This window comes from Heyndrickxia coagulans DSM 1 = ATCC 7050 (assembly GCF_000290615.1).
GTDB lineage: Bacteria > Bacillota > Bacilli > Bacillales > Bacillaceae_C > Weizmannia > Weizmannia coagulans.
This window is the reverse complement of sequence record NZ_ALAS01000031.1, coordinates 1-46,984: the sequence shown is the minus strand read 5'-3', so window position 1 is coordinate 46,984 and position 46,984 is coordinate 1. Positions and strand designations below refer to the sequence as shown.

The window sequence follows — 46,984 nt, the reverse complement described above, 5'->3', positions numbered from 1 at the left end:
GAAAAAATAGATGGAAAAATTTTCTAAATGTGGATAAGTCATTTTATCATAAAACATCTAAAAATTGATGAATTTACTCTTCAGAACTGTCCTCAATCGTGATTTGCTTGACACAAGGGCAGATGTTGAATTCTTAAAAAAGTAAATTTCCCGTTTTTCTCTGCTCACATGAATAGCCGCAAGTCCCTCTTCTTACAAAAAGATTCTCAAAAAATGGTCCTCTTGGTTTGGTCCGGATCCCCGTTTCGAGATCCTTCACATCGCCAAAGAGGACTTTTTATATGCGTTGCCGGGATCACAATAGCCATGCAAGATCAACACTTTATATAGTTTTCACAAATTGAATTTACAAATCCTTTTTAATCGCCCGCTCCCATGCCTGAATCCAAAAGTCTTTTTCCATCCTTATTTTAAGGAAAAAAAAGAACCGGCACATTACCCGAAAAAAAGTTGTTGCCAAAAATTTTCCTTGCCGTTTCTTTCTCATTGTTTTTTAATGAAATTAGATCAAAAAGAAAGCTGGGAAAAATGTGGGTGTTGTGTTGACGAAAGCCGCTTCGTTTATTTTGATCATTGTGCTCGGTTACATTTTGAAGCGGATTGGATTTTTTAAGCCGGATGATTTTCAGCTGGTTTCCCGCATGGTTTTAAACATTACATTGCCATGCGCCGTGATTACAAATTTTGAAAAACTCTCCCTTGAAACTTCGCTGTTAATGCTTGTTGCAATCGGCGTCTTTTGCAATCTAGTGATGATTGCAACCGGCTATATCGTTTCCTGGCGCCGTACCCATACGGAAAAAGCCTTTAACATGATCAATTATTCCGGTTATAATATTGGCTGTTTTACACTCCCCTATGTACAAAATTTCCTGGGGCCCGTTGGCGTAGTGGCAACTTGCCTGTTCGATGCCGGCAATTCGGTTTTATGCACGGGCGGCACATATTCGATTGCTTCCGCCGTTGCCAACAACGAAAGAACAAATGCGGCATCTTACCTGAAAAAAATGTTTTCATCCATCCCGATGGATACCTATCTGATCATGCTCGTGCTGTCGCTTTTGCATATTACATTGCCGACAGGCGTGACTGCATTTACCGGAATCGTCGGGCAGGCAAACGGCTTTCTGGCCATGCTGATGATCGGGATCGGTTTTGAACTCCGGCTTGAAAAAAGCCAGGTTTCAGGCATCTTAAAAGCCGTTATCATCCGTTACGGAATGGCCATCCTGTTTGCAGCATTCTTTTATTTCCTGCTGCCGCTGCCGCTTGAAGTTCGGCTCGTGCTCGTGATTATCGCGTTTGCGCCGATTTCCGCCGTCTGCACGGCATTTACCCAGAAATGCGGCGGCAATGTCGCCATGTCCAGCACGTTGAACTCGTTGTCCATTTTGATCAGCATTGTGTTGATGACCAGCCTGATGGTCGTGCTGAAGATCGCCTGAATCATGAAAAACCGCTTAGAGCTTCCATCCTCTAAGCGGTTTTTTGATGCGGTATCCGGGTTTTCCAAGCAGCCGTTCAGGCACTTGGCGGCTGCCCGGCCGGTCTTGCGTCCAGTCCGTCATGCTCAGGACCTGGTGTTGATCTTAATCTGATACAAATCCCTTCTCCGGTCGGCCAGTTGCCGGACGGAGCCGCTGTTGCGGTTGCGGCGCAGTTTCTCAAGATCGACATCGCCGACAACAACGGTATCGACATTGGGATCGCATTCTCCGACAATGCCGTCCCGGGCAAAGCCGAAATCGGAGGGGGAAAAGATCCCGGACTGGGCATACTGGATATCCATGTTTTCCACGTGGGTCAGGTTGCCGACTGTTCCCGCAATACAGGTGTACACCTGGTTTTCAATGGCCCGCGCCTGCGCGCAGTAGCGGACGCGCAAATAGGCCTGGCGGTCGTCCGTGCAAAACGGGACAAAAATAATGTTCGCACCGTGGTCGACAGCGACACGGGCCAGCTCCGGAAACTCGATATCATAGCAAATCAGAATCGCAATTTTCCCGCAATCCGTATCAAATACATTGAGTTCGTTTCCTTCCGCGATCCCCCACCATTTCCGCTCATTTGGCGTAATATGGAGTTTGGTCTGCCTCTCAATCGTCCCGTCGCGCCGGAACAAAAAAGCGACATTGTAAATGCCCCCGTCTTCTTCCACAAAATGGGACCCGCCGATAATGTTGACATTGTAGCGTACGGCAAGCTCTGTAAACAGTTCAATATATTGGTCTGTGTACCCGGAAAGCCGGCGCACTGCCTGGTCAGGGCGTTTTTCTTCCAGGTAGGACATCAACTGCGTGGTGAAAATTTCCGGAAAAACGGCGAAATCAGAACCGAAATCCGCGGCCACATCGACATAATATTCTACCTGTCTAACAAAATCATCGAAGGAATCAATTTTTTTCATCATATATTGGATCGCTGTAATCCTGACCGGGAACGAAGCATGATAGACACGGCGGGACTTCGGCAAATAATCTACGTTATGCCATTCCATAAGCGTTGCAAATGAAGCGGATGCTGTATCATCCGGCAAATACTGCCTGTTGATCCGCATAATCTGGAACCCTTCAAGCAGCTGGAAGGAGAGAACCGGGTCATAAATATTGTGCATCTCGACTTCTTCCACGTATTCGCGCGGGGTCATTTTGTCTTTATATTTGCTGTAATTCGGAATGCGGCCGCCAATGATGATGCTTTGAAGGTTCATTTTCCGGCAAAGCTCTTTCCGTGCCTCATACAAACGGTGCCCGAACTTCATGCGCCGGTATTCCGGGTCGATCATCACTTCAATGCCGTACAGGTTGAGCCCGTGCGGATTATGGTTGGTAATGTAGCCGTTCGCAGTGATCGTATCCCATGTATGCTGGTCTTCGTATTCATCGAAATTGACAATTAAGCTGGAGCAGGAACCGACGATTTTCCCTTCGTATTCCACGCAAAACTGCCCTTCCGGAAAAATCCGGATATGGCTTTCCAGCTGCTCGTGTTTCCACGGCTCCATCCCCGGAAAACATTTTTTCGACAATGCCATAATATCATCAATGTCTTCGAAGCGGATGTTCCGCACCTCGATTTTCTTCTCAAACTTGGATACATCTGTCTCTGGCACAATCTCACACCCTTAACACACTTTTTCTATTATCATACCCTATCCGAAGCGGTTTTGCCCGAAAAGCAGCCGAAATACCAAAAATATAAGTTGACAAATCGGAATAATATTATTTATCATAGTTTTAACAAATTATTTCTATACAGCTTATCAAGAGAGGGGGAGGGACTGGCCCGAGGAAACCTCAGCAACAGATTCTTTTTGGGAATACTGTGCTAATTCCAGCAAGCGCCAAGCTTGGAAGATAAGTTAAGGAGCCGCGCCCTCTTCTTAACTTTTCTTGAAGGGGGCCTTTCTTTTTTGGATCATCCGCATTGCCGGCCGGACCACCACGCACACACGAAATTTATTTTGGGGGGTATGAAAAATGGCTCATATTGATGAAACGAAAGTAGCCCGCATTATGGAATCATTGCAAAAACTGGAGTTTGGAACAGTGGTCATTTCGATCCATGAAGGAAACATCACACAGATCGAAACAACCGAGAAAGTCCGGTTTGCACTGGAAAAGAAAAAAGCGGCACTTCCCAAACAAAAGATGGGATGACGGGCGCCGGCATTCCGGTTATCTCTTTTCCCGTTGTTCGTGCTACACGAATGCCGGCATTTGGATATCGTCCAAATGCCGGATTTGTTTAAGAGTACAGCGGTATGGAAATTTGCGGAAATGCTGTTTTTAAAGCAGCATTCAGGCGGCCAGCCGCTTGCCGGTCGAGTTCATAAAACCCATCCTTTTTTTTCACTTGTTGGTCGAGAATGAACACCCCTTTTTCAATGCAAGTTGTCCCGAGCGAAGCCAAGACCGGTTTCAGGGCGTAATCGAGCGCGAGCAAGTGGCCGAATGTACCGCCCATGGCGAGCGGCAGCACCTGCTTGCCGGATAAGCCATTTTGTGGCAAAAGATCCAGAAATGTCTTGAGCAATCCGGAATAAGACGCTTTATAGACCGGTGTCAAAATGATTATCGTATCGCCTTCTTCCACTTTTCTTAATGCCCCGGTGATGGGCGGGCTTTGCCGGGCATGCATTAAATCGCCGGCCGGAAGTTCCCGGATATTGATGAGCTCCGGTTCGTACCCGTGCCCCCTTAACCCGGCCCTGATATAATCACGGATGCCATTTAATCTCGTATACGCAGAAGGGCTCCCGTTCAGCAGTACCACTTTTTCCGCCATATGAATCCCCCATTTCTTCCTTAATTTTTCATTGCATGCAAAACCGGGTGGCCGCTCCCTAAAATGCGGTTTAAAATATGATTGGCCGTTGCTGCAAAGAGGGCGTGGTCCCTTTTCCGCGGATAAGGGAGTTTTACCGGGCAGTCCATCGCAATTTCCCCTTCTTCGATTAACACTACCCGATCGGCGAGGGCGACTGCTTCTTCCACGTCATGCGTCACCAATATGGCTGTAAAATGTTTTTCGAGCCAAAGAGACTGGATCAGCGCATGCATTTCAATCCGGGTTAAAGCATCAAGCGCCCCAAGCGGTTCATCGAGGAGAAGGATGTCCGGCTCATGGATTAATGCCCTCGCCAGCGCCACCCTTTGTTTCTGCCCGCCGGATAAGGATGAAGGCCAATCATCCGCACGCCCTTCCAGTCCGACCTTTCTAAGCATTTCACAGGCCGCATGCTTCCAGTCTCCTGCAAGGCCCAGGCTGACATTTTGAAGCACGGTTTTCCACGGGAGCAGGCGGCCGTCCTGAAACATCATTTTCGCCGATCTATTTATGCCGGATAAAGGCGCCCCGTTTATAAGAATTTTTCCGCCGCTTGCCGCTTCAAGCCCTGAAAGCAGCCTGAGGAGCGTACTTTTGCCGCATCCGCTCCTTCCGACAATCGCAACAAATTCCCCTTTCCTTATTTTCAAATGAAGATGACGCAGGACGCGATGGCTGCCGAATGATTTTTCCAGCCCCTCAATTTCCACAGCAAACACCTTATTCGTCATCGTTTCCTCCTCCTTTATTTTTGATATGACGGGTGCCACTTTAACAATCGTTGTTCCGCGATTTTTGCCAGCCAGTCGGAAAATTTTCCAAGAAGGGCATATAAGACAATGCTCAAAACGACAACGTCAAGCTGCATGAACTCGCGGGCGTTCATGGCCATATAGCCAATACCGGAGTTGGATGCAATCGTTTCGGCCACAATTAGGGTTACCCATGTGACCCCGAGCGCATAGCGCACACCGACCAAAATGGAAGGAAGCGCCCCCGGCAGGATCATATGCCAAAAAAGCGCCGGCCCTTTCAGCCCGTAAACGCCCCCCATTTCAATCAGCGCTCTGTCCACCGAACGGATGCCATGAAACGTATTTAAATAGATTGGAAAAAAGGTGCCGAGCGCGACGAGAAACAGCTTCGCCTCTTCCCCGATCCCGAACCATAAAATAACAATCGGAATCAGGGCGAGATGGGGAACGTTCCGGACCATCTGCACGGTACTGTCGAGCAGGCCCTCCGCTCTTTTGGACAGCCCGGTAAACAGCCCGAGCCCAAATCCGATTCCGCCGCCAACCAAAAATCCGACCAGTGCCCGTTTTGCGCTGGCGGCGATATAATCGAAAAGCTGCCCGGATTGTGTGAGGCTCCAAGCCGCTTTTACAACGGCAACAGGGCTTGGGAGCACATTGGATGGCAAAATGCCGGCCGAACTTGCAAGCTGCCAGGCAAACAGCAGGAAAACCGGCACCACCCATGGCATGACGCGTTTTTTCAACATCAGACCGGCCTCCTTACTTTAATACTTTCGGCAGTGCATCGTTCGCCACAATCTCGCCGAACGGGCTGATGATATTGGAAGCGGGGGCATCAGGCTGCTCAAGCGGCAGGTACGGGAACAACAGCTCAGCCGTCCGGTACGCTTCTTCAAGATGCGGATAACCGGATAAAATGAACGTTTCAATGCCAAGTTCTGCATATTCCTTCATTCTTTCTGCGACAATTTCCGGGCTGCCTACAAGCGCCGTTCCCGCCCCGCCGCGCACGAGCCCGACGCCGGCCCAAAGGTTCGGGCTGATTTCAAGATGGTCCCGTCTGCCGTTGTGCAGGGATGTCATCCGTTGCTGGCCGACCGAGTCAAACCGTGAGAAAATCTTTTGGGACGCTTGGATGAGTTCATCATCCACATACCGGATCAAGTCATTGGCAGCATCCCACGCCGCTTTTTCCGTTTCCCTGACAATGACATGGAGCCGGATGCCGAAACGCACTGTCCTTCCTTGTGCTGACGCCAGTTTTTTGACATGGCTGATTTTTTCCTTTACTTTTTCCGGCGGCTCGCCCCAGGTCAAATAGACATCGACATGTTTTGCCGCCACTTCCTGCCCGATTTCCGACGACCCGCCGAAATAAAGCGGCGGATAAGGCTGCTGCACCGTCGGGTAGAGCAGTTTGCTCCCTTTTACGTTTAAATATTTGCCTGTAAAATCGGCTTCCCTGTTTTCGAGCAAGTTCCGCCAGATTGTCAGAAATTCATCGGTCAGTTCATAACGTTCGCGGTGGCTGAGATGGAGACCGTCCCCCGCCAGTTCAACCGGATCCCCCCCGGTGACAACATTGATGAGCAGCCGCCCTTCAGAAAACCGGTCAAATGTTGCGGCCATTCTCGCTGCCTGCGATGGAGACATGATCCCGGGCCGGACCGCAACGAGAAACTTCATTTTTGAAGTAACCGGAATCAGGCTCGAGGCCGTCACCCATGCATCTTCGCAAGATCTTCCGGTTGGGAGCAAAGCCCCGGTGTAGCCGAGGTGATCGACAGCCTGTGCCACTTGCTTTAAATAGTTGAATGTGACGGCCCGCCCGCCGGTTGTTACCCCCAGGTAGCGCGAATCGCCATGTGTCGGTATAAACCAAAATACGTTCATCCTTTATTCCCCCTTCATTTGGATAAAAATGCTTCTTTCACTTTGATTGGTTTCGGAATTAACTTCAGTTTGTAAAATTCATTTACGATTTGCTGCTGGCCCTTAATCGTTTGCGCTGTGATTTTTTCAACGCCAAACTGTTTGCGGCTGAGCGCCAGTTCCAATGATTTTTTATCTATTCCAATCTGCGGCGCCAGGAATTCAGCCGCCTGCTTTGGATTTTTCTCCACCCATAGGTCTGTTTTCTCAAGTTGTTTAAAAATCACTTGGAGAACGTCCGCATGGTTTTGTGCAAACGGCTTTGCTGCCAGGAAAAACTCCCGGTTCTCGACAAGGCTGGTGCCGTCCACTATGGTGCGGGCTTTCGTTGCCAGCTGTGCATCAGCCAAAAACGGATCCCAGATCACCCACGCATCGACATCCCCTTTTTCAAATGCAGTGCGCGCATCGGCGGGCGCCAGAAAAACCGGATGGATGCTGCTGTAGGAAATGCCGGCTTTCTCCAATGCCCGTACAAGCAAATAGTGGACATTCGAGCCTTTGTTCAATGCGATTTTCTTTCCTTTTAAATCTTTGAGGCTGTGAATGTTGGAATTTTTCGGGACAATGATGGCTTCCCCTTTTGGATTGCTGACCGAATTGGCAAAATATACGAGCGGCGCCCCTGCCGCCTGGGCAAAAATAGGCGGCGCTTCCCCCGTGTGGCCAAAGTCCAGGCTCCCCGCATTCAGCGCTTCCAAAAGCTGCGGGCCGCCGGGAAACTCCGTCCATTTTACGGAATAGCCGAGCGGTTTCAGTGCTTTTTCAAGTGTCCCTTTCGCTTTTAAAATGTTTAAGGTCCCGAATTTCTGATAGCCAATCCGGACCACTTTGCCGCTTTTTGCGCCCGGTTTTGCCGCCGCTGCATCCTCTTTTGCGGTGCTGCATCCGCTAATGAGTAAAAAAATGGCTGTGATCAGCAGCAAATAGACCGGCACCAGCCGCTTTCCTTTTTTTAACATTTCCCTCTCTCCTTTCCTGTTTTATAGCATTATGTAGGAGGTACACATGGGCACCGTCTCCTTTCCTATCATTCCGATTTATTTAGTGGGTATAAGGCCGCAAAAAAGGCCCCTCATCTTTTTCACAAAGTGAGGAGCCTTCGGTTGACCGGCCGGCTTCAAAATATTTCAATTGTCTTTCCACATCTGTACCCGTCAGATGTGGTTTCCCGTTTGAAAGGTTAAATTCATTTTAATTCCACTATTCCGACATGTCAAGTATTATTATATTTTTTTAAGATTCGTGCTGGCCGCCGGCATCGGGGTGGATGGTGCACTTTCATGAAAACCTTTGACAATTGTAAAAAAATCAGGTAAAGTACCAATGTACGAACGTTTATTGAGTTATATTCAAATAATATTCGTTTTTAGGGGTGTAAAACCATGGATACAGTGTTTGATTATGAAGATATTCAGCTGATTCCGGAAAAATGCATTGTAAACAGCCGGTCGGAATGTGATACGAGTGTGGAATTGGGCGGGCGTAAATTCAGATTGCCTGTTGTGCCGGCCAATATGCAAACCATCATTGATGAAAAAATCGCAGTCTACCTTGCGGAAAACGGATATTTTTACATTATGCACCGTTTTCAGCCGGAAAAACGGCTTTCGTTTGTGAAGGAGATGAAGGAGCGCGGGCTTTATGCTTCTATCAGCACAGGCGTCAAGCCGGAAGAATATGCGTTTATCGAAGAACTGGCCGCTAGAAACCTAGTGCCGGAGTATATAACAATTGACATTGCCCATGGCCATTCGAATGCCGTGATTGATATGATCCATCATATCAAAAAGCACTTGCCGGAAACGTTTGTCATTGCCGGAAATGTCGGCACGCCTGAAGCCGTCCGGGAATTGGAACATGCCGGGGCAGACGCCACAAAAGTCGGGATCGGGCCGGGGAAAGTATGCATTACAAAAATTAAAACCGGGTTCGGAACAGGGGGCTGGCAACTGGCGGCATTGCGCTGGTGTGCAAAGGCGGCAAGCAAACCGATTATTGCGGACGGCGGAATCCGCACGCACGGCGATATTGCCAAATCGGTCCGGTTCGGGGCGACAATGGTAATGATCGGCTCCCTTTTCGCCGGGCACGAAGAATCCCCGGGTGAAACGATTGAAATGGACGGAAAACTTTACAAAGAGTATTTCGGTTCGGCATCGGAGTTTCAAAAAGGGGAACGCAAAAACGTCGAAGGGAAAAAAATGTACGTGGAATACAGAGGTCCGCTTCAGGATACGCTGAAAGAAATGGAAGAGGACTTGCAATCTGCCATTTCCTATGCCGGCGGTAACAAACTGGCGGACATTCGGAAAGTGGACTATGTCGTTGTAAAAAGTTCCATTTTTAACGGAGACCGGGTGTATTAACGCCCGCCACAGTTGAACCCATCATATGAATGTCATAAGGGACTCTTTTTGTGCAAACCTCAAATTCCTTCATTATAGGATTGCTTGCTAGCTCGTTTCAGAGAGACAAAAATTGGGTGCGGCACAAATATTCGGCTTCGGCAGTTAATGGCCACAAATATCGCCATTCCCGGGGGCATTATAAAGGCACGGTTTCCTCACGAAGGCGTTAAAAAAGGATATGAGCCCGATTGAAGCCCATATCCTTTAGCTTTTACTTGAGCTGTAAATGTTTTTCCCTGACTTCTTTCGTCGCTTGGACAAGATTTTTAAGCGCAGGAATCGTTTCTTCCGGTTTTCTTGTTTTCAGGCCGCAGTCAGGATTGATCCAGAATAATTTAGGGTCAATCACGCGAAGCGCACGTTCAATGCTCGTCTTGATTTCCTCCACACTTGGTATTCTGGGGCTGTGAATGTCATAGACACCGAGGCCGATCCCTTTGTCATACTCATGGTCTTCAAAAGTGGAAATGATTTCCCCATGGCTTCTGGAAGCCTCGATTGAGATCACATCAGCATCCAGTTGGTCGATGGCATCAATGATTTCATCAAATTCCGAATAGCACATATGTGTATGGATTTGGGTGCTATGATCCACATAGCTGGTTGCCAAGCGGAAAGCATAAACAGCATCATGAAGATACTTTCCTTTTTTCTCCTCTTTTAATGGTAACCCTTCGCGAATCGCGGGTTCATCTACTTGAATCATCCGAATATCATTTTCCTCAAGGGCATGAATTTCTTTTTTCAAGGCAAGCGCAATCTGTTTGAAGACATCAAATTGACTGATATCATTTCGAACGAATGACCAATTATAAATCGTAACAGGGCCGGTGAGCATGCCTTTGACCGGCCGGGTTGTCAGACTTTGGGCATAGGTGCTTTCTTTTACGGTCATTGGCGATTCCAGGTCCACATCGCCAAAAATAATCGGCGGCTTGACACATCTGGAACCATAGGATTGAACCCAGGCAAAACGGGTAAAAGCGAAGCCGCGAAGTTTTTCGCCAAAGTATTCGACCATGTCATTCCGTTCGAATTCACCATGGACGAGCACATCGATGCCGAGGTCTTCCTGAATTTTAATCCATTTTGCGATATTTTGCTGAATAAATTGCGCATACTGGCTTTCCGTCCATTCACCCTTGCGCCATTTTTGCCTGGCTGAGCGGATCTCTTTGGTTTGCGGCAGGCTGCCAATGGTTGTCGTCGGCAGAAGCGGCAGTTGCCACTTCTTTTCTTGTATGGCCTGCCGCTTGGAAAATGGCAACGGCCGTGCTGGCATGCTATTTCCAAGCGATTGAATTTCCTCTTTAACCGAATCAATGTTTCGATGTGATGAGCGGTTTAATGCCTGTATCGCTTCTTTGCTTTCTTTTATTTCTTCAAGAATGGCATCGCGCCCTTCATTCACGCCTTTTACAAGTGCCACGACTTCTTTCAGTTTTTCATCTGCAAAGCTGATCGCATTTTTTAAAACAGGCTCCAGCCCGTTTTCTTGGCGGACCGTGACGGGAACATGCTGTAAACTGCAGGATGGCTGAATCCAAAGCCGTTCCTGATCCACAAAATGGAGGAGATCATTTACTTGATGTAATGCTTCATCCAGATCGGTGCGCCAAATATTTCGGCCATCTACCATTCCGGCGGCAAGCACTTTATCTTCCGGAAAACCGTATTTTTTAAGTGATTCAAGATTTGCGCCGCCATCATATACAAAATCAAGGCCAATCCCTTGGACAGGGAGGGCCGTTACGTCCTGATAATGATCAATAGATTCAAAGTATGTTTGAAGTAAAATATTCAAATTGGGAACAGCTTGATGAAAAGCTTCGTACGTTTCTTTAAAGCAGCCAAGCTCTTCCTTGTCAAGCGTTGTCGAAAGAATGGGTTCATCGACTTGAATCCATGTTGCTCCCGCTCTTTGAAGATCAGCAAAGACTTCGATATAAAGCGGGATAAGGGAGCGCAAAAGATTCGGGAAGTCCTTCTTTTCAAACCCTTTTGATAGTTTTAACAAGGTAACGGGGCCCACAATAACCGGCTTTCCGTCAATATCCAGCTCTTGCTTCGCTTCAAGATAAAGATTGAGCAAACGATTTTCAGTAATATAAGGTTGAGTGCCGGCGTTTATTTCCGGGACGATGTAATGGTAATTGGTATTAAACCATTTTGTCATCTCGGAAGCAACCGCGTCAGAATTGCCGCGGGCTATACTAAAATATGTATCTAAGCTGACAGCGCCGTTTTGATGGTGAAACCGTTCAGGGATAAGGCCGAAAAGAACTGAAGTATCGAGAATATGGTCATATAAGCTAAAATCACCGATAGGAATCAGATCGATCCCGCTATTTTTTTGCTTTTCCAAATAACTCAAGCGCAATTCCTTTACCCGTTTTAAAAACGCTTCTTCAGAAAGCTTTTTTGACCAAAATTGCTCGAGCGCCTGTTTCCACTCCCTTTTTTCTCCAATTCTAGGGTAACCTAAGTTGGAACTTTTTACTTTTGACATCGTTCTCCTCCTTGTTCGTGACCCTGTATAAGGGGTTCTGTTATGAAGTTATGGAAAAATACCGAAGTTATGAAAAATACTGAAGTTATGTTTCTTATTGTATACAGGCTGGTGCCTGAATGCAAGGAAAAATTGGATTCGGCGAATACGTTGGTGATTATTTTCGAGGGAAAATCGTTCGAAATGCCATTTTAAACGGTAAAACCGTACGAATGATCTTTATGCATTCCAAATAATTGCAGGAATCCGCTGCATATAAGCGCATGCTGGTCCCGCATATCGCCGCACAAAAACAGGCAGCAAACATGTTTGCTGCCTGTTTTTGGCTTACATATCGTCTTTGGAAAATGCGCCGGGGAGGAGTTCTCCGACAGTGGTTAGCCGCCTGTCGCCTTTTGTGTTGACAAGCAGGACCGGCATATCTTTCCCGCAAAATTCGCTCATCACTTGGCGGCATGCCCCGCATGGCACAATGGGTTCATCCGTATCGCCGGCGATGACCATGTATTGAAATTCCCTTTCCCCTTCGGATACAGCTTTAAAAATAGCCGTTCTTTCCGCACAGTTGGATAATCCGTATGATGCATTTTCAATATTGCATCCTAAATATTCCTTCCCGCTTTTTGTAACAAGGCAGGCACCGACCTCAAAGTGGGAATAAGGAACATAGGCGGCTTTCCGGATTTCAATGGCATCTTTGACCCATTTTTCAACATCCATGTCTCGCACTCCCTTTCTTAATCGCTTAAGATTTACACCGGCCCGACAGCCAAAACGGGCGAACCCCCGCTTACGATTCGCTCACAATTTTCACGCCAGAGCTGGCCCCGATTCTTGTCGCGCCGGCTTCAATCATGGCTTCCGCTTCTGCTTTTGTATGGATTCCGCCCGAAGCTTTGACGCCGGCTTTGTCCCCGACTGTTTGCCGCATGAGTTTTACATCCTCTACCGTGGCACCCCCTGTTGAAAATCCGGTTGACGTTTTGACAAAATGGGCGCCAGCCTTGACAGACAGCCTGCAAGCCAATTCTTTTTCTTCGTTTGTCAATAAGCAGGTCTCAATAATGACCTTGACCAATTTTCCTTGTGCCGCTTCCACGACCGCACGGATATCCGCTTCCACGGCTTCTGTATTGCCGCTTTTCAATGCGCCGATATTGATGACCATATCAATTTCATCCGCGCCGTCCCCGATTGCTTTTTTCGTTTCAAAGGCTTTTGTCTCCGTCGTTGTGGCGCCAAGCGGGAAACCGATGACGGTACAGACTTTCACGCCTGTTCCAGCCAGCTCTCTGGCAGCCAATTTCACCCAGTAAGGATGAATGCAGACAGATGCAAAATGATATTGTGCGGCTTCTGCTGTTAATTTTAAAATGTCTTTTTCGGTTGCTTCCGGTTTCAATAAAGTATGGTCGATATACGCTGCAAGGTTCGCCATAAAATTTCCCCTTTCAATAGGATATATTATTCTGTAATGATCTTATGGATCAGTTTCGGTTCCTCGAAGTGATCGGAAATGGTGATATTGTCGTATATTTTTTCCTTCACGTCTTCGACTGCTTCCCGGTTTGCATAAATCGTGGCGAGCGGTTCTCCGGCTTCTACCCGGTCGCCTACTTTTTTCCGCAAAACGATCCCGACTGCAAAATCAATTTTGTCTTCTTTCGTAGCGCGTCCTGCCCCCAGCATCATCGCCGCAACCCCGATCTGGTCCGCAACCATTTGGGAAACGTACCCGGAAGTTATTGCCGGAAGATCGATCGCATATTTCGCTTGCGGCAGTTTTTCCGGATGGTCAATCACAGAAGGATCCCCGCCCTGATTGGCGACAAATTTTTTGAACTTTGCAAGGCCGGCGCCGCTTGCGATGGCTTCTTTCAGCATGTTCCTTGCTTCTTCCAATGTCGTTGCTTTTCCGGCAAGCACCACCATCTGGCTGCCGAGCGCAAGCACCAGTTCCGTCAAATCGTCAGGGCCTTCTCCTTTTAGCGTATCGATGGCTTCTTTTACCTCGAGGGCATTCCCGATGGCATATCCGAGCGGCTGGGACATATCGGAAATCACGGCCATGGTTTTGCGGCCGACATGGTTGCCGATCCGGACCATTGTTTCAGCGAGGCGGATGGCATCTTCTTCATTTTTCATAAAAGCGCCGGCGCCTGTTGTGACATCTAAAACAATGGCATCTGCACCCGCAGCAATTTTTTTGCTCATGATTGAACTTGCAATCAGCGGAATGGAGTCCACCGTCGCAGTGACATCCCTGAGTGCGTACAGCTTTTTATCAGCGGGGGCCAGCTCGGCGGTTTGTCCGATAATCGCGACTTTTTCCCGGTTCACCAAATCAATAAACTGGTCTGTCGTAATTTCAACATGAAACCCTTGAATGGATTCCAGTTTGTCAATGGTACCGCCTGTGTGCCCCAAGCCCCGGCCCGACATTTTCGCTACCGGGACGCCGAGTGCTGCGACAAGAGGGGCCAGGACAAGCGTTGTTGTGTCACCGACACCGCCGGTTGAATGTTTGTCCACTTTGATGCCGTGGATGGCGGACAGATCAAGCGTTTCCCCGGAATGAACCATCGCCATGGTCAGATCCGCGATTTCACGGTCTGACATATCCTGGAAATAGATGGCCATAGCCAGGGCGCTTGCCTGATAATCGGGAATGGTGCCTTCTGTATACCCCTTCACAAAAAAGTTGATTTCTTCTGTTGCCAGTTCTTTGCCGTTCCGTTTTTTCTCAATAATATCGATCATCCGCATGGCTCGTCACCTTTCTTTTCAGCATAGTTCGTTCAAAAAGCTGGTCCCGATTTTGGGCGCGCGGACACCGAAGTTCTCTGCGACCGTTGCGCCGAGATCGGCAAACGTCTGCCTTACAGGAAGGGCGCGGCCTTCTTTAAAACGCGGGGAGTAGACAAGCAGCGGCACGAATTCCCGTGTATGGTCCGTTCCTTTAAACGCCGGGTCGTTTCCGTGGTCAGCTGTAATAATCAGTAAATCTTCTTCCGACAGTTCCGGCAGCACTTCATCCAGCCGTTTGTCAAACGCTTCAATCGCTTGTCCGTAACGGATCGGATCACGGCGGTGGCCGTATTTCGCGTCAAAGTCGACAAGGTTTGTAAAACAGAGGCCGTGGAACGGTTTTTTCAGTTCGTCCACTAATTTATCCATGCCGTCCATATTGCTTTCCGTGTGGAATCCTTTTGTAATCCCGTGACCGCTGAATATGTCGTTGATTTTGCCGATGGCGATGGAATCCAGCCCGCTGTCTTTGATAAAATCCATCACAGTTTCTTCCGGTGGTTCCAGTGTAAAATCTTTCCGGTTGGATGTTCTTGTAAAATTATCGGCGGACGTTCCGACATACGGCCTTGCAATGACGCGCCCGATCCGGTAAGGCTCATCAATCGTCAGCCCCCGCACATATTCGCAGATTTTGTACAATTCTTCAAGCGGGATGATTTCTTCATGGGCCGCAATCTGGAGAACAGAATCCCCGGAAGTATACACAATCAGCTCCCCTGTCTCCATTTGTCTTTCACCGAACTGCTTAATGATTTCCGTGCCGCTTGCCGGTTTGTTCCAAAGCACTTTGCGGCCGCTGAAATCCTCGATTTTTTTTATCAATTCATCCGGGAAACCTTCCGGAAACGTGTGCAGCGGGCTTGTGACAGGAAGGCCCATCATTTCCCAGTGTCCGTCCATGCTGTCTTTCCCTGCAGAAATTTCCTGCATTTTGGTGAAGAAAGCTTTCGGATGCTCCTGAACCGGCACCCCAACGAGCGGATTTTCTGGACGGATATTGGACAATCCCATCGCTGCCATATTCGGGACGTTGAGCCCGTTCATTTTTTCGGCAATATGGCCGAGTGTGTCGCACCCTTCATCGCCGTACTTTTCTGCATCGGGCGCTTCTCCAATTCCGACCGAATCCAGTACAATAATCGATACTCTTTTAAATTTTTCTGCCATCATTGTTCTCTCCTTTATGCCAAAACATGGTTTGAAAACTCACTTGCCTCATTTGCTGGTACTACTCAGGCACCCCGTTGTGAAAACAGAATGACAGCCACATTGAAAGGTTTACTTGAAAAAACGGTTGGCCGGCAGGCAGCAAGGAAGACCCGGAAAACGCGGTAAATATTTTTACCTGCTGTAATCGCTTCCTTTCGCCCCCATCATAGCCCTCTGTTTTTTCTTTGTCAATATCTGGGACACAGCGATATTGGGGGCGCCTGTTTTTTCGTGCGTGGCGTCCATTCAGGATTGGCTTTATTGCAAGCCGGCAATCTGGAAAATCCAGCCAATCAGCACACCCGTTTTCCGCGGACCTTTTATCCCGGCATTTGTATTGCACTATGTTGCTTGGCTATCACAATGCAGGAAACCGCATGCCTGTTTTCTTCTTTTACCGGAACCCCTACTTTATCCCTGTTCCATGCCCAGCAATTGTTTGGCGGTATGTTGATCGGTAATCAATACATTTGCATAGCCGGCTGTAAGTGCCGTATGGGCAGGAAGGACTTTCCGCCTGCCGCCCGCAACGAGGATGGACCATTCTTTTTTGCGCAGTTCCGCAAGTTCAATACTCACCGTCCGCCTGTCAATCGACGTGTCGCATATCTTTCCATTTCGGTCTATAAACCGTGAGCACACATCCCCGACCGCTTTTTCCATCAGTTTTTCTTTTTCTGCTTCGGTAAAATAACCGAGCTTAAACAGCAAGGCCTCTTCATCTGCAGCCCCGACCGTAAAAATGGCTGCCTGGGCTTCCCTGCCTTTCTCTATAATTTTTTGGATGGATTGATCTTGCATGACGATTTCCATGGCTTCCGCCTTTTCAAACAACAGCGGCGACGGAAAATAGACAGGGAGCGTCTGCAGGGCATTGCCGAAAAGCATTAACGTTTCCCATGCGTACGTGTTTACATGCGAGAAACTCGTCCCGCCTTTTAACTGTACCACTTCTGCCCCTTTTACATGCATTTTCGGAAGTTTTGCCGCGACCTCATAGATGGTCGATCCCCAGCTGATGCCGATACTCATACCGTTTCGGATCAACCCGCTTAAATACTCGGCCGCCCGGATGCTCACATAATGCAGAATGGTTGCCGGATCTGATGCAGGTGAAAACGCGACACACGCCTCTTTCAGGCGGTATTTTTCGGCCAGCTGCTGCTCGAGTTGCTGCAAATCCACGAAAGGGTCCGCAATTTTAATTTGCACATATCCTTTTTCTCTCGCGTATTGCAGCAATCTGGAAACCGTCGGGCGTGATATTTTCAAATGTTCAGATATCTCTTGCTGGCTGTAGTTCAATTGATAATAGAGCTCTGCCACTTCAATGCTTAACTTGCTTTTCTCCATTTCTTTCTTCATCAGGTTCCCCTCCCCGGCCTGACACGAAAATGGCGCTTTGTGTAAAATTTTTTTGGAAAATCGTGCAGCGCGGCAGCATGGCTTGGCATGCAAACATGCAGCAGCCCTTTCTGCCTTTATTTTAACCATTCTTCTTTTCATTTGGCAATCGGGTTTGTGAAATTATTTTCATGTCCGCGTTTACAAAATTTTTCGGGCGTGTTATATTGGCACTAGAATTCAAGATGCATCTTGGTTTGACTATCTTTTCACCTTTTTCAACAATTCAGGCATGCTGCATCCGGCCATTTTTACGGATGACAATTTCAGTAAAGGAGCATCATAAAATGAGCACACATATTGGCGCAAAACAAGGCGAGATTGCTGACACGATCCTGTTGCCGGGAGACCCGCTCAGGGCGAAGTATATTGCGGAAAATTTCCTTGAGAACGCGGTATGCTATAACGAAGTGAGAAATATGTTCGGATTTACGGGAACGTATAAAGGCAAAAAAGTATCGGTCCAAGGCACAGGCATGGGCATTCCTTCCATTTCGATTTATATCACGGAACTGATGAAGGATTACGGTGTGCAAAATTTAATTCGTGTCGGGACATGCGGCGGCATTCAAAAAGATGTCAAAATCCGCGATGTCATTCTAGCCATGGGGGCATCGACCGACTCCCAAATCAACCGGAAAATTTTCGGTGCAATGGATTACGCACCGCTGGCAAATTTTGACTTGCTGAAAAGCGCATACGAAAGCGGCGTGGAAAAAGGATTGAATTTGAAAGCCGGCAATGTGTTCAGTGCAGATTTATTCTATGATGACTACGCTGACCACGAAAAATGGGCACAATACGGCATTTTGGCCGTAGAAATGGAAACTGCAGCCCTTTACACGCTGGCAGCCAAATATGGCAGAAAAGCACTGGCAATTTTAACGGTCAGCGACCACCTGTTAACAGGGGAAGCGACAACGGCCGAAGAACGCCAGACTACATTCAATGACATGATCCGCGTTGCTTTAGATGCTGCTGTAAAGTAAGCAAAAAATGTTGCCGGCCGGTTTATCGGCCGGCTCTTCTTTTTCCCGGAATCTATTGCCCTTCCTGGTTTTTCTTCCCTTTCCTGTAAACTGAAAATTTAATCTTTGAAAATAATTTTATGTTTGCGTTTATAATTGTTCAATTCAGTGTTATATTCACTTTGTGAAACAGAACACAGCCACCATGTTTTTGTATGATTTTTTTCCGGTTACATTTGAAGTTTCAGATGTAACCGGAAGCGTACAAGGGACATGCTGAAAGCTTCATAAATGTTTTGTTTATCTTAATGGAAAGAAGGTCTGTGCCATGTTCGGATATTTGCTTCTCAACATCGTTGGCATTTTGGTATTTATTGGCGTCGCTTATTTATTGTCAAAGGATAGAAAGAATATTCATTGGAAATCCATTTCCGTGATGGTTATTCTCAATATTTTCCTGGCCTGGTTTTTAATCCGTTTTCCGGTAGGGCGCGCCATGGTGCATGGGGCAGCATACGGTTTTAACTGGCTCGTGCAGACGGCTTACGACGGCATCGGGTTTGCATTTTCCAGCTGGGTGCATGTCAAACAAATGGACTTTTTCGTCAGTGCGTTGCTTCCGATCCTGCTCGTCGTTCCTTTATTTGACATTTTAACTTATTTCAATGTATTGCCTTGGATTATCGGCAAACTCGGATGGATTTTGTCCAAAATTACCGGCCAGCCGAAATTCGAGTCGTTTTTTTCTGTTGAAATGATGTTTCTGGGCAATACGGAAGCGTTGGCGGTTTCCAGCCTGCAAATTAAAAAGAACAGCCCGGAGCGGAATTTAACGCTGGCGATGATGTCGATGAGCTGCATTACCGCGGCTATTGTCGGGGCCTATACACAAATGGTGCCGGGACAGTTTGTGCTCTCTGCAATTCCGCTCAATATTATCAACGCCATTATTGTGGTCAACATCCTGAACCCTGTAAAGATAGATCCGGATGAAGATAAAGTGGTGGAAGTCAAAAGAGAAGAAAAAGAACCTTTCTTTTCTTTCCTTGGCGACTCCATTCTGGCAGCGGGCAAATTGATTTTGATCATTGCCGCTTCTGTTATCGCTTTTGTCGCACTTGCCGCATTGATTGACAAACTTCTGATGCTCATAGCCCCTTGGCTGACACTGGAATCGATTTTGGGCATCATCTTGTTCCCGTTCAGCTTTTTGCTCGGGCTGCCGGCAGACCAGGCTTTCCATATGGCACAATATATGGGGACAAAGCTGGTTACCAATGAATTTGTCGTAATGGGTGAAATTGCGCCAAAAGTCAATACGTTCGCACCGCATTTCCGCGCCGTCCTTTGCACGTTCCTGATTTCTTTTGCGAACTTCTCGACGCTGGGGATGGTGATCGGCGCGTTTAAAGATTTGTCGGACAAGGCCACCGTCAACCATATTTCGAAAAATGCAGGCTATTTAATCCTTTCCGGTATCCTTGTCTCACTCATGAGCGCCGGCCTTGTCGGTTTGTTTGTATGGTGATAGGATGATCATGTGTAAAATTTTCCCTGAAAACAGGGCGCTTCGTTCCGGAAGAATAAATATAAAAAAATCCGTGCACCCTTCCTGTTCGCGGTGGGTGCACGGAAAATGGCGGAAAGGCCGTTAAAAACGCGGACTACTCTCTATCTGATGCCCGGGCGGAATAGGACGGAAGGCAAAGAAGCGCCGTTTTTTCCGCCCCGTTGCTGATTTTTTTCATCTTTCCGCTGTTTGATAAAATCAGTTTCTGTCTGTTCATGCCGGCGGGAGGTGTAGCAAACATCCCGTTCAAAACAGGGCGGTTGCCAATAGAACATACAAATAAAAAGGGAATGAATCAAAATGTCTCATCACCAGCTCTATCATGATCGCACGCTGTCTTCCGGCCGGCCATCCTTATGGCAGGCCTTTTCTGATAAATCCATTGTAAAAAGGGAAATCACAGCCGGAATAACCGGTTTTTTTGCCATTTCGTATATCATCATTGTGAATCCGATGATTTTGGCGGATGCCGGGATTCCCGTCAACTTGAGTGTATTTGCCACCATTTTATCTTCCGTGGTTGGCTGCCTGATTATGGGGTTTTGGGCAAATGCACCCATCATCCTGACGCCCGGAATGGGAGTCAATGCCTTTTTTACGTATACGATTGTGGTCAATATGGGATTGTCATGGCAACAAGCGCTTGCGATTTCCATGCTGGCCAGTGTGCTGTATATGCTTGTGGCTTTTACAAAACTGGGCACAGTGTTATCGGCGGCCATCCCGGCTTCCTTAAAAACCGGCATTACAGTCGGAATCGGGTTGTTTCTTGTTGAAATCGGGCTGGAAAAGGCATCTTTGATCCAGCCGGGGAAAGCTTCATTAATCGAACTCGCCTCTCTCACCAATCCGAATGTCCTTCTTTTCTTGTTCGGCCTTTTTGTCAACTTGATGCTTTTTATCAAAAAAGTTAACGGCGGATTTTTGATCGGCATTGCAGTGACAGCTATTGCCGGCATCCTGTTTGGCATCCGCGGCAGCGAATCCGCGCATGTGTCCTTATCCAATTTTACGGGCTATGGCGCGATTGTTGGGAAAGGGGATTTCTCACACCTGCTTTCTCTCCCGTTTTTGCTTGCAGTCTTTTCCATGTCGATGATCCTTATTTTTGAATCGATGGGCATGCTGGAAGGAATCCTCCCTGATAAAAGGAATTTCAAACGGACTTTCGAAGGGAGTGCTGCGACAAGCTTGATTTCGGGTATATTGGGCACAAGCCCGACCGTTGCCGCTGCAGAAAGCGCGGCCGGAATCGAAAGCGGCGGCAGAACGGGGATCATGGCGGTAACAGCAGGCATTCTGTTTGCCTTATCGCTTTTCTTTACGCCGCTGTTGGGTTATATTCCGCAGGCTGCCATTGCGCCGATTATCTTCATTACCGGCGCAATCATGATGCAGCAGTTAAAAGACCTTCATTTCGATGATTTCAGCAGCTGGTTTCCGGCATTTTTGATCATCGTGCTGATTCCTTTTACGTCCAGTATTTCCACCGGCCTTTCTTTTGGTTTTGTAGCTTGGCCCGTTCTGAAAATCCTGGAAGGGAAGGCAAAAACATTGCACCCTGTAATGATTTTATTAGGGGCTTTATTTCTGATCAACTTGATCTGCAGTGCTTTATTACAATAGGAAGAAAGGCGAAAAACCCGTCAGGAAATGAACTTTCCAGGCGGTTTTTTTGAGGCGCCGCGATGCCGCGGGAGAACATTTCGGATAGGAAAATTCCTGGAAAATCAAACAGTGTCCCGCAAGCCGGCTGGCAGCGGGACACTGTTTGATTTGCTACAATTTTTCTCCGTTTGTTGCACGCTGACGATCATTGCCCTGCCCAGACACCCCTGTTGAAAACATTTCTGACTGCAGCCCATGCCGTTTTGCCCTTCATCCGTTCGCCCCGTCTTAATGCAGGGCTCCGCCTGTTTCCACCAGATCTTTTTCGGTCGTGGCGGAGACGGAAACAGCAATTTCAAGCGCTTTGACGATCGTTTCAAGGGACATGCTTGGAGCGCCTGTTTCGGTTGTTTGTTCCGGAATATAAGGCACATGGATAAAACCTGCGCGGGCCGATATGTTGTTTTTTGCCAGATGGTGCATGACGCCGTAAAACAGGTGGTTACAGACAAATGTGCCTGCTGTGTTGGAGACAGCAGCCGGGATTCCCGCCTCCCGCAGCTGCCTCGTGATCGTTTTAATCGGCAGCGTCGACCAATAAGCCGCGGGGCCGTCCGCTGCAATCGGGTCGTCAATGGGCTGATTGTGCTGATTGTCCGGGATGCGGGCATCATCGATATTTATCGCCACACGTTCCGGCGTGATTTGCGTGCGCCCCCCTGCCTGCCCGACGCAAATGACAACATCGGGCTTTTCGCGTTCAATGGCCTCAGCAGCGATCCGGATCGATTCGTGAAATACGGTCGGCACTTGCTGCGTGACGATACGAGTACCATCCATATTTTTTCCGTCCAATTGCTTGATGGCTTCCAGGGCAGGGTTTACTTTATCCCCGCCAAAAGGATCAAAACCGGTTAAGAGTACTTTTTTCTCCATTTTCCTCTCCTTCAATAAAGTGCAATGATCTCTCGTTTAATCTCGTATTCTCCAAATTTCAAATGGATATAAGCAGGGTAAGGCCCAGCCTCCTATTTGACTAACAGATACATCAATACAATATTAAATGCAAGTGTCAGCAACGCGGTTGGCACTTGTACACGGATGACATGGTTTTTATCTTTTAAATCAAGCAGCGCAGCCGGCACAATATTAAAATTTGCTGCCATCGGAGTCATGAGCGTGCCGCAGTAACCGGCGAACATCGAAAGGGCTGCAATCTGGTCCGCATTGGCACCGAACCGCTCGATCAAAAACGGAATCGCAATCCCGGCCGCCATCACCGGAAAAGCGGCGAACGCATTGCCCATGATCATCGTAAAAAGTGCCATCCCGACACAGAAAACAAACACGACCCAGAAAACCGAATTTTCCGGAATCACTTTTGTAATCAGGCCTGACACCACTGTGCCGACCCCTGCTTTTGTAAAAATGGTACCGAGCGTCGCCAGCATTTGCGGAAGGACAACAGCCCAGCCGATTGCTTCCAAAAGGCGCCGTGATTCTTTAAACGTGGTTTGCGGGCGGCTTTTTGTCAGCATTATTGCGGTAAGGATGGCAATCATACACGCCACGCCGAGCGCGACAAGCGTCGGATTGGAAGGATCCAGCAAAAGACGCGAGCCAATTTTTACATTGGCCAGCAATTTTGAGCCCAATACGGTTAAAACCGGGATCAGTATTGCCGGCAGAAAAAGCTTGTTTCCCAACCGCTTGCGGCTTTTTTCCCGCTCATCCGCACTCACCCCGTTGTAGCTTCCCTTTTGCAGGCCGCCAAATGCGACAATTGCCACCATGGCAAGCACCATTAACCCGGTGTAAAAAGGCGGGATCACTTTTCCAAGCAAGAGTGTAACGGCATAAATCAGGTAAAAAAGGCCGGACGGGATGCGCCTGCTGTTTGCCTGATCAAAAAAAGTGTAGGCAGAGCAGAAAAAGCAAACGATTCCCATGATGATATAAATCCACTCAGTTGAAATGATCATTTTTCCACATCCTTGCTTCCGGTTTTTCCAAGCTTGCGGTCCAGTTTCCGGTCAAAGAGGCGGAGCCGGATGGAATGGACGATAAATACAAATATGGCTGTCGGCAACCCCCAAAGCGCCATCGAAATCGGATCCGCTTTAATGCCGTTTTGGTCAAAAAATCCTTTCATTAAAAGAATGGCGCCGACCGCAACAAAGATATCTTCTCCGAAAAACAGGCCGATATTATCGGCAGCAGCCGCCTGGGCACGGATTTCTTCTCTGTCTTCTTCCGGAACATCGCCGTATTTTGCTTCCGCCGCCCCTTCAGCCATCGGTGCAATGAGCGGCCGCACTGTCTGCGGGTGCCCGCCGAGGCTGTTCAGGCCGAGCGCTGCGGCAATTTCACGGATCAGCAGATAAAACGTGAGGATTTTACCGGCCGTTGCTGCTTTGATTTTGGAAACGAGATGTTTCGCCTGTTCCTGCAACCCGCTTCTTTCCAAAAGGCCGATCACCGGCAAGGTAATAATTAAGATGGACATATAGCGGTTTGTTGTAAAAGCTTCCCCGAATTGCGTAATCAGTTGTTTCAGCGGGAGGCCCGCGATCAATCCGGTGACAAGGCCCGAAACGGTCACAACGACCAGCGGGTTAAATCTGAGTGCAAATCCAATGATAATCAGTACAACACCGATCAATACCATACCCGTTCACTCCTTTTCTATATACAGATATCCCCCGCCCCTACTTTTTGTTCTGTAATCTTTAAGGCGGGGGAATTCACACGTGATGGGAAAATGTATAATTTCAATCTGCAGCAGTTCCGCGGTGATTTGGTGAACCAATCGGGCATATGCCGCTGTGCTGCTTGTTTTCTGCCAGCAGTTGGTTGGGACCGGCTTTGCGAGGGATGGTTATGAATGTTTAACCCTTACAGACTCACAAATATATTGGCCGTATGCATTGGACCGGTTTTACGCGGAGAGACTGCAATTTTTCGGGATAAGCCGTTGTGCTGCTTTCCTCCCATTCCAAGGGTGGCGGTCGGAATTCCAGTTGGCGCCACCCTGTTCAGCTCAAATGGCTGATTTTTTCTATCTTGATTCCTTCCCGTTCAAGCGACTGGCGGATAAATTCCGCGAATGCAAGCGCCTGTCTGCCGTCGCCATGGATACAGATTGTATCCGCACGGACGCTGACATCTTCTCCTTGCACGGAGGTGACCACGCCTTCTTTGATCATCCGGATCACCTGTTTTGCCGCCGTTTCACGGTCTTCAATCAAGGCATTCGGTTCGCGCCGCGGTGTCAAAGAGCCATCTTGTTGATAAGTCCGGTCGGCAAAAACTTCGCTCGCCGTCTTTAAGCCGGCTTTCTCTCCGGCTTTCACAAGTTCCGAGCCGGCAAGCCCGAATAAAATCAAGCCGGGGCTGACGTCATAAACCGCCTCCGCAATGGCTTCGGCCAGGTTTGGATCTTTGGCTGCCATATTGTAAAGTGCGCCGTGCGGTTTTACATGCCGGACGGTACTTCCTTCCGCTTTTGCAAACGCAGCAAGGGCACCGACCTGGTAGATGGTCATATCATAAGCCTCTTGCGGGGAAATTTGCATATTCCGGCGCCCGAACCCCATCAAATCCGGGAGCCCGGGGTGCGCGCCGATCCCAATCCCTTTTTCAGCCGCCATCCGGACCGTTTTCCGCATCACAGCCGGATCGCCGGCGTGAAAACCGCACGCAATATTGGCGGAAGTGACCAAATCCAGTATTTCTTCATCTCTCCCAATGGTATAGGCACCAAAACTTTCGCCCATATCACAGTTCAGATCAACGCTCAGCATGCGTGCCCCTCCTTCTCGCCTGATAGGCAATTGTTGCCTTCAACATGCGAATTTGTTTTTCTCTTTCTATATAAAGCAACTGTGCTTCCTGCAACGTTATTTTTTTGAACCTGAGCTTATCACCCGGCTTCAGCTGGGCGAGTAACGGCAAATCTACAAAAGCAACCTGGGCGATTTTCGGATATCCCCCTGTCGTTTGCCGGTCTGCCAACAGGACAATCGGCTCCCCGCCGGACGGCACCTGGATGGTTCCAAAGCTGACACTTTCAGATAACATCTCCTGCGCCGCTTTTACCGCCAGTTTCGGACCTTCGAGGCGGTACCCCATCCGGTCGGAATTTTGCGAAAGGCGGTATGGTTCATGGAAAAATGTTTCAATACTTTCTGCGGCAAATAAATCGTGATGGCGGCCCGGAATGACCCGGATCGTTGGAAACGGACTGTAATCCGGCAGCATGTTTTTCGATACAGACCATGCCGGCGGGTATTCAAGAGATGCAGCCAGTTGCCTGGAGACTTCCCCGGGAGTCCCGGTTTCGAGCACATCGCCCGCCTGGAGCGCCCTGCCGTTGAAACCGCCTATCCTTGCGCGCAAATAAGTTGACTTGCTTTTCAGCACTTCCGGAACAGATATCCCGCCGGCCACTGCCAAATAGACGCGGCAGCCGGTCCCGCCCTGCCTCAGTCTGAGTTCACTGCCGCTTTTCACTTTCACGGGGCGCCATAGCCCGACCGGTTTCCCGTCCAAAACAGCATGGAACCCGCTGCCGCAAATGGCAATCAGTGTATCGTTCTGAAACTCCAGCACCGGCCCTGTGAGCGTAATTTCCAGTGTTGCTTCATTTTCCGGATTGCCGACAAGCAAGTTTGCGACTCTGTGGGCAAAAGCATCCATTGCCCCGCTTTGGACAACCCCGTATTTTTGGTAGTGCCGCCCGAGATCCTGCACCGTTGTCAGCATGCCCGGTTTGATGATTTTAATCATGACGGCATCTTCTCCAGTTCCTGGTATTCTTCAAGGCTCACCGGCCGGAAGCGGATTTTGTCGCCCGCTTGCAGGAGGCTTGGCCCATCCCGGTCCGGCCGGAACAGTTTGACAGGGGTCCGGCCGATGATTTGCCAGCCGCCGGGTGTTTCGATCGGATAAATCCCGGTTTGTTTCCCGGCGATTCCGACCGATCTTTCCGGTATTTTGAGCCTCGGCGTTTTTTTCCTTGGCGCTGCGATTTTTTCAGGCATGCCGCCGATATAAGGAAAACCTGGTGCAAATCCGATCATGTATACGGTGTAGTCGCCGGAAGCATGGATGCGGATCACTTCTTCAGGCGTAAGGCCGTTGATGCGGGCAACATTTTCGAGATCCGGCCCGAATTTGCCGCCGTAGCATACCGGGATATCGACTGTGCGCGGTTCCGGGATAAATGTAGGCTGCGCTTTTTCAAGAAGCCGGGTGAAATAGCGGGATACATATCTGTAGGGATATTCGCCAAATTTTGCATAAACTTTGAAAGGGTCATACAGAACGGTGACTGTTGTGTAGGCGGGAATATATTCAATCATCCACGCAGGCGCCGCTTTTTCGATTAATGAAACGATCGCCCGGATTTTCCTGTGGTTTGCAAGGCTGATTTCTTTCCCTGCTTCAATCAGGATTGCGCCGTCGCCTTCCGGAAACAATTGAAAATCCATATAGACGCCTCCATCCTATTATTCATTTAAAGATTATTATCATATAATAACAAATGTTTTCTATTTTGTCACTGGAAAAAACCTGTCCGGCAATGTACACCGTTTCGTTTTGATTTGCCGCAAAGAAATAATAGCAGTTGGCAGCTTTAACGTTTTTCAATTCCATTTCTTAAACCGCGCGACTGTATTCGGTTTCAAGATTGTTTTTTTTAAAATTCATCTGCTGAACCAATTACGGGAAGTTTGCAGATTGAATAGACGTGCTGATCGGGTTTTGCCCTACGAGAATGCTATTTTAAGATAATTTAGCAAAGTCTTTCTATTTTTAACTATTCACTTGGTAAACTTTTATATTTCTAAATATACACCGGAATAAAGGAATAAGGCAACAATTGCGTATGTTTTGTTTCCCGCCATGTTGAAGCAGCGGGCTGCATGCCTTGTTCTGAACATGCACTGTTGTTCGGATGGCGCTGCGTTAAAAATGCACGAGGGCTATCCTGCGCTCTCTGCTGCATAGGCGTCTGGGCTGAAAAATTGCGTCGGTCGATTTTCAGACTTTTATGCGTGCTGCATTCTTTGCAGTATGGTGGTGCGTGGGGCACCCTATAGCGTGCATCATGTCAGGTGTAAGGTGCGGAGGGACGTGAACGGCTCCCTTTATTTCTGGTATAGAAACACATTGAATATTCTTGCTGAAACGTTCTATAATGAAGTTACCTGTTTTTGTATGTTAGAAATGGGGGGGTACTTCCTTTGGATAAACCGAAATTGTGGACGAAAGACTTCATTATGATTTCTTCCACAAATTTTTTTACGCACGTTGTATTTTACTTGTTAATGACCAGTATTGCCATGTATGTCATAACCGCCTACCATGCAAGCCAGGGGATGGCAGGGCTTGCGGCGGGAATATTTGTGCTCGCTTCGCTCATTGCACGGTTATTTGCCGGTAAATATTTCGACAAAATCGGCCGCAAGCAGATGCTGGTCAGCGGATTGGTTGTTTTTCTGGCGGTGATGTTGCTTCATTTTAAAGCTGACAGTCTCCTGTTTTTGATGGTTTTGCGCTTTATCCAGGGAGCAATGCACGGCGTGATTACGACAGCGGCCGGCGCCATTGTCGCGGATATCATCCCGAATGAACGGCGCGGGGAAGGCACCGGCTATTATGCGACAAGCATGAATCTAGCGATGGCGATCGGGCCGTTTTTAGGGATTCTGATTACCCGGTTTGCCGATTTTCAGATGATCGTGCTGGTGTCAAGCATCATTGCATTCATCGATCTGATTTCTGCCATTTTGTTATCCGTTCCAAAACCGGCGCCTGCGAATGCACAAGTGAAGGAAATGGCCCGTTTTAAAGTAAAAGATTACTTTGAACCGGCTGCCGTGCCGATTTCAGGTGCAGTTTTTGCGGTTACGCTTGCCTATTCCAGCGTGCTGTCTTTCTTATCTTTGTATGCAAGGGACATTGGACTAACCGGCGCCGCCACTTATTTTTTCCTTGTATATGCGGCAGCGCTCGTCATTACAAGGCCTTTCACAGGCAGATGGTTTGATGAACGCGGGGAAAATGTTGTCGTTTACCCGCTGTTTATTTTGTTAATTGCCGGTTTCGTCCTGCTCAGCCAGGCGCACAGCGGATGGATGCTGCTTTTGTCAGGAGCTTTGATCGGGATCGGCTACGGCACCGTGCAGTCCAGTTTCCAGGCAATTGCCATTCAGCTTTCGCCGCCGAACCGGAAAGCCCTGGCAACTTCGACGTTTTTCATTTTTCTTGACCTGGCAAGCGGATCTGGGCCTTATCTGCTCGGGACAGTTGCCGGTTTGATGGATTTCCGGATGTTGTATCTTGCGGTTTCGGGCTGGGTTGTCCTGTGTATTGCCGTTTATTATGCCGTCCATGGGAGAAAAGCAGCAGCCAGCAAAAACACAACAGCAGCAGAAAGTAAATTTTAACAGGAGGGGTTGCACATGGCAGAACATCACTTTCATTTAAAAGCAGACTGGCCGGGGCTTCGCAATGATACAGGGAACATCGCATGCGGAAATCTGGTGGCAAAAATTTCCATTCCTCCGGAGATGGGCGGTCCGGGTGCCGGCACAAATCCGGACGAAATGTTGCTCGGGGCTGCCGCAACATGTTATATCATTACGCTGGCGGCGATGATGGAACGCAGCAGCCTGGAGAAAGAAAGTTTGACAATGGCATCAGAAGGGATCGTCGATGTGACCGGCGGCGTATTTACGTATAAAAAGATCATCCACCGGCCGGAAATTGTGCTGAAACCGGGCGCATCCGAGAGCGACGTCCGGCTCGCGCGGAAACTCGCGGAAAAAGCCGAAAAATCATGCATGATCAGCCGGGCCATTCAGGGAAATGTGGAAATGGAGCTTGAAGTTACGGTGAAAATAGCCGGCTGACTGGAACGGCAGGCAACTGTGAAAAAAGAAAAAGGCTGCCCTGCTGTTTGGGAAGCCATTGGAAAAGTGATTTTGCATGTCAGTATACAACATATAGAACGGAAAAAGACGTTGAGGCGGTGTCCCAACGTCTTTTCTTAGCTTTTTTGGGAGCTGCCTTCGTTTCCAGCAGCTCCTTTCGGTGAACAACTGTGTTTTTTACAATACTTTGTCCAAAAAGTCCTGTGCCCGGGTTGTTTTCGGGCGCGAAAAGAATTCATCCGGTGTGCTGTCTTCCAAAATTTTTCCGCCGTCAAGAAACAGGACGCGGTCGGCCACTTCGCGGGCAAAGCCCATTTCGTGTGTGACGATGACCATCGTCATGCCGGTTTGGGCAAGGTCTTTCATGACGTTCAGCACTTCTTTGACCATCTCGGGATCAAGTGCGGATGTCGGTTCGTCAAACAGCATCAGTTTCGGTTCCATCGCCAGCGCGCGCGCAATCGCGACACGCTGCTTCTGCCCGCCGGAAAGGCTGTCCGGATATGCGCCTTCTTTTTCCGTCAGGCCGACTTTTGCCAGCAATTCGCGCGCTTTTGCTTCGGCGGTATGGCGGTTCATCTTCTTTACTTTCATCGGCGCGTAAGTCAGATTGTCCAGCACCTTTTTATGCGGAAAAAGATGAAAGTGCTGGAACACCATTCCAATTTCCGAGCGGACTTTCATTACATTCGTTTTTTTATCGGTGATTTCTTCCCCGTCAATCCAAATCCGCCCTTTTGTCGGCTCCTCCAGGAAATTCAGGCAGCGCAGAAAGGTCGATTTGCCGGATCCGGACGGTCCGATGACAACGACGACTTCCCCTTTTCCGACTTCTGTTGTAATATCTTTTAAAACTTCATTATGCCCGAACTGCTTATGGAGATGTTCGACTTTAATCACTGTATTTCATCTTCCTTTCCACTTGTCTGCCAAGCATGGTGAGGATAAAGACAAGCACCCAGTAAATCGCGGCAACAAACAGCAGCGGTTCAAAATTGTGATACGTTTGCGCGCCGACAACCTGGGCACGGCGCATCAAATCGAGATAACCGATGGTCGATACAAGGGCAGACTCTTTTGTCAGGGAAACAAATTCATTCATCAACGCCGGCAAAATATTTTTCATCGCCTGCGGTAAAATCAAGTCTTTCATCATTAAATAATACGGTACGCCGAGCGCCTGGGCAGCTTCGGTCTGGCCTTTGTCGACCGCCTGGATCCCGGCCCGGATGATTTCCGAAACGTAAGCGGCGGAGTTCAGGCCGAATGCGAGAATTGCGGACGGAAACTGCTGAATATCGTAACCGGTCAGCTGCGGGATGGCAAAATAAATGAGCATCAGCTGCACAATAAGCGGCGTGCCCCGGAAAATCGATGTATAAATATCGCCAATCCATTTTAATGTTTTGATATGTGAAATTTTAAAAAGGGCAAAAATCGTGCCGAGCACGAACCCGAAAAGGATCGCAAAGAATACAAATTTTAAAGTTACCCATATTCCTTTTAAAATAAAAGGAATATAAGGCACAATTTGGCTGAAATCCAAATTCATGCCTTACACCTCACTTTGATTATTTTGAAAAAACAGCGCCCTGCTCAGCAAGGCGCCTGCATGCATTACTGTTTGTCAAGTTTCCATTTCTTTCTCAGCTCATCCAGCTTCCCGTTCTTTTCCGCTTTTGCCAGCACTTTGTTGACTTTTGCCGTCAACTTGCTGCCTTTTGGAAAGGCAACCGCCATACCCGGGGAACTTGAGGTCGGATCATCAAAGCCGGCCAGGTTTTGCTTCTTGATATAACCTTCTGCGACCGATTTATCCAGATAGGCTGCTTGAATCCGTTTTGAAAGCAATTCTTCAATTAAGTTTGTGGAGTTGTCCAGTTTTTTGACCGTAAAATTGTACTTCCCTTTCAGCTTGTCCGCGCCCTCTTCCTGAATGGTGCCGAGCTGGACGCCGACAGTTTTGCCTTTCAAGTCATTCAGTGTCTTGATAGGGGAACCTTTTAACGTAACGAACATTTCCCCTGAATGATGGTACGGGGTGGAGAAGTCGACGTTTTTGGCGCGTTCTTTCGTTGCGGACATCCCGGAAAGGACCATGTCAACACGGTGCGATTGCAGCGCCCCGATCAATCCGTCAAATTTCATATCTTTAATTTCGAGTTTGTATCCCAGTTCTTTTGCAATATAGTTGGCGAGATCCGCGTCAAATCCAATGACTTTTCCTGCTGTGTCCCTTGTTTCAAACGGGGCAAAGTCGGCTGAAGTGCCCATGACGAGCGTTTTTTCTTTTTTCGCGGTGCTTTTGCTGCTGTTCGTTTGGCCGCAAGCTGCCGCAATCACCATTGAAAATACAATTGCGATGCCTAACACGATCTTTTTCACAATGTTTCCCCCTATGAATATATCATTCTTGGTAAGTATCTTTATTCAACAAAATGTATTTTAACACAATGCGCAATGTTCGAAAAGATCCCTATTTTAAAAAGGATCGCCATTTTTCAGCTGCTTACCGGTATTTTTTAACGGTTTCTGCAAACTCGCCTTTTACTTTTTCCAAAAGTTCCCCATTTGTGAGAAGGTCAAATCCGGTCATGGCCAAAGCCAGCGCGCCGCTCGATAAGATCTGATGCGCATTGTCCGTAATCGTCATATCGGCAAATGCTTTTGTATGCGCGACAAGCCCCGGGGCATCCAGGCCGATATACGGGTGGATCGCCGGCACGACATGGCTGACATTGCCCATATCAATGGATCCGTATGAGGTTTTTGGCGGATTGACTTTTTTCACTTTTGTTTGTAAAAGGTTTTCCGTGAACATTTTCGACAATGTCTTGTTGGTGATCATATTGTCATAGCTTAGTTCGTAATTGGATATTTGCACGGCGGCACCGGTCATCATCGCCGCACCCTGTGCGATTCTTTTCACCTTTTCAACCACTTCGTTTAAAACAGCGCGTGCTTTGGCGCGCACATAAAACTGGGCTACCGCCTTATCAGGGACAATGTTTGCGGCAATGCCGCCTTCTTTGATAATGCCGTGGATACGGACATCGGGAGTGACATGCTGGCGGAGCGCATTTACGCCGTTAAACAACTGGATCGCCGCGTCGAGTGCGTTAATGCCGTCTTCCGGATTGGATGCCGCATGGGCTGATTTCCCGCGGAAGTCAAACTGGATCGCGTCCATCGCAAGCGACTCGCCGCTTTCATACGACTCATCGGCCGGGTGGACAATCATCGCGGCATCGATCCCATTGAAAATGCCCTGTTCCGCCATCGCAACTTTCGCGCCGTTCGTTTCTTCCGCCGGTGTCCCAAGCACCACCACGCGGCCGCCGGTTTCACCAATGATTTTGCTTAAAAGCAAGCCCGCACCTGCGCTCATCGTTCCGATCATGTTGTGGCCGCAGCCGTGGCCGACACCCGGAAGCGCATCATATTCGCATAAAAAGGCAACTACCGGTCCCGGTTTTCCGCTGTCATAAACGGCTTTAAAAGCAGTCGGCCTGCCGACAATCCCTTTGTCCACCGAAAAGTCGTGTGACGTAAGGTAATCCGTGAGCAATTTCATAGACTGGTATTCCTGGTCGCCAAGTTCGGGATGATGATATAAGTAGTCGCTCATTTCCCAGAGCTTGGACTCGATTTGACTCAAATGGTGTCTAAGCTGTTCCTTCATTGGATGGCCCCCTTGTATTGTTCGTGTGCGCCAAAGTTAATATTTATAAATAATATGTTATAAATATACATCACCTTTCCCATTCGGGCAACCCTTTTTTTATAAAAAATACAAAAAGACCCCATCTTGCTTTCAGATGGAGCCTTCTTCGTCATATAAACTACTGCTATTCATGAAATGTTCCAGCCATACGGTTTGCAAATGTCCCGGTGCTCACTGGCACGGGCACAGCAACTATGCCGGCCGTCGCGGGGGCCGTAGATTTGCTGGATGTCCCGTGGCTTTTTTGCAATATGCGGGCCTTCCTTATGCCATCATTTTGCAAATATCATTTGAAAATGCAACCGGGTCTTCAATCTCGAGCCCTTCAATCAGCCGCGCCTGGTTATACAACAGGTTTGTATAAAGCTTGCATTTGTCCTTGTCATGGGCGAACGCCTCTTTTAATGCGTTAAATACATCATGATGGATGTTAATTTCGAGCACTTTATCGGCTTTCACATTTTGCCCGTTCGGCATGGCGCTCAGCACTTTTTCCATTTCAATTGACACTTCGCCGTCTGTGGTGAAGCAGACCGGATGCGATTTTAAGCGGTGCGAGGCGCGGACATCTTTCACTTTTCCGTCCAGTGCCTCTTTCATAAATGCAAAGAGATCTTTGTTTTCTTTTTCCTCGGCATCGGTTTCTTTTGTGTCTTCCGTTTCAAAGCCGAGGTCGCCGCTTGACACGGACCTGAATTCTTTTTCCTTATAATTCATGAGCATCTTAATCGCAAATTCATCAATATCTTCCGTAAAATAAAGGATTTCGTATCCTTTATCAAGCACAAGTTCCGTCTGCGGCAATTTTTCAATCCGGTCGATCGACTCGCCGGTTGCGTAATAAATGTATTTTTGGTCTTCCGGCATGCGACTTACGTATTCATCAAGCGTAACAAGCTTTTTCTCTTTTGAAGAATAAAACATCAGGAGATCCTGCAAATCTTCTTTGTGCGCGCCAAATTCATTGTACACACCGAATTTCAGCTGGCGGCCGAATGATTTGAAAAACGCTTCGTACTGCTCGCGGTTCTCTTTCAAAAGGTTTGCCAGTTCGCGTTTGATTTTGCTTTTGATATTTTTCGCAATCAGCTTCAGCTGACGGTCGTGCTGGAGCATTTCCCGCGAAATGTTCAGAGACAAATCTTCGGAATCGACCATCCCTTTGACAAAGCTGAAGTAATCCGGTAAAAGATCCGGGCATTTTTCCATAATCAGGACGCCATTCGCATACAGTTCCAACCCTTTTTCATATTCCGGCGTATAATAATCGAACGGAATTTTTTCCGGAATGTAAAGAATCGCATTGTAACGCACAGTGCCGTCGACTTTGATGTGGATATGCTTAACCGGTTTGTCAAAGCCGTAATGCTTTTCCATATAAAATTGCTCATAATCTTCGTCTGTCAGTTCGTTTTTGTTTTTGCGCCAGATCGGGATCATGCTGTTGAGCGTTTGTTCTTCTTTGACCTCTTCGTACTCATCTTCGCTGCCTTCTTTCAGGCGCCTTTCCGTTACTTCCATTTTAATCGGGTAGCGGATAAAATCAGAATATTTTTTCACGATGGCCCGCAGCCGGTACTCTTCCAGGTACTGATCGTAGTCTTCATCCTCTGTGTTTTCTTTCAGCTTCAATATAATATCCGTGCCGTTGCCGTCTTTTTCGCACGGTTCAATTGAATAGCCTTCCGCGCCTTTCGACTGCCATTTATAAGCCTGATCGCTCCCTGCAGCCTTGGAAATGACGGTAATTTCATCTGCCACCATGAATGCCGAGTAGAAACCGACGCCGAACTGGCCGATGAGGTCATATCCGTCTTTCATTTCATTGTCATTTTTAAACGCAAGTGAACCGCTTTGCGCAATGGTGCCGAGATTTTCTTCCAGTTCCTTCTCTGTCATGCCGATCCCGGTATCGGAAACCGTCAGTGTCCTGTTTTCTTTGTCCGGGGTAATTTTAATGTAGTAGCTGTCTTTATCAAATGTTAAATTTTCATCTGTCAAAGCTTTGTAATAAATTTTATCGATTGCGTCGCTGGCGTTGGATATCAGCTCGCGCAAGAAAATTTCTTTTTGCGTGTAAATCGAGTGGATCATCATGTCGAGAAGCCGTTTGGATTCTGCTTTAAATTCCTTTACCGCCACTTCGATCTCTCCTTTATATGTATAAATGATGGCAATGCCCCTTTAGCACTCCGAACGCAAGAGTGCTAACATCTTATTTTTTAGCACAGCACCGCTTGTTTGTCAATGAAACAGTGGCAGAAATTGTCCTTTCCAACAGGCAGGGGTTGTTCTATAATTAGTAACTGACATCTAAATACGGGCCTGGGCGATGGAAACAGGTGAAATTCCTGTACGGTCCCGCCACTGTGATGGAAAAAATTTTCCTAAGTCAGATCTTTCTCCCAAGCTGCCGGTTTATTTGAAGCCTACGAGGTATAGGCGAAAAATTTTTGCCCTTGTATACCTCTTTTTGTACAGGGTTTTTTTTATGGAAAGGAGAGCGGTAATGGTGAGGAAAAAATGGTTCGGGATTCTCTGGGGGATTGTTCTTATTTTCGTGTTATCTTTCCCGTCCGAAAGCTTTGCAGCAGTGTCTGTCAGCAAAGATATAAAGGATACGGCATCATATTTTAAATCTTCCGCTTTAAACTCTGATTTTGCAGTAGCCGCACTGGCAAAGGAGAATTTGCTAACAGCCAACGAGATAAAGCAGTACCGGAAAGTTTTAACAGACCGGGTGAATGACAAAAAGATTGACGGTACGGAGCTTGCTAAGACCATCGTTGTTTTAAAAGCAATTGGAGAGGACCCGGAAAACTTTCAAAGGAAGAACTTGATCCAACGCGTATACGATACGGCGTCAGAGAGCTCGGTAACCGGATATGCCTATGATTTAATCGCTTTGAATACGGATGATTATGAGATTCCGAGTGATGCACCAAATACACCTGCTAAAATTGCAGCAAAACTGGTTGACGCGGAACTTCCGGACGGAGGCTGGAACTGGAGTTTGTCCGGAACAGATTCCGATGTTGACTCAACCGGCATGGTACTGACCGCGCTTGGCACTTATCAGGATAAACATGATAAAGATGTGAACCAGGCAATCCGGGACGGCATCAAATACTTGAAGGCGGCAGAAAAAGAAAACGCCAGCTTTGACAACTACGGCATTAATTCGTGCACAACCGCCCAGGCCATCATTGGTCTTGTCTCTGTCGGCGTTAACCCGTCAACCGGTGATTTTGTTAAAAAGGGCACGAATCCCGTTTCTGCGCTCAGCACATATAAAGATTCCAAAAACGGCGGATACAAATGGCAAACGACAAGCGAATCTTCAGACAGCTTTTCAACAGAACAGGTTTTCCAGGCCCTTGTCGCCTATGACCTTTTTCTAAAAGGAGATACCCTGTATAACTTCAGGAATATTAGCAAATCCGATGCCGGCAGTACGGGCGCAACTGATTCGGATGCCGGGGACAAGGATTCTGGCAGCGACACTTCTTCAAATGGTAACGGGGCGGACAGCAGCAGCGGCCAGAGCCCGGCTGCAGCCGCTACAAAAGTGGTTGAAAAGCATACGAAAGAAGTCGTAACCAAAACGAACACCATTACGAATACGAAAGACCATACGATTACGCATAACAACACCACTACAAAAACCAATACGGTGGAAAAACCGGCCGCAGCCAAAAAACAAACGCCGGCAAAAACAAAAACAGCTTCAAATGCAAAAAAAGAGGACAAACCTGCAACTGCAGCTGCCCAGGCACCCCCTGCAGAAGATGCGCAGCAAGAGCCGAAAAAAGTCGTCATTACCAAAACAACGGGTGTTTCTCCTGTGCACGGCTGGGTCGGTTCCCTTTCTGCGGGTGCAGGCGTCATCCTGCTAATCATCCGTAAAAAATTTCTGGGGGTATGAGCAGGAATGAAATATAAAAGTATCATTATTGATAGTATTGCCGTTTTATTGATTGCATTCGGCGCCTGGTTTTTTATCGACGGTTTCCATTTTGAATCGAAAACCGTTAAAACTTATTCTGAAACAACACAAGTTGCAAACACTTCAGCGAAGGAAAAGGATACGGCAGCAAAAGACAGTACAACCAGAAAGAAAACGGACGCCGCCGGCAGCAACAAAACGGATGAAAAAAGCAATACGGGCGGATCCGAAAGCAATGCGGCGGATTCAGCTGCCCACTCCAAAAATGCTGAAGAAAAGGCTTCTGCAGACAGCAAGACGGATAAAGCACCTGCCACAAATACCAAAACGGCGGTCACATCCAGCACATCAACGAAAACGACAACCGGAGCTTCTTCGTCCGGGTCCGGCAGCAGCCACGCTTCCGGCAACACCGCAGCGCCATCTAAAGCAAAAGCCGAAACGGTTTCTTTAACCGTAAAGGGCTACAAAGGGCCGGTTTTCAGCGGCAAATACAGTTATAAAAGCGGAGACACTGCATTTTCCGCTTTAAAAAAAGCCGCCGCTTCTGAAGGCGTAAGCCTCGATTATTCCGGGTCCGGTGCAACCGTCTATGTAAAGGGCATTAATGGCCAGTATGAAGGGGATCAAGGCGGCATGAGCGGCTGGAAATATAAAGTAAACGGAAAAGAGCCAAACGTTTCCGCAGGGTCGTATAAACTAAAAACCGGCGATCAGGTTGTCTGGTTCTATTCTAAATAGGAGATGCATAAAATGGGGAATCAGCCGCTTGAAAAAAGGAAGTCAGCGAAAACCGCTTCACGGCTGACAAGGAGAATGGCGCTTCTTGCCATGCTGGCGGCCCTGAGCGTCGCCGGGCGGATTTTGATGGCATCGGTCCCGAATGTCCAGCCGTGCACTGTGATCATCATTTGCAGTTCTTTTGTTTTCGGCATCCGCTTCGGTTTGGCGCTTGCCTTTTTGACGGTCTTCGGTTCCGACATGTTTCTCGGCATGGGGCTGTTTGCGATCATGCAATTTCTTGCGTGGGGTACTATCGCGGTGCTTTCCGGCCTGCTCGGCAAGAAAGAGTTATACAAAAAAGTCCCGCATCTCGTGTTATGTCTGTATGCAGCTTTTACCGGCTTCCTGTTCGGCTTTATGGTTTCATTAAATTATTTATTTGTCGGCGGGCCGTTTGCGTTTTGGACATACTACCTCGGCGGGCTGTTGTTTGACAGCTACCATGCCGCGGGAAACTTCTTCTTTTATTTAATTTTAGGGCCGGTTTTAATCAAACTGATTGCAAAAGAAAAAACACGAATCGAACGCATTTAACCTAAGGCTGCCTGTTTCACGCAGGCAGCTGCCTGTTCAACTATATTACATTGCCTTAAAAGTCTTCGTTCTCTTCATCAAGAGGATTTTTATCTGGCGGCCATACCACCATACTCTGCTGGCCTGCATTTAAAACAGCATTCACTTCCTTCCAATACGAATTCTTTTAACCCAGTCCATCAACGATGGCCATTTTTCAGGGGTATGGCTGGCTTTTACCTGGAAAAAAGCTTTATACCAGACATATGCCGTTCTGCGGGCATGGTGTCATGTCCGTACAATTCGGAAATTCGATGTCCTCAGCGGCTTTTTCAATATCTGCTGAGTGGGCGGGGGAAGGCAGATCAAAGTAAGCCTTCTCTTATCCAAGCATTCACTTCCTATGGAACCAAAGCTGAGTATCCATTCATTTCACCATCATCCTCACGCAAGCCGGTACACGACAAATTTTTCGTATGGATTATGCTTGTATAAAAGCGTTAGCGGGACTTCGAGTTTTTTTTCAAATGGTGTATGGTCTTCAAGGAAGTAAATATAGTCCTGCGACGGATAATATAAAATAATGTCTGTTTCCCGGTATGCTTCTTCCACCGAGCATAAAATATTTTGCACAACCTTCATAAAGATTTGAACAGAAAACGGATTAAAAAAGTAAAAACGGTTGTCGTCCGGCAGTATCTTATAATTTTCGGCAAGGCAGCATATAAACCGAATACGGGCGGGCTGGACCAGGAATTTTCTCTCATAGCGTTTCTTGTTTTCGAGAGCTTCCCGGTACAACCATTCATTCATTTCAATGCCGGTCACGGTTGCGCGAAACAAATGATGGATATAAAAATTGAGCCGCCCTTTGCCGCAACCGAAGTCTACCACATGGTCGCTTTTATCCAGTTCATAATGATCGAACAGTTCATCAAGCGCATGATAAGGCGTCGGCTCATAACGGTTGTAATGCAGTGATGCATTAAACCCTTTTTGCTCACCGGTTGTTTTGATATGCAAAATTCCGTCAAAGTAGGAATCGTTCATTGTTTCGCTCCTGTTTTTTCTTGATAAAAGACCAGCCCTGCTGTTTATAAAGGGGCAATTGCCTGTTCCAGCCCGTACGGTGACAAATCCAGTTCTGTTTTCCGGCCGAGCGCAATCCTTGCAAGCTCAGCGCCGAGAAAAGGGCCGGCCGTTAAACCGGATGCCCCGAGCCCGTTTGCGCAAAGTAGCCCATCATAACCGGGCCATGTGCCGATCACAGGCAAAAAACCCGGCGTGAACGGCCGGAATCCGACTTTCACATCAACAAGGGAAGCTTCAGCCAAACCCGGTGCAACCGGCAGCACTTTATTTAAAACTTCGTGGACCCCTCCGGCTGTTGTGTGCAAATCAAAAGCTTCCGTGTTTTCATGGGTGGCGCCGGCAATGATACGGCCGCCATCGAATGCCAGCAAATACTGATCATTCGGCGGCATGACGACCGGCCAGCTGCTTGTGTCCATACCTTGCAGTTTTAAATGGAGAATCTGCGCTTTTTGGTGGCTGACTTGAAAAGCCGCACTGAGCGGTTTGAACAAATCTTTTGCCCATGCACCCGCTGCCACAATTGTTTTGTCCGCATGCAGCGTGCGGCTTCCGACTTCAACCCCGATGACTTTTCTGCCTTCCACAAGCAGCCGGGCATTGCCATGAATGACTTTGGCTCCGCGTTTGCAAGCAGCATTTAACAGGCAATTGCGCAATGCCTTCCCGTTTACGCGCGCGGCACCGCCGGCATAGACCGCACTGAACCCTTCGTCCAGAATCGGGAACATGGCATGCGTCTCGGCGGCAGACAGCCGTTTTACTTCCCCGATTTCAGGCGCATCTTCCCTTCGCTTTAACGCGCGTTCCTGCATTTTATCAAGCTTTTCTTCATCTGTATGTATGCTGAGAGCGCCAGTCCGTTTATAACCGGTTTCCGTCTCCCCGTCTTTTTCCAATTGGGCAATTAAATCAGGATAGTATTTTGCACCTGCTTTTGCGAGCCGGTACCAGTCTTTGTTGCGCCGCTGCGACAGCCACGGGCATATGATGCCGGCAGCCGCTTCCGTTGCCTGCCCGGGATCCGCCCGGTCAACCAGTGTAACAACTGCGCCTGCTTTTGCAAGATGGTATACAGCAGATGCCCCAAGCACCCCGCCGCCAATTACGATATATGATAGCATGAGTTACGCCTGCTTTCTGTAAAATAAGATTTACTTTAAACTATCCAAAACAATGGCCTGGTCATCATGAACAGCGATATTCTGAAACCCAACCATTGCCTTTCATTTTGTGGCCGTTTCTTCATTGATCAACCCCGTTCGCTTTCAGCAGATCAAAAGCCTCCCTGCTCGTCTGTGGGAGCCCGAGCTGTTCTTTTGTAGCAATGTGCATGGGCCAAGTCAATCGATGCTTCACAAGCACGCTGGATATTGAGAATGATGGAGTCCTGTTTCGTAAAGTCCTCTAAACTTGCAGGAGAGCCGCTAATACACTTCCCGGACACGTTTCAGGGAGCGCTCAATGGTACTTATCTTGTTCAAGACCACTTCATCTTCCATACACAGCCCCGTTTTTTGCAATATTTTTCAATATTTAGGCACGTTCCTCGTTAAGCTTTGCATACAAACGATACGCCAGCATTCGTTTTACATTCAGGGCATTTTCATTTTTCATATCCATGACGATGCCGGTTGCAAAAATCTGCGCCTGAAATACAGTAGAGGCCTGGTTCAGGTCAATAAGATCGACATCCTTATTTAATCTATCTGCAAGTTCCTGTGCATACAAAAAACATTCATAGGGTGTCAGCATACTGCCTTCTTAGTAAAAAGCGATGTCAACATCACTATCCGGCCGGGCATATCCTTTTGCATACGAACCGAACAATGATAAAATCCGGATCTATTTTTTCTTTTAAAAAAGCAATGATTTCCCTCCGCAAGTTCGGCGCCTCCCTGTACATGGTACTCATCCCTATTATACGAACAAACCGGAAAAAAAGCGAAAAATCCCCGTGCAAACAGGGATTTTCATTTTCGCTTACTTTATGATGTTTTGCCTGCACTTATTTCAACGACATATCCAGAACCATCCTGCCTTGTATTCTGCCTTCTTCCATTTCCTTAAAAACATCTCCAACTTCTTCCAGCCTGCGCGTTTGCACAACCGGGACGACTTTTCCTTCCGCACCGAACATAAAAGCTTCCTCAAGGTCTTTTCTTGTGCCAACCAAAGACCCGACGACTTCTATCCCGTCAAGGACTGTTTTCACAATTTCAAGATCCATTGTTTCCGGAGGGAGCCCGACAGCAACGACTTTTGACACCGGCCGTACGGAGTGGACAGCCTGGTTGAATGCCTGTTTTGAAACAGCCGTTATCACTGCAGCATGCGCGCCGCCAACTTCTTTCTGAATCCACTCAGCCGGATCGCCATCCGTTTTGGAATTAAAGGTGAGATCAGCACCGACTTCTTTTGCCAGTGAAAGTTTGTCGTCATTGATATCGACCGCAATGACTTTCGCATTAAATACATGTTTGGCGTACTGGACAGCAAGGTTCCCGAGGCCCCCTGCTCCATAAATGACAATCCATTCGCCCGGCTTCACATCTGCGACTTTAATGGCTTTATAAGTGGTTACACCGGCACAAGTAATGCTTGTCGCCTGCCTTGGATCCAGCCCTTCCGGCACTTTTACGGCGTAATCGGCTTTGACAATGCACTGCTCTGCCATGGCCCCGTCGACACTGTAGCCAGCATTTTTCACTTCACGGCAAAATGTCTCATTTCCCGTTAAACAGTACTCACAATGCCCGCAGCCTTCAAAAAACCAGGCAACGCTTACACGATCGCCCACTTTAAGAGAAGTGACACCATCCGCGACTTCCCTGACAATGCCGACCCCTTCATGGCCGAGAATGCGTCCCGGCACATCGCCAAAGTCGCCCTTTGCCACATGCAAATCCGTATGGCAGACACCGCAGTATTCGATATCCACCAAAGCTTCCCCGTACTCAAGCGGACGCAACTGCACATCTTTGACCTCTACCAGCTTTTGCTTATCAGAACTGACGACTGCTGCTCTCATGCAGATCCCTCCCGGAAAACTAGTTTGATACTTTGCAATCTTCATTTTCATTATAATGGCCTCTCTCTGGGCGATCAAGATTTTTTTGGAAAATTTTTCGGTTTTTCCACCCCGTATATGTCTGGCTTACCTTCTTTGAAACAGGGTATAAAAATAAAAACCTCTCTGCCATACTGCGATGAGAAAATAGGTGAGTACGCATGAATATGGAAAAGCTGAGTAAAGTGACCCCGGGTGTTTATAAAATTGAAGAAAATTATGTTGGCGAAGCCATGAAGAACCTTCAGGAAAACCAATTGATCATTCAAGGCGATATTTTTTGGCACAGCCATGAAACAAAGAAAGTGAAACTGATGAAGCGTGCCAGTTATTTAGTCGGATACAATCCGTTCATGAAAATGGATTACGACTATTTAATAGAATTAAAAAGTTTGCTGGAAATTTTGCTTGAAGACAAAGATCCTGACCTCGTCCATTGCACAATTAAAAATGCCAGATGGATTACAAAAGATTATATATACACGATCACGGATAACAAAATCAACATTGAAGTGAACCTGGCTTAACTTTTTAGGGCAGGGCCTTTGTGAAGGCTTTTACAAAGCAGGGGGCCCGGAGCCTCTGGGCCCCGGCGCCGAAATCCAGATCATGAAAGGAGCGCAGGCAAAGACAAGGCTTAAATTTATACTTACTTGAATGAACAGACAGGCTTGGCGGTTTAACCCCCGGGCCTGGTTTCATGATTTAAAGTGAAATAGGCATTGGTTTTTAAACCACTAAAACAAAAAATTTATCATTTTGACGAACCTCGAGGATGATGTTTTCATGTGTGCGTCGTAAACGAATTCATCCCCTTTTTTGCATAGAGAACTTTTATGTTGCCTTCTGAATCCTGACTCCCAGCTCATCCAGCTCATCCATCACATTATACGGAATTTTTACAGGCCCTGCCCCGGCAGCTTCAAGTGCAGGAGCAAACCCTGTATTGACTTTCAGCTTCCCGGCCTTTTCTGCCAGATTTCCGGTCTTGGCAATTTTCGCCGTTGTGCCCAGTTTGCTGAGGCCTTTGTCGCCAAGAAGAGAAATTCCAATAGAAGCAAGCCCGTAGGTGAAGAACTCAGTCCGGCTTTTGGCATCGCCGTGGATGACATCCCGTTCAAAAGCTTTTTGGACAGCAAGCCCCATATACTTTGCCATATCGACCGATTTATGTGCCGTGCTTTTCAAGGTTGCAATTGGGGAGGATAAGCGCTTGTTTCCATCATTTCCGAGTGCAGCATAAGTATCTTGATCTAAAACGGACTTTCCTAATGATACAAGACCAGTGTAAATTTCACCGACGGTCTTTCCGCCGCCGTCATAAAATCCATTCCAAATGTCAACCAGCAGCGGGTCGTCCGGATTTTCTGAACCGGGGATGGCCTCTTTTGGGATTTCATTGACCAGTTCATAATAGGGCTGCTTGCTCGCGGGCTTGCGGTATTCCATCACCATGGCTCCGTCTTCATAGAAATGGAACTTAACGGACAAATGGCCTTCAAAGTCCTTGCCGTCTACGGTTTGAACCGGTTTTACGCCGGCTTTCTGAATGAGCCCGCCTTCCAAACTGCGGTAGGCTTCGGTTGTGACAAACTGTTTCGGGTTGTAAGTGGCAATATCAAACGAACCGCTACCCGCCATCGATTCCATTTGCCGGACAAACTTCACCATTGTATCGATGTCCTGGTCTAAAGCTTCGAGGGAGCGGGTGGCTTTTGTATCAAAGTCATATAGCTGTTCCAGCGTCCTGGTTTCTTTTTTCCGCGCTTTTTGGATTGGATACAGTTTTTCATCAATGTCCAGTTTGGGCAGTGCAACAAGATCCGAAACTTCCTATATTGCAGTATTGGCGTCTTCAAGCAAGTGTCCAACGGTATTTTCCAGCTTTTTCAGTGCGGGGATGACGCTGTCCTGGATAAAAGCTTCTTGAATATAGCCGTTCGGATCGGGCTCGAGAGCTGATAAGTCTTTAAGACTCTCGTTCAGCTGTCCGTTGTACCCGGCTAAAAATGACTGCAGGTATATGAGAAACGGCTGGTGAAAATCCCGGAAGTAGCCGCGTATGGCATTCCCGGCCTTTCCTTTAAACGCATCTTCCATGTTCACAAAAGAGTCGATCGCCTGCTGGAGGCCCGTGATTTGTTCAGCCTTCTCCTTCAGAGCCCTTTGCGTGTCCGTGGCCGCTTGTTCAAATGCTTGGACATCAAGAGTTTTCATTGTTTCACCTGCTCATCGCCCGGCCTTCGAAACCTTTTTCCAATTGTTCATCATATTCTTTCATGGCATGGACGGCTTTTTTAGCTGCAGCCTCATTTTTTAATGTGACGGCCTGATATGCAGTGAGCAGGTTCTCCAGTTTTTGGTTCAAATAAGCAAGCTGCTAAAGGGAAGGAAAAGGATACGAACCCCTGCCATCCATTGAAATGTTCAAATTGTGGGCTTGTGAGCGAATCTTCGCAAGCGACTTTTCAACTGATTCGAACTGGATTTTGACTTCCATCTTCACACCTCTTTTTTGCGCATTTTTACAATTTCGGCTTGGATGGCTTTTTCAATCTGGATGTTTTGAGTGGTGAGCTTGCTGATTTTCTCGTCCAGCAGTTGCAGGGCTGAATTGATTTGCTTTTCCGTTGCGTTATAGCTTTCAAGCAGTTCGTTTTTTCGGACTGCCTGGAACTGCTTCGCGAGTTGCCCCTCCCAGGTTGAGGCGGACAGGGCGGGCTGGAGAGAGCGCTTTTCTTTCTCCGCCAGTGCGTGCTTTGATTCCAGCAATGCCTGTTTGCTTTTTTTCAGACGTTCCAATTCTTCCTGGTTTTGTGAGAGTTGAAGATTCATTAACGGAATGATACTCATGTTTACCCCCGGATTTCGTAATATTTTGGTTTTATTATCCAGCGAAGCGGAAACGTTGTCAATTTGGTGAACAGCGGAACATAGGTAAATGGAAGGGGGAGATGACAGAAAAACACAGAAATATGCACTTATTTGAAAGCCAATCTGATTCTTTTTCCATAAAATTTTCCAAATAACAGCAATAAAATAGGCCATTCGATGCAGATTTTAGAATGGCTATTTTGCAATCTTTCATTGTGGCACACAAAAGTTTACAGGGGGACTAGATCTTGCATAACTCGGCATAAAAGCATCACCTCTTTTTTCTCCAAAATTAAATGTTAAAATAGAAGAAAAAAATAAATGGTGTGGTTCAACTCACCTGAAGGCTTAACGAATCTCTCTTATCATATACGACACATGAAGGATTTGATAGGTTTTCTATTCGATCTGTATCCAATAGAAGGTTTCTCGGGCAATTTCTGGTTTGGTTTGGATGGAAGGAAGGAAAACGGCAAAACTAAAGGAGAAAGATAAAGAATGATACATATTCTATTTGGTGCCTCCGCTTCAGGCAGCTTGAAACATGCATTAAGAAAAATGGGGCTTGACAAGAAGGATAAGGTCATCTCCTTTTCGGATATATTTTCCATTGGCCCCATTTACAAGTTAAATAAGGAAATCGGAGTTAAGTCCAGATTTAAGTGGATGGAAAAGTGCATGAGTGATGAATTTGATGAACTTCCAGATTATCTCAAAGAATTTAAAAGATCACTCAATCAGATCATCTCAGTAGCTGAAGGGGAACATGTAACAATTTGGGCAGCTGATAATGCACACGAACAAGCAGGATTGCGATTTGCTGTATATCTTTTAAAAGATAAAAATATTGATATAACCGTTATAAATACGTCAAAAGAGTATGAAAAGCGATTTCCGGTAAAAAAGGTCAAATATACATTGCTTCATTCAGGCGAAATGATCCCTGAAAAATTCCAACACTTATATGAACATGGAACTGGAAATCTGTTAACGGACCATGATAGAACAAGTTTGAAAAAAGAATGGCTTAATCTTGCAGAAACCCGGGAGACTTTACGGATTTGGCAGAATGGAAGAATATTTGGCGTTTCAGAAGACTATTTCGATGAATTTATTACAGGCAAAGTAAAAAAACTGCATGGTACAGGAAAGGAAAGAGCATTTATAAAATCAGCCCGGGTCATTGGTGAGGTAATTGGGCATTTAGACCAATACGTGGGGGATTCATTTCTCGAATATCGCGTAAGAAAGCTAATTGAAGCTGGCGTATTTGAATCGAAAGGCCGACTTGAAGCGATGCGCTTTTACAGCATAAGACTTAAATGCTGACATTATGGTTGCAAAGTATAAATGATTGCTTCCTGGAATAGAAATGCAGAATCATAACATAAAAATGTTCTCCATGGTCCTGCACGAAAACTGCAGCGAGAACCGGATTCTAAATAGGGCTTGCTGAATAAGCAAAAATTCCAGATTTGACAAGGATTTTGGCTACTTTTGTCGAATATAAAGTGTAAGGATTTCAAAGGAAAC

Annotated in this window: 41 protein-coding genes, 4 pseudogenes and 2 riboswitches; of the genes and pseudogenes, 13 read left to right on the top strand and 32 right to left on the bottom strand. The window is 47.4% G+C overall.

Annotation, left to right across the window (positions count from 1 at the left end; genetic code table 11):
• Positions 1-530: 530 nt before the first annotated feature.
• Complete coding sequence (locus tag IC21_RS01185; RefSeq protein WP_029141850.1) at positions 531-1,445, top strand: AEC family transporter; 915 nt, start codon at positions 531-533, stop codon at positions 1,443-1,445.
• Positions 1,446-1,570: 125 nt separating this feature from the next.
• On the opposite strand, the gene IC21_RS01180 is transcribed toward IC21_RS01185, so the two are convergent.
• Entirely contained in the window at positions 1,571-3,112 is a 1,542-nt protein-coding gene (locus tag IC21_RS01180; protein ID WP_019721568.1) for a bifunctional GNAT family N-acetyltransferase/carbon-nitrogen hydrolase family protein, read from the bottom strand.
• A 144-nt stretch (positions 3,113-3,256) separates the two neighbouring features.
• Positions 3,257-3,363, top strand: a riboswitch (SAM riboswitch).
• A 116-nt stretch (positions 3,364-3,479) separates the two neighbouring features.
• On the opposite strand from IC21_RS01180, the gene IC21_RS01175 reads away from it, so the two are divergent.
• A complete protein-coding gene (locus IC21_RS01175) occupies positions 3,480-3,659 on the top strand; it encodes a YezD family protein (RefSeq protein ID WP_017553067.1) in 180 nt (59 codons plus the stop codon).
• A gap of 88 nt (positions 3,660-3,747) precedes the next feature.
• On the opposite strand, the gene ssuE is transcribed toward IC21_RS01175, so the two are convergent.
• From ssuE to IC21_RS01150, 5 genes are read right to left on the bottom strand one after another with little or no spacing between them, the layout of a single operon-like run.
• Entirely contained in the window at positions 3,748-4,287 is a 540-nt protein-coding gene (gene ssuE, locus IC21_RS01170) for an NADPH-dependent FMN reductase (RefSeq protein WP_029141851.1), read from the bottom strand.
• Between the two features lie 20 nt (positions 4,288-4,307).
• On the bottom strand, positions 4,308-5,060 hold the full coding sequence (locus IC21_RS01165) for an ATP-binding cassette domain-containing protein (protein ID WP_029141852.1): 753 nt from the start codon (positions 5,058-5,060) through the stop codon (positions 4,308-4,310).
• Between the two features lie 14 nt (positions 5,061-5,074).
• The gene (gene ssuC / locus IC21_RS01160; protein ID WP_029141853.1) at positions 5,075-5,833 is read right to left on the bottom strand and encodes an aliphatic sulfonate ABC transporter permease SsuC; all 759 of its coding nucleotides are present in this window, start codon (positions 5,831-5,833) and stop codon (positions 5,075-5,077) included.
• Between the two features lie 13 nt (positions 5,834-5,846).
• On the bottom strand, positions 5,847-6,980 hold the full coding sequence (ssuD, locus tag IC21_RS01155; RefSeq protein WP_029141854.1) for an FMNH2-dependent alkanesulfonate monooxygenase: 1,134 nt from the start codon (positions 6,978-6,980) through the stop codon (positions 5,847-5,849).
• 14 nt (positions 6,981-6,994) lie between these two features.
• Positions 6,995-7,981, bottom strand: a complete 987-nt coding sequence (locus tag IC21_RS01150) for a sulfonate ABC transporter substrate-binding protein (protein WP_029141855.1) — start codon at positions 7,979-7,981, stop codon at positions 6,995-6,997.
• Between the two features lie 423 nt (positions 7,982-8,404).
• On the opposite strand from IC21_RS01150, the gene guaC reads away from it, so the two are divergent.
• Positions 8,405-9,388 carry a GMP reductase gene (gene guaC / locus IC21_RS01145; RefSeq protein ID WP_017552293.1) on the top strand — a complete coding sequence of 328 codons (984 nt, stop codon included), beginning with the start codon at positions 8,405-8,407 and terminating at the stop codon, positions 9,386-9,388.
• Positions 9,389-9,641: 253 nt separating this feature from the next.
• Here the strand turns inward: guaC and metE are convergent, their stop codons facing one another.
• The 6 genes and pseudogenes from metE to deoR form a co-directional block, all read right to left on the bottom strand.
• On the bottom strand, positions 9,642-11,939 hold the full coding sequence (gene metE / locus IC21_RS01140; RefSeq protein ID WP_029141856.1) for a 5-methyltetrahydropteroyltriglutamate--homocysteine S-methyltransferase: 2,298 nt from the start codon (positions 11,937-11,939) through the stop codon (positions 9,642-9,644).
• A 327-nt stretch (positions 11,940-12,266) separates the two neighbouring features.
• Positions 12,267-12,674, bottom strand: a pseudogene (locus IC21_RS01135) (cytidine deaminase); the annotation flags it as partial.
• Between the two features lie 55 nt (positions 12,675-12,729).
• A complete protein-coding gene (gene deoC, locus IC21_RS01130) occupies positions 12,730-13,377 on the bottom strand; it encodes a deoxyribose-phosphate aldolase (RefSeq protein WP_029141857.1) in 648 nt (215 codons plus the stop codon).
• 26 nt (positions 13,378-13,403) lie between these two features.
• A complete protein-coding gene (locus IC21_RS01125; RefSeq protein ID WP_029141858.1) occupies positions 13,404-14,705 on the bottom strand; it encodes a pyrimidine-nucleoside phosphorylase in 1,302 nt (433 codons plus the stop codon).
• A gap of 18 nt (positions 14,706-14,723) precedes the next feature.
• Positions 14,724-15,917 (bottom strand): phosphopentomutase, encoded by a 1,194-nt coding sequence (locus tag IC21_RS01120; protein ID WP_029141859.1) that lies wholly within the window; start codon positions 15,915-15,917, stop codon positions 14,724-14,726.
• A 453-nt stretch (positions 15,918-16,370) separates the two neighbouring features.
• A complete protein-coding gene (deoR, locus tag IC21_RS01115; RefSeq protein ID WP_029141860.1) occupies positions 16,371-17,324 on the bottom strand; it encodes a DNA-binding transcriptional repressor DeoR in 954 nt (317 codons plus the stop codon).
• A gap of 326 nt (positions 17,325-17,650) precedes the next feature.
• Here deoR and deoD point away from each other — a divergent pair, with 326 nt between their 5' ends.
• The 3 genes from deoD to IC21_RS01095 all read left to right on the top strand — a co-directional run bounded on the left by deoD (position 17,651) and on the right by IC21_RS01095 (position 21,527).
• Positions 17,651-18,352: a purine-nucleoside phosphorylase gene (gene deoD / locus IC21_RS01110; RefSeq protein WP_013860540.1), complete on the top strand. Its 702-nt coding sequence runs from the start codon at positions 17,651-17,653 to the stop codon at positions 18,350-18,352.
• 307 nt (positions 18,353-18,659) lie between these two features.
• Positions 18,660-19,859, top strand: coding sequence for a NupC/NupG family nucleoside CNT transporter (locus tag IC21_RS01105; protein ID WP_029141861.1), 1,200 nt, complete (start codon positions 18,660-18,662; stop codon positions 19,857-19,859).
• Between the two features lie 342 nt (positions 19,860-20,201).
• A complete protein-coding gene (locus tag IC21_RS01095; RefSeq protein ID WP_029141863.1) occupies positions 20,202-21,527 on the top strand; it encodes an NCS2 family permease in 1,326 nt (441 codons plus the stop codon).
• A 270-nt stretch (positions 21,528-21,797) separates the two neighbouring features.
• Here IC21_RS01095 and pcp read toward each other — a convergent pair whose 3' ends face one another.
• From pcp to pxpB, 6 genes are all read right to left on the bottom strand, one after another.
• Positions 21,798-22,445 (bottom strand): pyroglutamyl-peptidase I, encoded by a 648-nt coding sequence (gene pcp, locus IC21_RS01090; RefSeq protein ID WP_029141864.1) that lies wholly within the window; start codon positions 22,443-22,445, stop codon positions 21,798-21,800.
• Positions 22,446-22,537: 92 nt separating this feature from the next.
• On the bottom strand, positions 22,538-23,491 hold the full coding sequence (locus tag IC21_RS01085) for a DUF979 domain-containing protein (protein ID WP_029141865.1): 954 nt from the start codon (positions 23,489-23,491) through the stop codon (positions 22,538-22,540).
• Positions 23,488-24,177, bottom strand: a complete 690-nt coding sequence (locus tag IC21_RS01080; protein ID WP_029141866.1) for a DUF969 domain-containing protein — start codon at positions 24,175-24,177, stop codon at positions 23,488-23,490. Before IC21_RS01080 ends, IC21_RS01085 begins: the two co-directional genes overlap by 4 nt.
• 367 nt (positions 24,178-24,544) lie before the next feature.
• Positions 24,545-25,312 (bottom strand): LamB/YcsF family protein, encoded by a 768-nt coding sequence (locus tag IC21_RS01075; protein WP_029141867.1) that lies wholly within the window; start codon positions 25,310-25,312, stop codon positions 24,545-24,547.
• Positions 25,299-26,297, bottom strand: coding sequence for a 5-oxoprolinase subunit C family protein (locus IC21_RS01070; RefSeq protein WP_029141868.1), 999 nt, complete (start codon positions 26,295-26,297; stop codon positions 25,299-25,301). Before IC21_RS01070 ends, IC21_RS01075 begins: the two co-directional genes overlap by 14 nt.
• Positions 26,294-27,001 carry a 5-oxoprolinase subunit PxpB gene (pxpB, locus tag IC21_RS01065; protein WP_017554682.1) on the bottom strand — a complete coding sequence of 236 codons (708 nt, stop codon included), beginning with the start codon at positions 26,999-27,001 and terminating at the stop codon, positions 26,294-26,296. Before pxpB ends, IC21_RS01070 begins: the two co-directional genes overlap by 4 nt.
• Before the next feature lie 756 nt (positions 27,002-27,757).
• On the opposite strand from pxpB, the gene IC21_RS01060 reads away from it, so the two are divergent.
• Together IC21_RS01060 and IC21_RS01055 are read left to right on the top strand one after the other, a co-directional pair.
• On the top strand, positions 27,758-28,963 hold the full coding sequence (locus tag IC21_RS01060) for an MFS transporter (protein ID WP_029141869.1): 1,206 nt from the start codon (positions 27,758-27,760) through the stop codon (positions 28,961-28,963).
• A 15-nt stretch (positions 28,964-28,978) separates the two neighbouring features.
• Entirely contained in the window at positions 28,979-29,428 is a 450-nt protein-coding gene (locus tag IC21_RS01055; protein ID WP_029141870.1) for an OsmC family protein, read from the top strand.
• Positions 29,429-29,626: 198 nt separating this feature from the next.
• Here the strand turns inward: IC21_RS01055 and IC21_RS01050 are convergent, their stop codons facing one another.
• The 5 genes from IC21_RS01050 to htpG all read right to left on the bottom strand — a co-directional run bounded on the left by IC21_RS01050 (position 29,627) and on the right by htpG (position 35,315).
• A complete protein-coding gene (locus tag IC21_RS01050; RefSeq protein ID WP_019721589.1) occupies positions 29,627-30,349 on the bottom strand; it encodes an amino acid ABC transporter ATP-binding protein in 723 nt (240 codons plus the stop codon).
• Positions 30,342-31,001, bottom strand: a complete 660-nt coding sequence (locus IC21_RS01045; protein WP_029141871.1) for an amino acid ABC transporter permease — start codon at positions 30,999-31,001, stop codon at positions 30,342-30,344. Before IC21_RS01045 ends, IC21_RS01050 begins: the two co-directional genes overlap by 8 nt.
• A gap of 65 nt (positions 31,002-31,066) precedes the next feature.
• Positions 31,067-31,834, bottom strand: a complete 768-nt coding sequence (locus IC21_RS01040; protein WP_029141872.1) for a transporter substrate-binding domain-containing protein — start codon at positions 31,832-31,834, stop codon at positions 31,067-31,069.
• Positions 31,835-31,958: 124 nt separating this feature from the next.
• Positions 31,959-33,131, bottom strand: a complete 1,173-nt coding sequence (locus IC21_RS01035) for a M20 family metallopeptidase (RefSeq protein ID WP_029141873.1) — start codon at positions 33,129-33,131, stop codon at positions 31,959-31,961.
• Positions 33,132-33,437: 306 nt separating this feature from the next.
• Positions 33,438-35,315 carry a molecular chaperone HtpG gene (gene htpG / locus IC21_RS01030; protein WP_029141874.1) on the bottom strand — a complete coding sequence of 626 codons (1,878 nt, stop codon included), beginning with the start codon at positions 35,313-35,315 and terminating at the stop codon, positions 33,438-33,440.
• A 165-nt stretch (positions 35,316-35,480) separates the two neighbouring features.
• A riboswitch (adenosylcobalamin (AdoCbl) riboswitch) is annotated at positions 35,481-35,628 on the top strand.
• 54 nt (positions 35,629-35,682) lie between these two features.
• Here htpG and IC21_RS01025 point away from each other — a divergent pair.
• Genes IC21_RS01025 through IC21_RS01015 form a run of 3 tightly spaced genes read left to right on the top strand, consistent with a single transcriptional unit; the run spans position 35,683 to position 38,436 of the window.
• Entirely contained in the window at positions 35,683-37,098 is a 1,416-nt protein-coding gene (locus IC21_RS01025; protein WP_029141875.1) for a prenyltransferase/squalene oxidase repeat-containing protein, read from the top strand.
• A 6-nt stretch (positions 37,099-37,104) separates the two neighbouring features.
• Complete coding sequence (locus IC21_RS01020; RefSeq protein ID WP_029141876.1) at positions 37,105-37,860, top strand: DUF4430 domain-containing protein; 756 nt, start codon at positions 37,105-37,107, stop codon at positions 37,858-37,860.
• 12 nt (positions 37,861-37,872) lie between these two features.
• Positions 37,873-38,436 (top strand): ECF transporter S component, encoded by a 564-nt coding sequence (locus IC21_RS01015; RefSeq protein WP_029141877.1) that lies wholly within the window; start codon positions 37,873-37,875, stop codon positions 38,434-38,436.
• A 423-nt stretch (positions 38,437-38,859) separates the two neighbouring features.
• Here IC21_RS01015 and IC21_RS01010 read toward each other — a convergent pair whose 3' ends face one another.
• The 5 genes and pseudogenes from IC21_RS01010 to adhP form a co-directional block, all read right to left on the bottom strand.
• The gene (locus IC21_RS01010; RefSeq protein WP_029141878.1) at positions 38,860-39,465 is read right to left on the bottom strand and encodes a class I SAM-dependent methyltransferase; all 606 of its coding nucleotides are present in this window, start codon (positions 39,463-39,465) and stop codon (positions 38,860-38,862) included.
• A gap of 44 nt (positions 39,466-39,509) precedes the next feature.
• On the bottom strand, positions 39,510-40,631 hold the full coding sequence (locus IC21_RS01005; protein WP_013860563.1) for an NAD(P)/FAD-dependent oxidoreductase: 1,122 nt from the start codon (positions 40,629-40,631) through the stop codon (positions 39,510-39,512).
• Between the two features lie 30 nt (positions 40,632-40,661).
• A pseudogene (gene hepT, locus IC21_RS17150) lies at positions 40,662-41,009 on the bottom strand (type VII toxin-antitoxin system HepT family RNase toxin).
• Between the two features lie 34 nt (positions 41,010-41,043).
• Positions 41,044-41,337, bottom strand: a pseudogene (mntA, locus tag IC21_RS01000) (type VII toxin-antitoxin system MntA family adenylyltransferase antitoxin).
• Positions 41,338-41,515: 178 nt separating this feature from the next.
• Positions 41,516-42,538 (bottom strand): alcohol dehydrogenase AdhP, encoded by a 1,023-nt coding sequence (gene adhP / locus IC21_RS00995; protein ID WP_029141879.1) that lies wholly within the window; start codon positions 42,536-42,538, stop codon positions 41,516-41,518.
• A 200-nt stretch (positions 42,539-42,738) separates the two neighbouring features.
• Here adhP and IC21_RS00990 point away from each other — a divergent pair, with 200 nt between their 5' ends.
• On the top strand, positions 42,739-43,104 hold the full coding sequence (locus IC21_RS00990) for a hypothetical protein (RefSeq protein WP_019721598.1): 366 nt from the start codon (positions 42,739-42,741) through the stop codon (positions 43,102-43,104).
• A gap of 307 nt (positions 43,105-43,411) precedes the next feature.
• Here IC21_RS00990 and IC21_RS17635 read toward each other — a convergent pair whose 3' ends face one another.
• The 4 genes and pseudogenes from IC21_RS17635 to IC21_RS00970 form a co-directional block, all read right to left on the bottom strand.
• On the bottom strand, positions 43,412-44,248 hold the full coding sequence (locus IC21_RS17635) for a hypothetical protein (protein WP_234969499.1): 837 nt from the start codon (positions 44,246-44,248) through the stop codon (positions 43,412-43,414).
• A gap of 6 nt (positions 44,249-44,254) precedes the next feature.
• A pseudogene (locus IC21_RS17630) lies at positions 44,255-44,794 on the bottom strand (LXG domain-containing protein); the annotation flags it as partial.
• A 4-nt stretch (positions 44,795-44,798) separates the two neighbouring features.
• The gene (locus tag IC21_RS17135) at positions 44,799-44,945 is read right to left on the bottom strand and encodes a DUF5344 family protein (protein ID WP_234969497.1); all 147 of its coding nucleotides are present in this window, start codon (positions 44,943-44,945) and stop codon (positions 44,799-44,801) included.
• 134 nt (positions 44,946-45,079) lie between these two features.
• Entirely contained in the window at positions 45,080-45,430 is a 351-nt protein-coding gene (locus IC21_RS00970; RefSeq protein WP_029141880.1) for a YwqH-like family protein, read from the bottom strand.
• Between the two features lie 519 nt (positions 45,431-45,949).
• Here IC21_RS00970 and IC21_RS00965 point away from each other — a divergent pair.
• Positions 45,950-46,780, top strand: a complete 831-nt coding sequence (locus tag IC21_RS00965; protein ID WP_029141881.1) for a DUF1835 domain-containing protein — start codon at positions 45,950-45,952, stop codon at positions 46,778-46,780.
• Positions 46,781-46,984: the final 204 nt, after the last annotated feature.

Bases quoted from the DNA above. Each gene is read 5' to 3' on its own strand.
- IC21_RS01175 (WP_017553067.1), top strand. From the start codon at position 3,480: ATGGCTCATATTGATGAAACGAAAGTAGCCCGCATTATGGAATCATTG.
- ssuE (WP_029141851.1), bottom strand. From the start codon at position 4,287: ATGGCGGAAAAAGTGGTACTGCTGAACGGGAGCCCTTCTGCGTATACG.
- IC21_RS01165 (WP_029141852.1), bottom strand. From the start codon at position 5,060: ATGACGAATAAGGTGTTTGCTGTGGAAATTGAGGGGCTGGAAAAATCA.
- ssuC (WP_029141853.1), bottom strand. From the start codon at position 5,833: ATGTTGAAAAAACGCGTCATGCCATGGGTGGTGCCGGTTTTCCTGCTG.
- ssuD (WP_029141854.1), bottom strand. From the start codon at position 6,980: ATGAACGTATTTTGGTTTATACCGACACATGGCGATTCGCGCTACCTG.
- IC21_RS01150 (WP_029141855.1), bottom strand. From the start codon at position 7,981: ATGTTAAAAAAAGGAAAGCGGCTGGTGCCGGTCTATTTGCTGCTGATC.
- guaC (WP_017552293.1), top strand. From the start codon at position 8,405: ATGGATACAGTGTTTGATTATGAAGATATTCAGCTGATTCCGGAAAAA.
- metE (WP_029141856.1), bottom strand. From the start codon at position 11,939: ATGTCAAAAGTAAAAAGTTCCAACTTAGGTTACCCTAGAATTGGAGAA.
- deoC (WP_029141857.1), bottom strand. From the start codon at position 13,377: ATGGCGAACCTTGCAGCGTATATCGACCATACTTTATTGAAACCGGAA.
- IC21_RS01125 (WP_029141858.1), bottom strand. From the start codon at position 14,705: ATGCGGATGATCGATATTATTGAGAAAAAACGGAACGGCAAAGAACTG.
- IC21_RS01120 (WP_029141859.1), bottom strand. From the start codon at position 15,917: ATGGCAGAAAAATTTAAAAGAGTATCGATTATTGTACTGGATTCGGTC.
- deoR (WP_029141860.1), bottom strand. From the start codon at position 17,324: ATGAAGAAAGAAATGGAGAAAAGCAAGTTAAGCATTGAAGTGGCAGAG.
- deoD (WP_013860540.1), top strand. From the start codon at position 17,651: ATGAGCACACATATTGGCGCAAAACAAGGCGAGATTGCTGACACGATC.
- IC21_RS01105 (WP_029141861.1), top strand. From the start codon at position 18,660: ATGTTCGGATATTTGCTTCTCAACATCGTTGGCATTTTGGTATTTATT.
- IC21_RS01095 (WP_029141863.1), top strand. From the start codon at position 20,202: ATGTCTCATCACCAGCTCTATCATGATCGCACGCTGTCTTCCGGCCGG.
- pcp (WP_029141864.1), bottom strand. From the start codon at position 22,445: ATGGAGAAAAAAGTACTCTTAACCGGTTTTGATCCTTTTGGCGGGGAT.
- IC21_RS01085 (WP_029141865.1), bottom strand. From the start codon at position 23,491: ATGATCATTTCAACTGAGTGGATTTATATCATCATGGGAATCGTTTGC.
- IC21_RS01080 (WP_029141866.1), bottom strand. From the start codon at position 24,177: ATGGTATTGATCGGTGTTGTACTGATTATCATTGGATTTGCACTCAGA.
- IC21_RS01075 (WP_029141867.1), bottom strand. From the start codon at position 25,312: ATGCTGAGCGTTGATCTGAACTGTGATATGGGCGAAAGTTTTGGTGCC.
- IC21_RS01070 (WP_029141868.1), bottom strand. From the start codon at position 26,297: ATGATTAAAATCATCAAACCGGGCATGCTGACAACGGTGCAGGATCTC.
- pxpB (WP_017554682.1), bottom strand. From the start codon at position 27,001: ATGGATTTTCAATTGTTTCCGGAAGGCGACGGCGCAATCCTGATTGAA.
- IC21_RS01055 (WP_029141870.1), top strand. From the start codon at position 28,979: ATGGCAGAACATCACTTTCATTTAAAAGCAGACTGGCCGGGGCTTCGC.
- IC21_RS01045 (WP_029141871.1), bottom strand. From the start codon at position 31,001: ATGAATTTGGATTTCAGCCAAATTGTGCCTTATATTCCTTTTATTTTA.
- IC21_RS01035 (WP_029141873.1), bottom strand. From the start codon at position 33,131: ATGAAGGAACAGCTTAGACACCATTTGAGTCAAATCGAGTCCAAGCTC.
- IC21_RS01025 (WP_029141875.1), top strand. From the start codon at position 35,683: ATGGTGAGGAAAAAATGGTTCGGGATTCTCTGGGGGATTGTTCTTATT.
- IC21_RS01020 (WP_029141876.1), top strand. From the start codon at position 37,105: ATGAAATATAAAAGTATCATTATTGATAGTATTGCCGTTTTATTGATT.
- IC21_RS01015 (WP_029141877.1), top strand. From the start codon at position 37,873: ATGGGGAATCAGCCGCTTGAAAAAAGGAAGTCAGCGAAAACCGCTTCA.
- IC21_RS01010 (WP_029141878.1), bottom strand. From the start codon at position 39,465: ATGAACGATTCCTACTTTGACGGAATTTTGCATATCAAAACAACCGGT.
- IC21_RS01005 (WP_013860563.1), bottom strand. From the start codon at position 40,631: ATGCTATCATATATCGTAATTGGCGGCGGGGTGCTTGGGGCATCTGCT.
- adhP (WP_029141879.1), bottom strand. From the start codon at position 42,538: ATGAGAGCAGCAGTCGTCAGTTCTGATAAGCAAAAGCTGGTAGAGGTC.
- IC21_RS00990 (WP_019721598.1), top strand. From the start codon at position 42,739: ATGAATATGGAAAAGCTGAGTAAAGTGACCCCGGGTGTTTATAAAATT.
- IC21_RS17635 (WP_234969499.1), bottom strand. From the start codon at position 44,248: ATGGTGAAGTTTGTCCGGCAAATGGAATCGATGGCGGGTAGCGGTTCG.
- IC21_RS00970 (WP_029141880.1), bottom strand. From the start codon at position 45,430: ATGAGTATCATTCCGTTAATGAATCTTCAACTCTCACAAAACCAGGAA.
- IC21_RS00965 (WP_029141881.1), top strand. From the start codon at position 45,950: ATGATACATATTCTATTTGGTGCCTCCGCTTCAGGCAGCTTGAAACAT.